This window comes from Polyangium mundeleinium (assembly GCF_028369105.1).
Classification (GTDB): Bacteria; Myxococcota_A; Polyangia; order Polyangiales; family Polyangiaceae; genus Polyangium; species Polyangium mundeleinium.
Genome location: NZ_JAQNDO010000001.1, coordinates 11,818,282 through 11,875,804, shown reverse-complemented (window position 1 = coordinate 11,875,804; position 57,523 = coordinate 11,818,282). Strand labels below are relative to the sequence as shown.

Sequence of the window (57,523 nt, the reverse complement as noted above, 5' to 3'; positions counted from 1 at the left end):
CGACCTCGGTCTCGGCGAGCCCGCCGAAGACACACTTGTTCCCGTCCGTCTCGCCTCCGTACCCCTCGCAGAAGCTCTTCGTGCCCTCCTCGATCCACTTGAATCCGAGCTGCTCGGGAGGGAACTTCTCGGCGTCGAGCTGCTCCAGCATGATCTGGGTCTTCGAGGCCATCGTGAAGAACAGCCCGAGGACGCAGGGCAACGAGGGCGCGGTGCCTTTCTGGAACTTGCAATCCGTCGGCAAGGCGCTCGTGCCCTTCTCGTCCTTCTCGGCTTCGAGCGCCTTCCGGATGGCCGGCTCGAGACCTTCGAGGAACTCGAGCGCAGGCTTCTTGGTCTGCACGGTGCCCAGGAGCTGCGTGGCCAGCGTGTACGCCATGATCCGGAGTTGCTTCTCTTCCGTGGCGGTCGCGGTGGCCTTGGAGAGCGGCAGACCCTCGAGCGAGAGCAGGCGGATCGGCAGGGTCATGACCTCGCCCGCGAGCACGCGTTGCAGCCGGCCGCTGTAGATGGCGTCGACGTCCGCATGCCCGCGGAGCCCGCGGGGGAGGAACGTGGCGCACGTCTCCGGGAAGAACATGGAGCCCGAGGCCAGGTCTCGGTTCGACATCGCGTTCGTCCGGAGCTCGCGTGCTTTCTTGTTGTCCACGGAGCCGAGCGCCCAGTACCCGACCGCCACCCCGTTCGGGAGGGTCGCCGCCGAGCGAGCCGCGAGGATGGGATCGGACCAGCGCAGGCCCGTGAGCTCCGTGGAATCGAGCCATGCAATGGGTTTGCTGGTGCCGAGCGCGAAGCCTTCCACATCGGCGAGCGTTCCCGTCTTGTCTTTTTCGTACTTGATCGTGAGCTTGTGCTTCGCGAACGTCTGCAGGTCCTCGAAGCCATAATCCTCGCCCGCGCCGCAGAATTTCTCGCCGATGTTCTCCACGGCGAACGCGAGCAGCTCCTCTTGGGCGCGCTCCTTCAAGAAGTCGCCGGCGCCCTGGAGCATCGGGGCGACGAACGCAGCGAGCGCGATCCCGGCGCCTGCCCGCTTGGTGCGCGGCTTGCAGAGCTCGTGGAGCTCGTCGTATTCAGGGATCGTCCGCAGTCCGTCGGCGCCCGGGGTGTTGAGCACGACATCGCACAGTGTCTCTTTTTTTTGGCTAGGCGTCTTGACGTCCTTTGCTTCCCAGGACGAAGCGCGGCTCGTGGCCTGGGACGTCCAGCCTGCGCTGTCGGTGCATTCCAGCGCCGTGCGCATGGACGACTTGTCCGGGAGCGTCTTGCATAGCTGGGCCACGAGGCGAGCCGGGTCCTCCCGCTTCCCGCATGCCTTCAGGAGGTCTTTCGTCGGCGCCGCGCCGGGCTTGTCGAAATCCACCAACTTCGCCACCTTTTCCGCCGCGGCGCATGCCGTCTCCATGCTCGTCCGCGGAGGGGACGACCTGTAGCTCGATCCCTCCTGGATACGGAACCAGGCCTGATATCCGCCACCCGTGCACGAGAGCGTTCCCTTCACCGCACCCGACTCGGCGCCATCGCCGCAGATCCGCCGCGTCATGTCCTCCAGATTGGGCCATTTCAGCTCGAATACGCGCATCGCGGGCGCCGTGCTCCTGGTTTGCCCGGAGGCGCGCCCGTCATCGATCGGCGGCTCGGGGGCATCGGGATCGCGCGGCTTCGCCGGAGCCTCCTCGCCTGCTGCTGCATTGGCCGCGCCGGCCTTCGCCGCTGCGTTGCCCTTGTTCGCCGGCTTCTTCGTGTCGCTCGCCGCGGCGGGCTTGGCGGGCTTGCTCTGCGCCGCCGCGTCGGGCGCCGGGAGCGTGGGCGACAGGGCCGCAAGAAGGACGGCCATGGCCGAACCAAAGGAATGTGCTCGATGTGTTCTCATTGCTTCTCCGGGAGTAATTCGTACATGCCGCTCAATGCGAGCCCCACGTATGATTTGTTGGGCCCCGTTGGTGTGTCGTCATTGGTCGTGATTCCCACGAGGTAGACCTTGTCCCCCGATGCATGAAAAAGACCGCCGCCGCTGGCGCCCGGGGGCACGGTCAGATCGTCCGAGAAAAAGGCGCGGCCGTTCCCGATCCGCTCCACCGAGCCCTCGCCGAAGCGCGAGCCGCTCGTCGGGAAGCCATACCGCACCACGGAATGGCGCCCGCCCGAGGCGCCGAAGTCGCGCTTGCGCCAGACCCCGAGGCCGGGCGCGTGTTCGACCTCGATGAGCGCATAGTCGCAATCCACGCGGCCCTGCGAGAACCCGGGATGCACCTTCACATCGCGAACCCTGAACGAACGGCCGAGCCTCGGTGAGCCGACCGTCACGGAGTGGGCGCCCACGACCACGTGCGCCGCGGTCAGGACCAGGTACGAACCGAGGAACACGCCCGAGCCCACCTTCGGCTTCAATCCGTTCGCCGTGACCTGGACGACCGAGTCCGCCCATTCGGAGCCCCGGTCATCTCGCCCCGGGAGCCCCTTCTTGACCGTATCGATGCGCGGGTCGCTCCTCGGACCTTCGCGTGGGAAGAGATCCGCGTCGAGCAGCGCCTTCACGGCGTCCCCGCGTGTCTTCCGCGCCAAGCGGTAGACCTCGACGAGGTCCGCCGGCACCTCGATGTCGAGGAGCTGCTTCGCCGCCCCGGAGAGCTCCTCGACGAGCTCCGGACGCCACGTCGGCTCGTTCTCCTTCTGGATCTGCGGGACGAGGGCCTGCAGGGCGAGCAGCCCCTGGAGCTCGCCGGACGGCCCCACCAGGCTGCGGGGCACGTGCTGGTAGGCGCGATGATGGCGGATCTCCTCGGCGATCGGTTCATACGTCGCGTCCGCGCGCAGGAGGAGGAGGGGGAGGTCCGGCTGTTTCGCGACGACCATTGCCTCGATGCGCTCGATTTCCTCGTCTGCCACGAGGAAGCTCCGCGCGGCGCGATCGACGCCGCCGGACCTGAGCGAGGGAGCGGCGCTGTTCGCCTGGAGAAATGTCTTGATGGCCCTGTTCGAGGTCGTCATGCCAAGTCCCTTCCTTCCTCATCGCGAGCGAGGTGTCCGAGCGTGATCCGCTTTGCACGTGGGGAGAGCCCCACGCCGACGGCTGGCCACACTCCATTGCGATGTCCGTGCCAGATACGGAAACGACGGGGGCCGGCCGTGGAGCGTCGAGCCATCCGCGCGTACGAGCGCATGGCGTGTGCCGCCACGAGGTCCGCGTATTCTCACGGGCACGCAATCCATTCGCCGAGACGATTCGTTTGCATCCCCCGGGCGTATCTGCGCTCGTCACGTCCAGCCGCAGGCATGAACGGCGACCTTGCCGCCGACCTTTGCCCGTCGCCTCGCGCGACCATCGTCGACCTCGCTTGCGAGGTCCGCTTCCTTGCCCGCGAGACGGCTTGACCAGAGGTCATCGAGCGCGCCCGCGAAATCGTCGAGCGCGCCCGAGGACATCGTCGACGGCGCCCGCGCGATCGTCGACCCGGCCCGAGGACATCGTCGACGGCGCCCGCGCGATCGTCGACCCGGCCCGAGGACATCGTCGACGGCGCCCGCGCGATCGTCGACCCGGCCCGAGGACATCGTCGACCCGGCCCGCGACATCGTCGACGGCGCCCGCGTGATCGTCGACCCGGCCCGACGAGATCGTCGCCCCGGCCCGCGCCATCGTCGACGGCACCCGCGCGATCGTCGACCCGACCCGACGAGATCGTCCACTCGGCCCGACGACATCGCCGAGCCCGTCCGCGACATCGATCGACCCTGCCACCCCCTCGTTCCTGCTACGGTGTCCGCTTCCCCTTGAAGCCCGGCTCCACCGCCTCCGACGATCCCTCCGCGGCCCTCGCCGCGCGCCTCTGCAAGGTCGTCCCCGCGCTCGCCGACCTCGGCATGCGCACCGCGCTCGTCCTGCGCACCCTCGAAGACGCCGGCGCGTCCGTCGCGGCCCGCGCCCTCGACGAGATCGCCACCCGCGCCGAACAGACGGAAGCCCCCGCCCGCGAGGTCCTCGCCGCCTTGCTCCCGCTCCTCGGCGACCCCCTGCACGCCGGCTTCGTCGGCGCCCTCCGCGTCGTCGCCAAGGACACCTCGCTCCTCGCCCTCGCCCGCCTCCTCCGCCGCAAAGTCAAACACGCCGAACCCCACGCCGTCTCGCCGATCGAGCACCGCGGCATCGCCCTCGAACCCGGCGGCCGGCCGCTCTCCCTCGGCGAGCGCCGTGCCCTCGCGCGCAAGCCCTCGCGCGGGATCCTCGACAAACTCCTCGCCGACCCGCATCCGCGCGTCATCGAGAACCTGCTCGCCAATCCGCGCCTCACCGAGGACGACGTCGTCCGTATCGCCGCCAAGCGGCCGCAAAAGCCCGAAATCGCCTCCGAGGTCGCTCGCTCCGCGCGCTGGATGGCCCGCGCCCGCGTGCGCATGGCGTTCGTCCTGAATCCCGGCACGCCGCCCGAGCTCTCCGTGCCCGTCCTCTCGCAGCTCCTCCGCCACGAGCTCGCCGACGTCGCAGCGTCGACCCAGGTCCCCGCCGTGCTTCGCTCCGCCGCCCTCGACCTGCTCGCGCGGAGGCCTCCGCTGCCGCCGGATCCGAACGGCGGCGCTTCGATGCAATGACCTGGTAACGGGGGAGTCCGATGGTTTAACCTCGCCGAATGGAGGTCGTATCCCTCTCCCCGCTGCCGGTCGCGTCGATGATCTGGCAGTCCGGACCCGGCGCCTGGACCCTCACGTTCGTCGCCAAGGCGACGTGCCAGATCCAGCCCGGAAAATCGCCCCTCGCCCCGGCCCAGGAGCCGGTGCACGAGGAGGACTCCCACTGGGACGACGACGACGCCCGGAGCCTCTTCGCCGCGAGCGACCTCGCCCCCCTCAAGCCGCGCATCGACGTCACGCTCGTCGGCTCCGCGTTCGCGCCGCAAGGACAACCCGTCCGCTCCCTCTTCGCGCGTCTCATCGTCGGCGACCTCGACAAATCGATCGAGGTCCACCAGGACCGCACCTTCACCGCCGAGGGCGCCCTCGTCGAGGGCCAGCGATTCGCCCGCATGTCGCTCGCGTACGAGCGCGCCGCGGGCGGCCCCGATACCTCGAACCCCGTCGGCGTGCGTGTGGACGTCCGCGACTCCTTCGGCCGCATCAAGCTGCCGAACCTCCAGCCGCCGGGCCTCCTCGTCAGCTCCGCCAGCACCCCCATCGCGCCCGTCGGGTTTGGCCCGGTCGCCCCGGGCTGGCCGCTCCGCCACGGAAAGCTCGGCCGGTATGCCGCGAGCTTCACCCCGCATTCCCTCATTGCGGCCCCTTTGCCCGAGGACCTCGATCGTTCGTATTTCAATGTCGCGCCCGGCGACCAGCAGCTCGGCGAGCTCGCCGAGGACGCGCGCATCGTCCTCGAAAACATGCACCCGCAAATCCCCCGCCTCGTCACGAACCTGCCGGGGCTCCGCCCCCGCGCCGTGCTCGAAGGTCGGGGCGGCACGCAGGTCCTTGCCTTGGCCTGCGATACGCTCTGGATCGACACCGATCGCCAGCTCGCGACGTTGACGTTCCGCGGCCGTATTCAGCTCGAACGCCTCGAAGAGCCGGGCCGCATCGTGGTGACGCTCGAAGAGGCCACGAATGTCGTCGCCATCGCGCCGGCCGTCCCCGGGAGGCCCGTGAGCCCGGAGCCGGTCATTCCTCCGCCGCCGAAGCCGCGCGCCGCGACGATGACGATGATCGCGGCCGACGACGAGGGGATCGATACCGTCATTCCCACGGATCTGCACGGGGGTCCGGCGCCGCGGCAGAAAGGCGCGCTCCCGTTCGTGAGGGCCGCCGCGCCCGCCCACAACATCACCGACGAACGCACGACGCAATCGGGCGGGCTTCCCTTCGCCGCCACGAGCGCGCAGCCGGCGCAGCCGCGGGCGATATGGGACGAGCGGACGACGCCCTCGGGCGGGCTCCCGTTTGCCAAGCCAAGCCAGGCCGCAAACCCCTGGCCCACCGCGACCCCCGCGCCGCAAGCACCGCAAGCGCCGCAAGCACCGCAAGCGCCGCAAGCGCCGAAGGCGCCGCCTCCGCCCCCGGCGCGGAGCTCGTCGTCGGGCTGGAGTGCGCAGAGTATGCCCGGGCAGCCGCCCGCGGCGCCGCCGTCGCCCGTCGTGGCCCCGCCGCCGCCCGTCGTGGCCCCGCCGCCGCCCGCGCCCGTGCAGCCGCCGCCGCCCGTCCCGCGCGGCTCGCAGCCGGGCGGCGCGTCCCGTCCTGCCGACGATAGCGTGTGGGGTGCAGGCATCAGCCGTGGGGAGGCCCCGGCCGGGCAATCCATTGGCCAGGTCGTCGTCGCCGCCTCGGCCGCCGCGGCACAAGCGTCCCCGCAGGATGCGAGCGCCGGCGTCCTCGGCGCCAGCAATGCGGCGGCGGGCCCCTCGAATGCAACGACGACCGCGGGCAAACGGGACGACGGCCGCCTCCCGGCCACGGCCTTCGGCGCGGGCGTCCGCCCCTCGGGTCGGCTCGACGCGCGCGACGTCCTGCATTTGATCTGGTACAACCCCGAGAGCGTCGCGCGCATCTGCCGCGTGCCCGTCTGGCGCGCCATTCTCGACGAAATGGAGGACGAGGCCGCCGACGAGTCGCTGAACGATCCGGCCCCGACGAAGGACCCGATCATCGTCGAGGATACGCGCGACATCTTCGAGATCCTCTCGCGCGGCGCCTCCCAGGACGTCGATCAGCTCGAAGCCGAGCTCGGCGCGGCCGTTCGACCGGGCAACAAGTTCGTCCCGTCCTTGCTCCTGCTCGCCGGCGAGCTTTCTTTCCCCTTCGACGAACGGAAGACCCTCGAAGCCGCCATGGCCGTGGCGACGCCCATCGCGGGCGCCGACGAGGGGCTCAAGACGGCGCTGCGCGAGGCCCGCGAATTCTTGACCTCGCCCGAACAGCTCTGCCCTGCGCCGATCGTCGAGGGATACACGGCGCGTATTCGCGAGGCCTACCAGCGCGGCCGCCGCGCCCTCGGCCCCGACGCGCTCGATATGCAAATGGAGCGCGCGCTCATCGAGGGGCGCCATTACCAGAAGCGCCAGGTCCTCGGCATGACGGCGATCCGCGCCCACTTGCATACGAGCACCGGCACCGGCGCGCGCCCCGCGCCCGTTTACCTGCCGGACGACATCACGAAAAAGCTCCCGCTCTTCCAGAAGTTCCGCGCGCGCTTGCTCGTCGAGCTCTACTTCCAGGAAGACCAGTACGAGCCGCACCCGGCCGCGCTCAAGGCGCTCGCCATCGGCCGGGTGCAATCATCGCACGACCGGCGCTGACGCGGGCAGGTCTCGCCATCAGTCATCTTTCTCGAAGATGAGCGTGCCCTGCCCATTGCCGTACTCGATTCTCAGTTCATCTCCCACGAGCTGGAAGGTGTTGGCCTGCGCCAGCGCTCGGAGGTACCGGCCCTCCTGTTCCATCACGCCCTCGCAGAACATTCTCGTGCTCCCCGCGGAGGACATCGAGAGCGTGTCACCCTCGACCGTGTAGGAGGCGAAGTAGTAGTTGCAGGGGGCTCTGCCAGTCGCGGTCCCGTCCGCCTGGAACTCCAGCGTGACCTCGGTCCTCCCGGAGGGCTCCCACATCGTCCTTCCCTCGATCAGGGATTCGAGCTCCCATCGCGTATTCGCCAGGATGTTCGCCTCGTTCGCCGCCGCAGGGGCGACCATCGACAGGACGGGCAGCATCGCGAACAGGGATCGCAGAACGTAACCCATGGTGTACCTCCGAGGCGCGCCTGTGGACCATCGACGCGAACCGTGCCTCGAAGGCGAAGCAATGCTCGCGCCCCGAGCGTGCCTGCGCGGATGTGCAATCCCTGCCCTCGCGCGAACGGGCGAGCCGGCCGAGGACCACGCGTGAGGCGGCTCGTTACTCCTCGAAGCGCACGTGCAGATGGTTGTGGTGCCCTTCCCAGAAGCGCACGCCGGCCATCTTCGAATCGTTGAACAGGATGAGCTTCAGGTTCGGCTCTGCGTGCAGCGCCTCCACGAGCAGCTTCGTCCGCGCGTGGCTGTAATTCGGATCCGTGATCGTCACCGGCGCCCGTCGCCCGTCCGCGCGCACCGGCCGAATGTCGACATCCGTGCCGCGCCGGTGCGAGCCGTGCGGCGCCATCCGGCCGCCTTGCTGGAAGCTGATGTCCCCGATCGCGATCTCGAACCCGTGCGGCTTCAACACCGCGGCGACGTTCCGGATCGATTGAATGGTCGACGCCGTGCCCCAGACCCGGTCCTGCGCCTCGTACAGATAAAAATTGCCGTTTTCCCCCGAGAGCTGCACGAACGCCACGTTCGTCGCCTGGGGCTGATCCCCGAGCAACATGCGCCAGGTTCGTCCGTGGGGATCGACGCGCCCGTCGGGCGAGCCGAGCCGCACGACGGAACGCTGGAACGCGAGGATCGCGCGCAGCGTCGCCTCGTCCATGATTCCGGTCTCGGGCAACGTGCCGATCGCGGACGCAATGTGCGCGTTCTTGTTGAGCTGTTTCTGGACGAGAAGCACGTCGTCGTGCGCGTTGCGCCCGCCCTGGCCGACCGAACCCGTGAGACGATACATGGTGCGCTCCTCCGCGTGAGATCAGGTATCGGCGAGCTCGGGCGGCATGCCGACGAGGTGGCAAATCTGCGCAAACGTGGCGCGCCGCGTCGCCTCGTCGTCCTCGCGCAGGCCCCGAATGAGGGGGCGGAACTCGAGCGCGAGCGGGCTTTTGGCGAGGCCTGCCATATAAAGAAGCGTCGCGCCCGCGCTGACACGGACCACGCGCGACGGGTGATGAATGCAGGCCCAGGCGAGCGCGTCGCGAATCTCCGGTGATTTCATCTGCCCGGCCGCGACCACCGCCGGCGGACCGCTGTCCTCGTCGCCCTCGCGAATCACCTCCGCGACGATCGGGTCGGCCTTGGGAATCGCGTCGAGGTCTTCGAGCGCGCGCGCGATGGCCACCTTCATGCGCCCGCTCGCGTCGGGCAAGGCCCTTTGCATGGGCATGACGGCGCCGCGCGTCTTTGCGGCGGCGAGTGCGGCCGGCGCGCGCCAATCGTCGACCAAGAGCCGCTCCATGAGCAGCTCCTCGGCCGGGCGCCGCTCCTCTTTTTCGAGGGAGAGGAGCGTCTCCACGTCGACCGACTCCCGGAAGTCTTCACCGGGCTTCTCGACGCTGTCGACGAAACGCTTGAATGCCTGGGATCGCTGTTCGGTGCTCATGATGCCTTCTTCGGCGGGGGCACCGCCAGCACGTCCTCGAGCGGCACGGGGACGAGGTCGTAGGTTTTTCCGGCCTTGTCCGTGTATTTGCCCGTCGCGCTCTCTTGCATCAAAAGGACGTTGATCGACGTGTATTTCTCATTGTCGAGGAGGACTTGCACCTCCTCGCGGAAGATCGCCGACATGCCGAGCGGCATGTAGGAGACGACCACGTTGATCTCGCCGCTCGCGCCGTCCGCGAGCCTGCCCGAGATCGCGCGCCAGGCCTTGTCCTGGACCTCCCACGCGTCGCCGTCCGCGGCCTTCACGAGCGCGTCGCCGCCCGGGGTCATTTCGAGGCGCGCGCTCGGCGTGCCGCCCGCCGAGCGTTCTCTCGCGAGCTGCTCGGCCACGTACCCCGCCTTGTCGCCGCCGCCCGACCAGAACACGGCGCCGCTCGGCGGCGTGGTCACGTTGCCTTCGAGCGCGATGCTCATGAGCGCCGCATAACGAACGGCCGCGGGCCCCTTGCGCGGAATCTTGGGCTTGAGCGTCTCCGCGAGCGCCGAGACCGTCGCGAACGCCGGCGATTTCTCGGGCACGTGGGTGAAGCCGGTCTCCGTCTTCGCCTCCTTGGCCTTCGCGATCTCTTTCGGGTGCGAGCCATGCCCATGCCCGGCTCGGCCGCTCACGTTGATATCGACCTTCGTCCCCGAGATCACGACCCCGGTCATGTCGATCCGCACGAATCCGCCCGGCCCCTTCAGGGTGGCGTCCTTCGTCTCGCCGACGAGCTCCTCGCCGACCTTGAAATGGAGCTCCTTGCCCGTCTCGCGCGCGTAATCGCTGCCGACCTTCTCGTGCCGCTCCTGGTAGACCATGAGCGAGTGATCCTTGCCCGTCCGGTCCTTGCGGTCCTCTTTCACGCGGACGTGCAGGTCCCACTCGTTGCGCTCGCGCTTGTGCCCGCGGACGACGACGTCCTTGTTCTTGAAGACGAGCAGGCGGCGGTGGCTGAAGTTGTATTCGGTCTCGTCCTTGCGGATGAGCTGGAAGCGGTGGCGCCCGATCCGGATGTGGTGCAGGCGCCCCGTCATTTCGAGGCGCTTCTCGTTCGTCACCTGCACCCGGTCCTTGCCCACGGTCTCCAGCAACATGCCCGTCACGTGTTTGTCGCGGACATTGCCGACGGTGTCGATCTCGTCGTTCTTGACGAGCTTGCGCAGGTTCTTCTCCGCCTGCATGAAGAAGAGCTCCTCGCCCTTCTGGTCCTCGTACTTGATCTCGTTGAAGCCATTCTGGCTCGGGATCGACTGGCTCTTCCACGTGCTGACCGTCTTGTGCTCGGGCAGCGCGTAAGGGACGGGTTTTTCCGGGTTGTAGAGCCTGCCCGCGATGACGGGCCGGTCCGGATCGCCCTCGATGAACGTCACGAGGACCTCCTGCCCCACGCGCGGCAGGTTGAGCCAGCCATATCCCGTGCCGCCCCAGCCCTCCTCGACGCGGATCCAGCAGGAGCTGTTTTCGTCGCTCTCGCCATGCCGGTCCCAGGGGAACTGCACGCGAATGCGGCCGAATTCGTCGACGTGGATCGCCTGGTCGACATCGTCCCCCGTTTGAGGCCCGACGACCCGCACGGATTGCACGCCGAGCACCTCCGGCCGCGGCGTGGCGAGCGGCGGCCTGTAGGCGACGTCCGCGAAGACGGCGTGCCCGACGATCTGCCATTCCCCCTCCGCCGTCCCCTCGAAGATCGTGTCCGTCGTCAGCATGGGCCGCGCGACGTCCGCGTGCGGGTGGTTGTCGATGCGGAACACGACGCCCGGCGTGAGGTCGTTCAGGTTGCTCTCGAAAGCAATCCCGCCGCGATCCGCGCGCGCCGCCTCGAGCGCCCGCGTCGCGCGCGCCGTGCCCGTCGCGTCGTCGTGCCGCGCGACGCCCTTGTCGTCGGCCACGGGGGTGCCACCGCCCCGCCCCGCCTCGACGAACATGCCGCCCGCGATGTAATGGTACTGCTCGAACCGCGCCTCGTCGCCGGCCTTCGGCGCCTCGCCGATGAGCTTGTAATCGGGCCGCCGGAAGTCGTAATCGCGGATCACGAGCGCGCCGGGGCGCACCTCGCGCACGAGCGCGATGCGCGAGATGAACTCCCGCTCGGCTTCCATCGTCGGGTTGTGCTCGTACGGCACGGGCGCCCCCGGGCGCGGCGCGTTCGTGTGCAACGCGTCGCTGAGCGTGAGCAGCGAGCCCGAATCGTCCACGTCGGGGAACGTGTAGGCGATGCCGGCCTCTTCGAGGAGCCGGCTGATGAACGTGAATTCGGTCTCCCCGTACTGGACCCTGAATTCGTGCTTCGGGTATTTGCCGCGGTCGATCTTCCACGCGCGCTTGATGCCCCACTCGTCGAGGATCTTGTCCACGATGTCGGGGATCGAGAGGTGCTGGAAGATCCGGTGATTGCGCCGCTGGTCGGTGAGCCAGAGGTGCGGCACGATCCGGAAATGGTACGTCGAGTGCACCTTCGTCTGCCGGCGCTCGGCGTGCGTCTGCTCCATGAAGCTCACGTAGCCGCTCCAGACGCGGAGGTCGGCGCTCGTGAGGTTCTTGTAGCCCGAGCGCACCTTGAAGATCGCCGGGTAGCCCGCGATGGCCGCGACGTCGACCGTGGGGCTCTCCGAGCGGGCCCAGATCGAGACGGTGAACGGCGTCGAGACCGCCTCGTGGATCGAGAACCGGCGCACCGAGAGCGAGGACTCACCGCATTCGAAGCTCAATTCGAGGGTCGCCATGGCTCAATCTTTCGGCAGGTTGTCTTCGCGCACGCCTGCTTCGTTGCCGATCTTCCCCGGGGCGCCCACGGAGGGCTGCGCGTCGGCATACACGATCGTTCGCTGGAGGCGCGTTTGCACGACGTTCTTCTCGGCCCAGCCCGTGAGCGAGAATTCGGCGGACGAATCGTGGATGTAATCGCGCGTGAGCTCCTGCACGAAGGGCTGGGATTCGCGCGCGTTGGGGTCGTCGCGGTGCCAGTTCCACGGCTGGAGCCAATCCTTGTAGCGTGTCTCCGTGTAGAACCGCTTGCGGAACTCGCTGTCCTCGTACGCGTGGATGTACCGCGGCTGGTCGCCTTCGCCCTTCTCCGTGTGCTGCGCGTAATCGGTGCCCTTGCGGAACGCGACGTATTGCGCGTAGATCGTGGCGAGCCGATCCGGGATCACGTACATGTGGGCCGGCAGGATGCTGAGCGGGTTGATGGGGACGAGCGCCTTCTTGCAGGCGGTATGCATGTCGAGCAGCGGGATGTGCGCGAGCTCTTTCTTCTTTCCGGGCACCGACGGCTGGCCCGGTATCGTGTATTCGAACGGGACGCCGAACTGGTCGACCTGCCGAACTGTCCGCGGAGGCACGGGAGGCTTGTCGCCGCGATCGAGGTACGACCCTCCGACGTCGCTGTGGCAGCCGGGGTACCAGAGCTCGAGCATCCATTTCTTGTAGCGAATGGGCTTCTGGTACTTGTCCCGCGTCGATTGGCGCCAGCCCTTCTGGTCGTTCGGATCCATGAAGATCGACGTGAGCGGGAAGAGCATGCGGAACTCGTCCTCGGCCACGAGATGCACGCAATACTCGACGTACGAGTGATCGACCTGGAGCAGGAAGCTGTCGCCCGTGTTGAACATGTTCACGGTGTCGAAGACCCCCATGAACTTGGGCGTGATCTGGTTGTCCGGAATGCGCTCGAAGACCTCGCGCGGCACGAGCACCGTCCCGCCGCGGCCGGCGGGGACCCGGATGTATTCGGTCTTCACCGGGACCTCCAGGTTCCGCACGCCCGTGGTCTTGACCTCGTTCACGAAATCACGCGCGAGCGCCGCGCCGCGGCTGAAGCCGAAGACGTCGAAGAGCTTGTGCGGGACGATCAGGTTGCCGTGCCGGGTATAGAATTCGGCGAGCTGGTTCAGCCCCCAGCGGATGCGCTCCTTGCCCCCGAAGCCGAGCCCGCCGCCCGCCATGCCGTTGCCATACCGTTTCGTGACCCCGCCCGGCGTGTCCTTGGCCGTTTTATCGTCGTAATCGAAGTCCGAGCCGACGCCGTGGTGATAGACCTTGTGCAGCTTCGGGATGTCCGACGGCTTGTAACATTCGAAGAGCTTCGCGACGTTGGTCGGTCCGTTCATCCCGACCCGCTTGCCCTTGCCGTTCGGCTTCTGGCGCTCGGCGTCGTTGAGGAAATCGGTGGCCTCGAAGTCGAGCTTCCTGTTGCTCGCGCCGTTGCCCCAGTCGCGCCACTTGTTGTTGCCCGTGCCGTCGAAGAAGACGCCGATGCGGACGCGGCCGTCCGGGCACTCTTTCGTCCCGCTCGGCGGCTTGAGCGGCATGGATTGCGCATTCGCGAGGTTTTCGAGCGCTCGTTGGATCGCCGAAGCCATGGCTCAGTTCTCCTCCATCACGGCAGCATCCACGTCTTTCCAGTACGCCTCGGCATCACACTGCCGCTCGGCCTCGTCCCAGTCCTCCGGAGTCGCCTCGAAGATGAGGGCCTCCATGCGCTTCTCCTCCGGCCGCGACGTATCGGCGAGGATCGCCGCGAGCGCCGGATGCTCGTCGTAGGCCGGGTTGATGCGGAGCATGTTCGCCGTGAACAGGGTCAGGCACATCTCGTACGTGAGCCCGTGCTTCCGCGCCCGCGCGATGCAATGAACCACGCGGTTGCGCAGGACCTCGTCCTTGAGGAGGCAAAGCTCCTCGAAATAATAGAGCTTGAGGTGACGCACGACGCGCGTCACGAACGCGGGATCGCCGGCTCGTTCGCGTTGATCGCGGGTGATGAGCAGCATCAGGCCTCCACCGGCACGTGCCGCGCGAGGCGGCCGTGCTCGTCTTCGACGCGGAACGCAGTGATCTCACCGAAGAGCTCCGCCCGTTGCTTGGGCGTCGTCGTCGGCAAGAAGACCCGCAAAACCCCGGGGTCATAGAAGCGGAAATAAAACTTCTTCCGCGTGTCCGCGTCCGCCACCATCAAGAAGCGGCGCAGGTGCGACCGCAGCTCCTTGAAGCTCCGCGGATACTCGATGAAGATCCCCCACCGCTTCTGGAATCCCTCCCGGACGAGCCTGTCGAGGAGCCCCGAGCCACGCGGAAGCTCCACGAGGTACGGCGCGACGTGCGCGAGCGTCTCGCCTTCGAGCCCCTCGTAAAGCGAGCGATATCCCTCGACGGATTCGCGCAGCAACGTGAGGATGCGATCGCTCCGCGCAGCGTCGACCACGGCGAAGAGGGGCCCGTCGATCTGCCGGAGCACGTCGAGCGCCGCCTGCTTGCGCGCCTGCCGCCCCGCGCGCTCGCGTTCGAGCCGCGGCCGGTTCTCCTCGACCCAGCACGCTTCGAGCGGCTCGAGATCACCCTCCTCCGCGTCGAGCATCACGTCGGCCGGGTCGTCCTCGGGCGGCGTCGCGGCCTCGTAATAGACCATGAAATCGCTGCCGCCCGCGCGGATCCAGCCGCCATGGCCGACCTCCCTCGGCGCGTCGATTTTCTGCCCCCCGACGAGCGTCCCCACCGCGCTCTTCAGGTCCCGCACCTCGCAACGCGACCCGTCGTACGTGACCTCGAAATGGACCCCGGACATCGTGTCGTCCGGCACGACCCATTGCGCCTTCGGCTTGCGACCGACCCGCAGCCGATCCCCCGCCGACAGGATCCGCTTCGTGCCCGCCTCCGCGCCCCAGCGCAGCTCGACGATCGCCCGCTGCATGGCCTACGCCTCCCGGTTCTTTCGAGCCGCCTCCCGCTTCTTCTTCGCGCGCTCGCACTCCTCGCAGAAGGGTTCGTCCGTGCGCAGCGTCTCCGCCTGCGGCGACGAGCCGATGTTCACCGTCGGGCAACCGATCACGATCTTGCCGCCGTGCGCCGTCGAGTCGCCCATGCGCGACGCCGGCTGGTTGCCGATGAGCACGGTCGACTCGCCTTGCGAGACCGAGTCGATCGGCCCGATGCAGATCGCCTTGTCGCTGATCCGTGCCGCCGGCATGAACCCGATGAGCACGGTCATTTCCCCCGAGATGATCGGGCCCCCCACGTGGGGCTTCGGTCCCTCGCACATGGGGCAGGTATGCATGTCCGTCACGCGTGCTGCTGCAGGCATGTCCCGCTCCTCTCGTTACTGGCCGATCCCGTCGACGCGCAGGTCGATCGGCTTCGGGCGATCCGGCTCCTCCACCACGGCGAGCAGCGCCTCGTCAGGCAGGATGGGATTCGCCCCCGCGCCCGAGCCCGCGCTGCCGCCGCTGTTGATGCGCACGAGCGTGCCGCGGATCGTCACGCCGCTCGAATCGATACGAATGAAACCGCCCGGCCCCTTGATCGTGAGGTCCTTGGCCGCCTCGATCACGATCGACGTGCCCGCCTTGAGGTGCAGCTCCTTCGTCACTTCGAGCGCCGCGTTCTTCGCGATCTTCTCGTAGTGGTTCTTGTCGACGGTGAGCGAGAGCGTGCCGTCCACGCGCTCGTTGCGGTTGCCGACGACGTAGAGGCTCATGTCCTTCTCGACGCGCTCGCGCTTCATCTGCCGGACGACGACGTCCTGATCCTTCTCGATCAGGAGCTTCATGTTCCCTTCCGTCTTCTCGTGCTCGTCGCCCTTCACCATCTTGAGGCTGTTGTCTCCGACGAACAGGCTGCGATCCTGGTCGGTGATCTCCGTGCGGTTCACGCCGGTCACCTCGATACGCGTGCCGCTCGTCGTCTCGAGCTCCGTGCGCACGACGTACTTCTGCCGGTCGTGCCCGATCGTGATGATCTCGTCGTTCTTCACGAGCTTGCGCAGGTTCTTCTCCGCCTGCATCCACACGAGCTCTTTCGTCTTGAGATCCTCGAACATGATCTCGTTGAAGCCATTGCCGCCGAGCGACGAGTTGCTCTTCCACGCGCTGCGCGTCTTGTACTTGGGCAGCTCGTACGGCACGAGCTGCGTCGCGTTGAAGACGCGGCCCGTGATGATCGGCATGTCCGGATCGCCGTCGAGGAAGCCGACGAGCACCTCCTGGCCGATGCGCGGGATCACGATCATGCCGTAGCCCGTGCCGGCCCAGCCCTGGCTCACGCGGATCCAGCAGGAGCTACCGTCGTCGAATTTGCCCTCGCGATCCCAGGGGAACTGCACGCGCACGCGGCCGAACTCGTCGACGTGGATCTCCTGCCCCGCGGGGCCCACCACGGTCGCGCTCTGCACGTTGTTGAGCTTCGGCTTCGGCGTCCGCAGCGGCGGGCGGAACACGACGTCGGCGAACACCGCCCGCCCCGAGATGTTCCACTCGTCTTGCGGCGAACCCTCGATCCGCAGATCGATCACGAGCAGGTTCGTCCCGTCCGTGATGTCGGGATGCGGGTGATGACCGATGTTGAAGATCGCGCCGGGCGCGACGTCGGGGCAGTTCGTGTCGAACGCGACCTGCCCGCGGCCCATGCGCCGCGCGAGGAGCGCTCGCTCGGCGCGCCCCTTGCCGAACGGCTCGTCGTGCCGCGCGATGCCCTTGTCGTCCGCGACCGGCGTGTTGTCGTCGGCCTTGCCCGGCTCGACGAGGAACGCGCCCGGCTGGTAGTGGTATTGCTCGTAGCGATCCTCGGGCGCCGCGGCGCGCGGGCTCTGCGTGCGCAGGGTGTACGAGGGTTTGCGGAAGTTGTAGTCCTGCATCGTCACGAGGCCCGGCCGCACCTCGTGCGAGAGCCGCACGTTCGTGACGAACTCCTTCTCCGACTCCTGGTTGGGCTCCTCGATGTACGGGACGGGCAAACCCCCGCGCTTCGGCCCCTTCTCCAGCTTGTCGTGGAACGTGATGTTCGTGCCCGCCTCGTCGGGGAACGTGAACGCGATACCCGCCTCCTCCACGAGGCGGCTCATGAACGCGTAGTCGCTCTCGCCGTACTGGACCTTGTATTCGAGCTTCGGGTACGTGCCGCGATCGATCTTCCAGACGGGCGTGATGCTCCACTCGCCGAGGAGTTTGTCGATGATGTCGGGGATCGAGAGGTGCTGGTAGATGCGGTGACCACGTCGCTGCGTGAGCAGCCAGGCCTTCGGCGCGATCCGGAGGAAGTAGGTCGACTCGGCCTTCTGCCCCGGGATCGGCGCGACGCCGTGGACCTGCTCGACGTGCGTCACGACGCCCTTCCACGAGCGTGATCCGAGCCCGGCGACGAAGCGCACGCCGTGCACGATCTTCAGCGACGCGTCCTTGCCGATGATGCCCTCGAGATCGACGTCCGGATCTTCGCAGCGGGCCCACACGGCGATCGTGGAGAGGGTCGAGACGCTCTCCTCCACCGTGAAGCGTCGAACGGAGAGATCCGCGCCTGAAGCTACCTTGAGCTCGAGGATGGGCATAAATGTAATCCTACCACGCGTGTCAGAGCCGAAAACAAGGGGCTTTTCCCTGGTTTCTGCATCTACGCGTGGTGCACCCGAGCGGATTTTTCCGTGGAATCCTTTGCCGCGCCGCGTGATCTCAGGGCACGGGCCCCCCGAACAGGCCGAGAAACCGAAGCGCCCACACGACCATGATCGCGACCGCGCTGCCGCCGGAGACGTCCCTGCCAAACCGTTTCCATCGCGCGTCGTCGAGGAAAAGTGCGGCGAAGACCGTGGTGATCGCGACGAGCGCGAGCGGCAGCGCGAGCGGATGGAAGGTGGTTGCAGTCGCGAGATCGAGGCGCAGGAGCGCGAGCGCCGCGCGCGTGAGGCCACACGCGGGGCAGGGGAGCCCCAGCGCGAGGCGGAGGATGCAGGTGCTTTGCGGGAGGAGGGCGAGGAGGGAGGCTATCGAGAGCGCCGGCAGGGCGAAGCGGAGCCGCTTTGCGGCGCTCTCACGCATGTGCTCGGACGCGTCAGGCGACGCGCTCCGCTTCCCACTTGAGGATGTTGCAGATGCCCCAGGGGTAATAGATGTTGCAGGTGATCGACGACAGGATGATCGTGAGCAGGTACGTCCCGAAGAACCCGCCCGGATCCTTGCGGAACTGGTAGGCCCGGCCGTCGAGCTTCGTGTTCTCCCACATGAACGCGAAGATGTTGTTCGCGAACCAGGGGCCGTAGATCCCGAACGTGCAATACACGAGGATCATGCCGAGGATGTACGTGCCGAGCAGCGACGCCGGATCGCCGTGGAACGTGAGCCGCCCCGGCTGCCCGGCGACGAGGACCTTGCTGTCGATGAACTCCCTCATGCGCACGATCGCCCATGGCGTGTAGACGCCGCAGGTGACGCTCGTGAGGAGCGTGTTGACGATCAGCACCTTCGCGAGCTCCTGCGGCGTGCCCGTGTACTGGCAGGGCTGACCGTCGAGCTGCAGCGCCTCGTAATAGAACGCGTAGTACTTGTTCGCGAACAACACCGACGCGACGAGGATACCGGCGAGGCCGATGAGGCCGCCGATGGCCCCGAAGATCGCGAGGATCGCGCCGCCCGCGCGCACGGCGCTCTCGATCGCCGTCCCGATACCAAAGAAAATGCCGAGGATGAAGTAGACGACGATGACCGGCACGATCGCGAAGAGCAGGTACGTGCCGAAGAGCTTGCCGCCGTCGCCATTGAACACGACGCGCTGCCCAATACCCGGCACGCCCGCGCCCATCATGCCCATCGGCGGGCCGGGCGGCGGGCCATACCCACCTTGCGGAGGTGCATACGCCCCCATGCCCGGGGCGCCGGCCGGAGGTTGTCCCCAGCCACCACCCCCACCCGGAGGCGGCGCACCGCCCGGAGGCGGCCCCCAGCCGCCACCTCCGCCAGACGGCGGCATTCCACCGCCGGGCGGATAACCACCGCCGGGAGGATAACCACCGCCGGGCGGGTATCCCCCGCCGCCACCGTAACCGCCTGGGTTCATCCGTGCACCGTCCCTGGTTGCAAGTCAGGGGCGAGCGTACAGCCCTCCGGGAGAGGGTGTAAAGATGGCTTCGCGCCTGGCGGCGCTAGATCTTCGTCGTCGAACTGTCTTTCCCGTCCGTACCCGCCGTCTCCTTCTCCAGCGAGAGCTCGGAGACGCCGTCCTGGAAGCGGATGCGCGCGAGCATGAGCTTCTCCTGCAGCGCCACGAGATCGATCGTGGCCTTCGAGATCCGATCGCTCACCTCTTGCATCTTCTTTTCGAGGCTCTGCATGAGCGGCCCGCCGCTCTTCACGACCTTCAGCGTCACGATCTGCGCGTGAAGCTCGTCGAGGCGCTGCCGGTATTCGGCCATCTGCTCGCGTGACGTGGTGATCCGCTGTTCGAGGTTCGCCATCTCCTTCTGGAGATCGAGCAGCTTCGTGACCGACTCCTTCAACGGCCCCGACGCCGCCGCGCTGGAGAGGTGCACGCGCACCATCTCCATCCCCACCGTGCTGCGGATGTCGGTGCTCTTGAAGAGCGGCGTCTCCTCTTCGATGTCGACCTCGACCTTCGCGCCCGCCGGGATCTCGATCTTGAAGAGGTACGACTCGCCGAACCGCTCCTGCGACGGCGGCGCCTTCGACAGCTTGAACCCGGGCGAGACCGTGTGCCGCACGTACACCGTCGCCTTGTCCTGAAGGCGGTTCGTCATGGCGAGCGTCTTCTTGCGCGTGTGCCGGACCTCCGTGGAGAACACGCCGCGCTGCACGCTGAGGATGCGGGCGATCGCGTCGCGCGTGTCGTCCTTGCGCTCCACCACGATCTGCCGATCGAGCGCGAACGGCACGAACGCGAACGAGCGCGCCGGGATCGGATCACTCATGCCCTCGCCGATGAACCGACCCTCGCCGAACACGGTCACGGGCCCGCTCTCCAGCACCGACTCGGTGGGGTTCTTGAGGCGCACCGCGCGGAACGGGAACGACGTGTTTCCGCGCGCGCTCTCCGGATCGTAGAAATACACGAAGCCGCCCTCGGTCTCCGTGCTCAGGATCGACACCATCGCGCTCGTCAGGCGCGGCACGGTCATCGGCGTGGGCGACTCGAAGTGCGACGTCCCGATCGGCTCGGCGCTCGCGGGCGCCGGCGCGTTCGGATCGAGCGTCGCCGTGTTCTGCATCTGCCCTTGTTGCGCCTCCTCCGGCGCCTCGACGATCCGGACGCCGCCCGAGCGGCCGGCTTGCATGCCGTTGCCCACCGCCACGACCTGCGAGGGATCGAGCCCGGAGCGGATGAGCTGCTCGCGGGCGCGGTTCGCTCGTTCGAGCGAAGCGCCGTACTTGTCGCCGTCGCGCCCGTCGGCATACCCCTCCACGACCACCTGCCGCCGCGAGTTCTTGTACTGCGCGGCCAGCCGATCGAGGCCGGAGTCGTCCCTCGGTTTGTTCTCGGCGGCGTCGGCCCACGGCTGGGCTGGCCGGCGCGCTGGCTCTTGCTTCGGTACGCTCTGCGCGCGCGTACCGCCGCCTCCGCCGCCGAAGCCCCCGAGCGCGCCCGTCGTCGGGCCGCCGTGGCTCTTCTTGTCGGCCGCGGAGGCCTTGCCCACGGGCGCGCGCTCCAGCTCTTCACGCGCCACGGTCGTCGCGTTCGCGAGCCGCGTGTCGTCGAGCTCCGCGACCACGCGTTTGCCCCCGCCCGGTTTTGCGCCCGGAAGCGCAGGCACCCCTTCGTACGTCGAGCCGCCCATGGGCGGCGCCTGCGCGAAGAGATCGTTCGACTGCAAAGTTTCGCGCTGGACCATGCGGACCGAGCGCAGATCGAAGCGAAACGAGAGCGCCGAGCTCGACCCGACGCCGAGCTTCACCTTGTTCCAGTCCTCGCCTGAGGTGTTGTCCACGATGGCCCACGCCTCGACCTTCATCTTGCCGTCCTTGCCGACGGAGACGCGGTAGCTCGGCTTCCACGACGGGGCCTCGGTCACGTACGAGAGCAGGAGCTTGTGCGGCTTCGGCCCCTGGAGCTGGATCTCCATGTTGACGAGGCTCGAACCGCCGTACTGCTGGTTCTGGTTGTTCTGCTGGTTGTTCTCTTGTCCGACGAACGCCGAGCCGGAGGTCGGGTATGCGACGGGCGCGGGTTTGCCCGTGGTCGCGTCGATGACCGTGAGCGACTTCAAGAAATCGTCGATCTTGTCCCCCGGCACGCTGAGCCGGAGCGAGTCACCGTCGATCTCGGCGTAGCGCTCGAAGTAGGCGATGCCGTTGCGGTAGACGACGACGCGGCCGAGCGTGGTGTCGCTCTTGACGAAGGTCGTCGTCTTGGCGCATCCGGCAAGCCAGAGGAGCGCGATCGGTGCCAGAATCTTTCTCATCGGGAAGACCTCTACGTGCGAGCCAGCAGAAGGCGCGGCGCGCCGAAGGCCCTTCGACGAACGACCCGCCCCAACGATCTGCAGATGGTAAACCTTGTCCCGCTGCTTCGAGACAGAAAGAACGCCGGTGGGGCCATCTCCTTACACAGGGTGGACATCTGCAACAGCATCCGCGTTGCGGCTTCTCCTCTGTCCCCATTGCGACCCGACCGTGGTCGGGGTAGGGAACAGACATGGCGCGCTCGACGGACCCTCCCAGCATCGACGAGCTGCGCTCGCTCGTCCGGAACAAGGGCCTGCGCGCGACGGCTCCCCGCCTGGCCGTGCTCCGGCGGCTGCTCGCCCAGAAGACGCCGGTGAGCCACGGCGACCTGTGCGCCGAGCTCCAGCCCGAGGGCTGGGACCGCGCGACGATCTACCGCAACCTGATCGACCTCACGGAGGTCGGCCTCGTGCGACGCACCGACGTGGGGGATCACGTCTGGCGTTTCGAGCTGGTGCGTGAAGGGGGCGAGCACGACAGCGGGACGCACCCGCACTTCGTCTGCAACAGTTGCGGCGAGGTGGCGTGCTTGCCCGACGAGATCGTCGAGGTGAAGCCCGCGCGCGGCATCCCGCGGGCGCTGCGCAAGAAGGGGCTGGAGATCCAGTTCCGCGGCACGTGCGATCGGTGTGCGTGAGGGGCGGCCGCCCTCTGCGTGTCCCCTGCATTCTTCTCCCGCTCCTTCGACGGAAACCACCGACCTTCTCCCTGGTCGCGGGCAGTTCGTCCGCGTGCGTGGCCGCCGCTGGCTCGTCGAGGACATCCTCGTCCGCCTCGCGTGTGTCGACGACGACGCCACGGGCGTGACCCTCGACGTCCTGCCCCTCTCTTCGGCGCCTACCTCGACAGCCTCCGCTGGAACTCCGTCACCTCTACGAAGGTGACGGGGTAGATCAGGCGGGGGAGGCTTTTTGGAGGCGCTCGACGACCTCGGTCAGCCTCTTCGCGAACGCATCGAAGCTCGGAGCGCGCTTTCGTGCCAGGTTGAGGTCGAGCTTCTTTGCCTCCGCAGCAGCTCGCTCGGGCAAGAGGCGCCTGATACCAAGATGCTTGCGACGAACAGCATTGCGCAAGGTGATACAAACCACGGGACTCCAGTGGATCCGTGAGCATGGCGGAGTCATTTGTGCGGTCACCCGCCGGTACCGCTGGCCAGGCGTCGCCGCGGTTGTTGTGAGTGTGGTACATATCGAGAAGAGCGCCTCGCGAAACCTTCCCCTTCCCTCCGAACTGGCAACAAAATCCCGCCCTCGAAGCCGCCGGCCGCGAATCCTACGAATATCGCGCCGCCCTGATGGTCCGCAACAACCAGGGCCTCACCGCCATCTACAACCGATTCCACGATCCCGAGGAAGAGGACCCCGAGATCCAAAAACTCCGCGACCTCCACGACGCCATGGACCGCGCCGTCCTCGACGCCTACGGCTGGACCGACCTTCGGCCCACCTGCACCTTCCTCCTCGATGACGAGGACGACGGGATCGACGAGGAGACCGCCGGAAAGGCCCGCAAGAAAAAGCCCTGGCGCTATCGTTTCCCCGACGACGTCCGCGACGAGGTCCTCGCCCGCCTCCTCGCCCTCAATCAGGAGCGCGCCGCCGAAGAAAAAGCCGCCGCGCCAATGGCCGAGGCAGGGAAGGGAGCGAGCAAAAAGAAGGGGCGAGGGGGGATGGCAAGATTTTGCGCCGGTGAGGGGAGCGAGGATACAGGGGGCCATGAGGAAGTTTTGCGCGCTGGTGCTCTGGGGGTGGGTCGTGATGGTGGCGGGTGGGTGCTCGGACGACCCTGACACGCCTGCGATGGGACCCTGTGAGCGGAAGGCATTTGCCTGCCATAACAGTTGTGCCAAAGCCGGCGCTGGTTCCGCGTGCAGGGATTGTTGCAACGAAAGCGCCACTGCTTGCAGCTCCGACGCCGGTTGGTACAGCTTCTACAGTTGCCCGGACAAGGGAGACTAGTGGCATGAACACGCATCGAACCACGCTCGTGATGATCCCATGGCTCCTGGCGCTGCTCGCCGCTTGCGAGGAGTCCCCGCGCAAGCATTCGTCGAAAACGAACGACGCGGGGCGCGTCCGCGTCCGTGAAGAGTGTCACGAGCCGACCAACAAGTGCTATCAGGGCTGCATCGAACGAGGCGAGGAGCTCTATTGCCCCGCCTGCTGCTTCGATAACCTGATCTTCTGCAACGAGGGCAACCCGTACGACTTCGAGCGGTGCAAGACCGCCGAAACGAACCCGACGCCGACGCGGCCGCCGTTCGGGAAGTGAAGCGGAGAGCCCTCGCCCCCGCTCCACCACCACCCCTGAGGCAACCAACCAAACCGACCTCCCCGCGCTCCAAACGTCTCCGCCTCTCGCTCCTCGTCTCCCCGCGGCTCCCTCCTGCACGTTGGGGGAAGCGAGCTACATCACACGCCGACCTTCCCACGGAAGAGCGACTCGCTCCCACGGACGAGCGATTCGCTCCCACGGAAGAGCGATTCGCTCCCGCGGACGAGCGATTCGCTCCTGCGGACGAGCGATTCGCTCCTTGGGTCCGAGCCTCCGCTTCCCACGGAAAAGCTTTTCGTTTCCGCGCCGCCGCGTTCTCCTCGCGCACGCCCGGCCCCGCTTCGCGCAGCCCCGCCCCGCGCTCCGGCCCGTCTCCTCATCGATCGTGTACAGCCGTACGGTTCTGCTCCCCCGCCCACAAGCCTTCTGCTACCGTCCACACCAAACGGGCGTACACTGCGCCAGGGAGGTCAGGGAGAGATGAGTGGGATCGACTACAAGCGCTTTCATCGGGTGCTCACGCGAAGTGAGGAGCTCGGCGTGGCTCCGGATGCGCGGCAGGTCGTGTCGCGCGTGTATGCGGACGTCTTGAAGGCGGCGGCCGCGGCGTTCCTCGGCGCGCACAAGTCGGTCGTGGCGGGCGAGAGCGCCGCGGGCAAGGAGGGCACGGAGGCGGCGGCCGCGCTCGAATCGATCGATCGACCTTATCGCGAGGCGCGCGCCGTCGCATTGGCCTACGTGCCGACGCTCCGGGTGCCCGATACCCTGAAAAGGCAGCCGACCGATACCGACAAGATGACGGCCATCGAGGCCCTGCTCGACGCGATCGACGATCACGTGGGGAGCGCCTGGGCCGACGACATCGTGAACGGCGAATTCGGCAAGCTCGCGCCGCAGGTGGTGAAGGAAATCAACGAATCAATCGACGCAAACAAGGACCTGGCGAACGCCAAGCAAGCGCGCGCGGCGGCCTACGGTCCGGCCTACGAGAAGTACCTCGCCTTCAAGCGCGTGGTGCGCGCCGCGCACGGGCCGGCGTCGAAAGAATACAAGCGCATCCACCTGCGCGCGAGCGGCGCGGCGGAGGACGACGGCGCGGAGGGGTGAGGAATGGGGGGAGGGGAGCCCACGCGTCGGGCTCGCCCCCCTTTCATTTAAGGTAGGATTTCGACTGGCTGGCTCGCGTCCGAGGAGCTCTGGTTGATCACGGCGCGAGCCCGCCAGACCTTCTCCGGAGCGTCCGGCACCGTGGTCGTGAAATACCCCACGCGCTTGTCGCCTATCACCTCGTCCAGGCTCACCGGGTAATCGATGTTCGGGACGGGGATGCCGTTCAAGGTCACCTTGACGCTGGCCTTGGCCGGCGTGATGTCGCGCGGCGCGGTCACCACCAGGATGGCCTCGCTCCCCTTTTCGAGGGCGCACGCAAGCCCCGGCGTGCAGGGCAGGATGCCGACCTCGATGCCGGGTCTCACGATCGTCACGATTCGCGAATTCGACGAGAACCCGCCGGCCACCGCCTGAAAGCGCCAGGTCGCGCCTTCCTGGATCAGCGTGTTCGCGCTGAACGTCCAGCGCTGCTTGCCGTCGATAATGGGCCCCTTCGTGAAGGCGACCGGGAGCTGCTGCACGCCGTCGATCCACTGGAGCAGGCTCGCCTCCTGGACGGTCGTGAGCGTCTCCACCTCGACGTCGGCCTTGCCGACGCCGGCCCTCTTTTCGCAAGAATCGTCGACGCAGCCCACGATTTCCAGGTGGTGCTTCGGGTCCTCGACCGTCACCGAGACGGGCGTGGCCGCGTGGCCTCCCACGTAGGCTTGCAGCTTCCAGGTGCCGACCTTGGAGGGCGTGGCGACCGAGACCTGCCACTCGGAGTAACCCGGGTCGGTGCTCTTCGGGGCCATGTCGAGCTCTTGCAGCGGCTCGTCTCCGATCCATTGACGGAGCTTCCCGCCCTGCAATCCGGCGGGCGTGCGGACCCCGACGGAGACATTGCCGAAGCCCGCGGGCAGCGTGGATGCGCCCGCGTGGAGATTCGTCGTGAGCGCGGGCGCGGCGATGGTGAAGTTCGTCGACGCCGCCTCGTACCCCTCCACCACCTTGAACTGGAGCAGGAAGCTGGCGGCCTGTTGCGTGGGCACGTCGACGACGGCCGAGAACACCGCTTTGTTGCCGAGGGGATGCTCCACGATCCGCCCGTCCGTGATCGTCGTCGGCTCGTCGTCGACGAGGAGGGTGAGCGTCGGCGGAGCGAGCGTCTCCTTCGTCTCGAGGTCCACCTCGACCGGGACGACGACCCGCAATTGCCCGAGCCCGGCCTCGAAGCCGCAGGCCGCCTTGCTCCCGTCGGGGCAGAGCCCCTCCTCGTATTCGGTGACCGTCGCCGACCCCTCGCAGGGCCGATAACATCCCGCCGCAAGGTCGAGCTTGTCGACACGCATACGCGTGGTCACGAGCGGGGCGTCGTCCGAGCAGCCCCCCGCGAGCGCCGCGGCGAGGATCAGGACGAGGGCTGGAACGTGCGTGTGCGCCTGATGTGGGGCTTCGTGCTCACGAAGATCGTCACGCTCGAAATGCTGCCGGTGATAATCACCTTCTCGCGGTGGGTCGTCCGTACGCCCGACGGTGGCAGCTTCACATTCACCGTGTCGACCAGCTTGTCGTCCTTCTCCTTGAACTGGAACGAGCTGGGATACAATTCGAGCGTAATCACGTCTCCCTCGGGCGCCGTGTACTCGATCTCCAGCTCGTGCGGCTTCCCGTTCACCACCGGGCCCTCCACGCGAAGGTCGTAAATCTCCATTCGTTTCTCCTCCATTCGAGTCATTTGTGTCGTTCCACATGGCAATTTCCCCTCACGGCTTCACGAGCGCGCTGATGGTGGTCGTGCGCCCCTGGCTCAGGGCGGCAGCCACGAAGTCGAGCAGGTTGAGGTCGGCCGCGAACGCGACATAGGGGCTGATGAAGGTGCTCGCCCTCTCTTGAGGGAGCACGGTCTGCCGGCTCTCCATGAAGATGGCACCGGCGGAGAGCGTGATGTAAGGCACGGGCTGAATTGCGGCGCCCACCATGAGCGGCGGGATGTCGCCCTTGGAAAGGCCCTGGTATCGCCCGGAGGATCCAAAGGTATCCAGGTTCGGCACGATCGCGAACTCCAGGGACAGGTTGCGGTACCACATGGGGCTCCCCACCCATCGGGGCTGGTCGACGGGGTTGGCCCAGAAGTAGAGCTTGAACCCGTAATAATTGACCCAGAGCGGGGCCGCGCTGTTGATGACATTGGCGACCCCGACGGTCGTCACGACGTGTTGCCCGAACCAGGCGTTCCGATCGATCCTGTTGGCGACGTTGATCGTGGAGGCGAGCTTCGTGCTGGAGAGCTGCGTTCGGCCCTCGAGGTCGGTCTTGTACGTCTGGGCCTGCACCGCGCTGTTGCGAAGATTGTTGAGACTATCCCGCAAGCTCCAGATCGGGTTTTTCCGGTTATCCTGGAAGCCCGGCCAGGCGGCCTCCGTCGGTTTGCCCTGATCCGGGACGCATGAACCTAGGTCGAGGCCCTTCGGAAGGACCTTGAACTTGTCACAAGGGTTCAGCACCGCCTCTTTGAGCCACGCGCCAAGGGACGCGTAGAGTGGCGTCCAGGTGAGCACGAAGGGCACGGGCTCCGCCACGGGAGCCCCCGCCTGCCACGCGCGTGTCACCGCGAGGTCGAGCTCCCCCAGCCAATCGAGGAAGGGATCGACGGTGGTCTCGAGCTTCTTGGTAGAGATGTTGAGCCCGCTCTTGTCGAGGACCGTGTTTAGTTCCTTCATCTGTCCCTCCGAGAGGGTCAGATACTGCGAGCCGAACTTGAGTTTGCCGAGCGAGAGCTCCAGGAGGTCGCGCAGGGTGATCTTCGAGCCCGGCAGGGAAAGGCCGGAGGTCTTGGTCTTCAGCGCCGTGGGCGCCTTGGAATCACTCGCGTTGCGGACCCGGATCACCTCCCCATCGCCGTCGATCGTGATGTGGGTGATGGGGCGCATCCCCTCCGGCGCCAGATACTGGACCCGCCATACCTCTCTCTCCGTGCCCTTGGCGGGAAGCTTGACCTTCGTCGGGACGGCTACGAGCTCCCCGTGCGCCACGAGCAGATCGGCGATCAGCTTGGGGAGCGAGGCCGGCGGGTCTTCCGAAAGATCGACCTGAATGTCGATGAGATTCGGCCTCTTGACGCCCTTGCTATCACCACGCTTGTAGACCGCGCGGTCCCAGTGGGTGACGAATTCCCCCCAACGCTTGTACGTCAAGCGCACCGTGTCGAGAGCGCTCCTCAATCCATCGAGCTGCTTCTGGACGTCGGCCTTTCCCTTGGCGTCCAGGTTCGAGGCCTCGAGCGCATCTTTGATTGCTTGATCGTAGGTGTTGCTCACGGTGGTGCAGTCGTTCGGGCTGGGGGCCCCGTCGCACACGCCCCATCCCTCCGCGAACTTGGTGACGGCCTCGAGTATCCCTTTCATGACGAGCGGCGACTTGTCGGTCTGGAGCAGGAAGACGCAATAACTGGCGCCCGGCATGAACATGCTGTCGTTCGGCACGAACAGCGAATACGTCGTGTCCTTTTCGGACTCGCGCTTCCACGGGCTCGCCCGGTACGCCGAGAGCTCGTTTATGCCTTTGTCGACCGTGCCCCATAACGCATCAAACCTCGTTGCGCCGACCGGCGCGTTCCTTTCGAACTCACGCACGTTCCCCTTGCCGTCGAGGATCCTCTCCTTCACGTCGGAGCATGTCTTGCCGGACGGGTCGCCAACTCCCAGGATGGTCTGCGCCGCCCGGACGATGACGAGGTCGACCTGCTCGGGGACCTTCGCCGGCTTCCCCTCCACGCGGAACTCCTGCCCCAGCGGGTATGCGCGATCGGGCCCGCCCGACGTGATCGTGACCTTGATGGGATCGGCCGCCGATGCGTCGCCGGCGAGCCAAGGACCACCCATCGAGGCCCATGCGCCGAGCCCTGCGGCGGCGATCCTGAATGCCCGCCCGCGCCTCCGGCGCTTCGAGAGATCGGGTTGCACGGCGGATGCCGCCGCTCTTGGACGACCATCGATGATTCTGGACGTGGACATCGATACTCCCTGCGAAAGTGTGCAACTCTCACCGTCCGCGAGGCGCGGCTGCATGGGCGAGACCAAACAGGGGCACGCCAGCCAATGCCACGGGACAAAAGAATCTTATGTAAGCATGGCTAACAGTGTGGGCCACGTGTTGTCAACGAACTTTCGTTGCAACGGACAGAATCTGTGAGGGGACGTCCCTCTCTCGCCCGCCCCCTTCGTCGTCGTAATACATTGTTCCTCGTCAATCGCCGCGCCTCCGAGGAGCCCCGCGACGCGGCGTTCGTGTTCCAGGTCCGTGCGCGAGGCGGACCCGAGGCTCGATCGCGGGGTGAAGCAGGGGCGATTGTCGCTCGACAAGGATTGGCTGCCGGCCGTGGAGAACCGAGGCAACGTCGGCGCGTCGGAGAAGCTCTTCGCGCCGCTCGTGGAGAAGATGCGACGTGACGGGAGCTTCGAGGTGCGGATCTTCGTGAACGTCAGCCGCAAGCTGATGGAGGGCAAGATGCAGCGGGGGGAGGACCCGGTGGCCGCGTTCCGCCGCTCGTTCGTGGAGAGGCACTGGCGAGACGCCCGCCTGCCCGCCGTCTTCTACGACCCGCGCGCGCTCGAGGGGGACCACGCGCCCAAGCTCCACGCGAAGTGCGTGAGCGTCGACGACGAGGTGGCGCTGGTGTCGTCGGCGAACTTCAGCGAGGCCGCCCAGAACGACAACATCGAGGCCGGCGTGCTCGTGCGGGACGCTCGCTTCGCCCGGACGCTCGGGCAGCAGTTCGAGGCGATGGTGGCGAGGAACGAGCTCGGACGCGTGTTCTGAGCCGCCCCGCCTGCTTGCCAGCGGCCCAGGCTTCACCCCCGAACGAAAGGCACTCGCCGGAAACTCCCACCTTCGCGCGGCACGCGTTACCCTTCCCGCGTGTCCGAAGAAACCCCGCTCCCTCTCGCCACACGGCTCTGGTTTGCCTGGGCCTGCCTGGTTCGGGTTCTGTTCGACGGCCAATTCGCGGCTCGCGTGTTCAAGGCCGCCGTTCCGGCCCTCCCGCCCCCCGAGCCCGAGCCCGCCAAGCTGCCTGAAAAGGCCAAGAAACCTGCGCCCGAAAAGCCCGCGGAGCCCGACCTCTCCCCGGCCCTGTCGCTCCTCGCGCTCCTCCAGCGGGAGGGCAGGCTCGTCGACTTCCTGGAGCAGGACATCGCCACGTTCCCGGACGCCGAGATCGGCGCCGCCGTCCGCGTCGTCCACGAGGGATGCCGCAAGGCGTTGCACGACCACCTGACGATCGTCCCTGTGAGGAGCGAGGAGGAGGGGCACAAGGTGACGCTGGAAGCCGGGTTCTCGCCGGCCGAGGTGAAGCTCACGGGCAACGTGCAGGGCAAACCTCCTTATCGAGGGACGATCCAGCATCGGGGCTGGAGGGTGACGGAGCTCAGCTTGCCCACGCCCACGGCCGGACACGATCCGAAGATCCTCGCGCCCGCGGAGGTGGAGCTGTGACCGCACGTTTCGTCGTTGGTATCGATCTCGGCACCACCCATTCGGCCCTCGCATTCGCCGAGAGCGCCGCGGAAAAACCACGTTCCGAGGTCCTGCCCATTCTCCAGCTCGTCGCCCGCGGCACGCTGGAGGAGCGGACGCTCTTGCCGTCCTTCTATTACGCCGCGCACGAGAGCGAAGGCGCGCAGGGTTTACCTTGGGACGCCGAGCGTACGTTCGTCGTGGGTGAATATGCACGCACGCGCGGCATCGACGCGCCGATCCGGCTCGTGTCGAGCGCGAAGAGCTGGCTCTCGCATGCGGGCGTGGACCGGCGCTCGGCGCTGTTGCCGCTCGGCGCGCCCGAGGACGTCGAGAAGATTTCGCCCGTCGAGGCTTCGTGGCGATACCTGGAGCACCTGGCCGAGGCGTGGGTGCATCGGCAAGGAAAGGAGCAATCGCTCTCGGCGCAGGAGATCGTGCTCACGGTGCCGGCCTCGTTCGACGCGGCGGCGCGGGACCTCACGGTCGAGGCCGCAGGGCTCGCCGGGTTCGAGGATCTCACGTTGCTCGAAGAGCCGCAGGCCGCGCTGTATGCCTGGATCGACGCCGCGGGCGAGGATTGGCGCAAATACATTCACCCGGGCGACGTGATCCTCGTGGTCGACGTCGGCGGCGGCACGACCGATTTTTCGGCCATCGCCGCGACCGAGGTGAATGGCTCGCTCGTGCTCGAGCGTGTGGCCGTGGGGGATCACATCCTGCTCGGCGGCGACAACATGGACCTCGCGCTCGCGCACGTGGCGCGGCAGAAGTTCGTCGCGGAGGGCAAAGAGCTCGATCGATGGCAAATGATCGCGCTCACGCATGCGGCGCGTGTGGCCAAGGAGCGGCTCCTCTCGGACGCCTCGATCGAGAGCATGCCGATGGTCGTCCCGAGCCGCGGGGCGAAGCTCCTCGGATCGTCTTTGCGGACCGAGCTTTTGCAATCCGAGGTCGCAAAGATCCTCGTCGACGGGTTTTTCCCGGTCGTCGGAGCAAACGCTCGCCCCGCGCAGCGCGCCCGCGGCGGCCTCACGCAGCTCGGCTTGCCGTATGCGCAGGACGCGGGCGTCACGCGTCACCTCGCGGCGTTCCTCGGCCGTCATGCGCGCGCGCTCGATCGGATCGAAGGTTTTCCGAAGCGCGAGGGCCGGACGCTCCTGCACCCGACGGTCCTGCTCTTCAATGGCGGCGTCATGAAGGGCAAGGTGCTCGCCCAGCGCATCGTCTCGACCCTCGATGCATGGCTCCAGGCGGACGGCGGCGCGCCGGTGCGCGTCTTGCCCGCGGCCGATCTCGACCTCGCGGTCGCGCGGGGCGCGGCCACGTACGGGCTCGTGCGCAAGGGCCGGGGCCTGCGCATTCGTGGCGGCACGGCGCGGGCGTATTACGTGGGCATCGAGAGCGCAGTGCCGGCCGTGCCCGGCCTCGAACCGCCGATCAGCGCGCTGTGCGTGGCGCCGTTTGGGATGGAGGAGGGCACGGAGGCTGCCTTGCCGCCGCAGGAGCTCGGCGTCGTGGTCGGCGAGCCCGTGCGATTCCGGTTCTTCGGCTCGTCGGTTCGTCGGGACGACGCGGCTGGAGTCGAGCTGGAATCGTGGGGCGAGGGCGAGCTCGACGAGCTTGCGCCTATTGAAGTGACCTTGCCGGCGGACGGGCGTCGCGAGGGCGACGTCGTGCCCGTGCGGCTGCGATCGAGCATCACCGAGGTCGGGACGTTGCTCGTCGAGGCCGTGCCGATCGAGCCGCAAAAGTCGGGGGAAAAGTGGAAGGTGGAGCTCGGCGTACGCGCGCACGGCGGCGAGGTCGCCGTGGAAGGCTAGGAGTTTTTTCATGAGCGCGCGCCGCATTGTCGGGATCGATCTCGGCACGACGCATACCGTGGTCGCCTGGGCCGACCCGGCGAGCAGCCGGCCGCCCGAGGTCTTTCCGATCCCCCAGCTCGTGAGCGCCGGCGAGATCGAGCCCCAGCCGCTCTTTCCGTCGTTTCTTTATGCGCCCATTCCGGGCGAGGCGCTGCCCGATCCGTTCGGCGATACGCCCTGGGTGCTCGGCGTGCACGCGCGGCGGCGCGGGGGCGAGGTCGCGGGCAGGCTCGTCGCCTCGTCGAAGAGCTGGCTCGCGCACGCGGCCGTGGATCGAACCGCGCCCATTTTGCCGTGGGGCGCGGGCGAGGACGCCGAGGACCTGCCGCGCCTCTCGCCCGTCGACGCGGCCGCGCGATTGCTCTTGCACGTCAAGCGCGCGTGGAACGAAGCGTTCCTCGCGTATCCACTCGAAGCGCAGGACGTCGTCTTGACCGTGCCCGCGTCGTTCGACGAGGACGCGCGCGAGCTCACGGTCGAGGCCGCGCGGCGCGCCGGATTCGACGTGCGGCTGCTCGAAGAGCCGCAGGCGGCCTTTTACGATTACATGTCCCGGGCCGGCGAGGGCGAGCTCGCGGCGCTCTGCCGGCGGAGCGGCGGCGAGGCGCTCGTCCTCGTTTGTGATGTCGGCGGCGGGACGACGGATCTGTCCTTGATAAGAGTTCGTCCAGGCGAACAACGCGGGTCCACCGAAGTCGAGCGTGTCGCCGTGGGAAAACATCTGCTTCTCGGCGGCGACAACATGGATCTCGCGCTCGCGCACCTCTGCGAGAGCCGCCTCATCGAAGCGCCGGACCGATTGCCCCCGGCGCGCTTTGGTCAGCTCGTGCTCGCTTGCCGCGCCGCCAAGGAGCGGCTCCTCGGCGACGATCCGCCGAGTGACGTTGCAGTCACGGTGCTCGGAAAGGGCGCGCGCCTCATCGGCTCCGCGCTCTCCACGCGCCTCTCCCGCGAGGAGGCCGAGCGGGTCGTGCTCGACGGCTTTTTGCCGCCGGCCACCCTCGCCGATCGCCCGCGCCGCGGCGGCAGCGCGCTCGTCGCGTTTGGCCTGCCCTACGAGCGGGACGTCGCCATCACCCGCCACGTCGCCCATTTCTTCGCCCGTCACGCGCCCGGCGCGCCCGCGCCCCACGCGTTGCTTCTGAACGGCGGTGTTTTTCGAGCCAAGCAGATCGTCGATCGACTCGCCGATGCGATCGGAGCGTGGAACGCCGTTCGCCCGGAGATCCTGCCGCATCCGCATCCCGATCTCGCCGTCGCGCGCGGCGCCGTCGTGTATGGCTTGTCTCTCCTCGGCCGGGGCGTGCGGATCGGGGGCGGCGCGGCGCGCGGGTATTACCTCGGCTTGTCGGCGGGGCCCTCCGGGCAGCGACAGGCCGTCTGTGTGGTGCCGCGTGGCGCGCGTGAGGGCATTCGTTACGACGTGCCCGGACGAACGTTTTCACTCACGGTGGGCCGCCCGGTCCGATTTCCCCTGTATGCCTCCGACGAGGCGCTCGACCTGCCGGGCACGGTCGTCACGCCGGACATCGAGCGGTTCTCCGCGTTGCCGCCCGTCTCCTCGGCCTTCGAACCGGGCGCGCGTCCCGGCGAGGTGACCGTCTCGCTCGCGGGCGAGCTCAGCGCGATCGGCACGCTGGAGCTCGCATGTGTCGAAGTCGCCGCCGAGGCCGGCCGCCGCTTCCGATTGACGTGGGATCTGCGCGAGACGAGCCCCGACACCGCGGTCGAGACCGAGGGCGGCGTTTCTTCGGGCAAAACGATGCGGCCGGGTGTGACGGCCGGCGGCAAACGGCTCGAGGACGCGCGCGAGGCCATTTCACGCATCTATGGCAAGGGGCGGGCGGACGTCACGCCGCGCGAGGTGAAGGATCTCGTGCGCGAGCTCGAACGGATCCTCGGCGAGCGGCCCACGTGGACGGCCGAGACGAACCGCGCGCTTTTCGACGTGCTCTGGCCGGGGCACAAGGGCCGGCGGCGCTCGGCCGATCACGAGCGGGTCTTCTGGCAACTCGCGGGGTATACGCTCCGGCCCGGCTTCGGCCATGCGCTCGACGAGGAGCGCGCGGCGAATCTCTTTTCGTTGTTTCACGAGCGCGTGGTGTTCGCGCAGGAGGCGCGGACGTGGCAGCATTTCTGGATCGCCTGGCGTCGCATCGCGGGCGGGCTCGAAGAGGCGGCGCAGGTGGCGATCCGGGACCTCGTCGATCCCTTCCTCGCGCCGTCGGAGAAACGATTGAAGAAGCCCAAGGGCATTCGCGCCGAGCCCGACGCGGACGTCGTGGACCTCGCTTCGTCCTTGGAGCGCGTGCCGCCGGCGCGGCGCACCGAGCTCGGCGGGTATTTGCTCGAACGGACCTGGACCGACCGTGATCCGCGGAACTGGGCGGCGATCGGGCGGATTGGTGCGCGTGTGCCCGCCTATGCGAGCGCGCACCACGTCCTTGCGCCGAACGTGGCCGAGCGCTGGCTCGACCACCTCTTGCGGGAGAAATGGGCCGAGATGCCCACGGCGCCACGGGCGGCGATGGACATGGCACGGCTCACGGGCGACCGCGCGCGTGACGTCTCGGAGCGGGTGCGGCGTGATGTCGAGCGGAAGCTCGTCGCCTCGGGCGCGCGCGAGGAATGGGTGCGGGCCGTGCGGGAGGTCGTCGCGGTGGAGGAGGCGGACCGGGCGGCGTTTTACGGAGAAGGTTTGCCCGTGGGGATCCGCCTCGTCTCCTGACGTTCAGTCCTCGTCTTTCAGCAAAAAGTCGTTGTTGATCACCTTGAACGAGAGCCGGCCGCCGAGCGTCGCGGAGCGCGCCTCGACGAGGGGACGGATCACGATGCCTTCCTTGCGGTTTTTCGTCCCGGGATAAATGCCTCGCGCCGCTTCGAGCCAGCGATCGAGCGTGTGCTCGAAGTGCAGCGCCTCGTCGCCGCGGACCTCGCGCTCGATGGGCACGGTGCGCAGGCCGTACTCCTTGCAGAAGCCGATGAAATCGGCGAAATCGAGGTAACGGCCCGCGCGCGTGTCGTACACGCCGAACATGAAGACGTCGACCTCCGAGAGCCCGAGCCGGTTCTTTTGAATGCCCGGGCCGCAAAGCTCGCCCTGCACCGCGATACCCGGGGGGAGACGCTTGGCAAGATCGTATCGCTCCGCCGCCCTCCAGATCGGATTCGGGCCGGGCGCGAGGGCCCAGTTGCGTGAGCACGCGAAAAACTCGCCTTCGGGCGCGCGGAAGAACGTGGCGGACGAGCCGTCGAGCTTCGTCGAGACGTAAAACGCCTGGCCGCGCATCTCGTCGAGCACGCCGAGCGCCGATTGCAGACGGATCTCGTCCGTCTTCGGCACGAGCGCCGGAAACCCACCGGCGACCTCGCGCGCGTCCGGCAAGATGGCCTCGTATTTGGTGACGCCGAGCCGATCCCGCACGTCCGTCCCGACCTCCGGGACCTCGCCGTCGAGGATCGCAGTCGGCAATGCAAGACCCTGCGAGAGCACGCCCCGGAGCTTGATGGTCCGCACGCGGAACCCGCGTGACCGCATGAACTCCGCCCACGGCGCGCTCGAAGGGAGCACGCTGTCGATTTCGAAGAACACGCAGCGGTCGCCGGGGCGAAACTCCCCTTTCTTGACGACCACGGTCCAGCCCATCACCCGGGCCTGTTCAATTTGATCCGCGCCTTCGATCGGCGCGAGGCTCTCCACCACCTGAATCGATACGAGCTTGCGTTCCACGACGTCCTCCGGACACCGCGCGCACGTATCCGGCCAAGCTCGAAACCGAGCCTGTGGACCGCTGCGAACGGCGCGATGTGGCGGACGAAAAGGAGGCCGAAGGAGCCCGAGCGGCCCGCCAGGATCCACGACTAGCGGATTTTCCGTGGCGCGTCAAGCGAGAACGTGATTGCATTTCTCCCCGGATCCATGGGCGCACCCAATCACTACCGCTCCTCTGGCGCCGAGCCGCGTATCGTTCGCGTCCTCGATTTCGACCGGCTTCCGGACATCGTGCGAGAACGGCTCGTCCGCGCGCTCGCAGATGGGGGCATGCCCGCGCCGCTCTTGCGCGCCGAGGAGGACGTGACAGGCGCGATCCCGGGCTCGCGGCGCTTCTGGCTCGGCGCGGGGATCGCCGCTGCGTTCGTTTGGCTCGTGCTCTGGTTCATGCACTTCGGCGACCTCGAAGGCCGCTTCGCCGTGCAGCCGCGCGCGTTCGTGCTCGGCCACGTCCTCGCGGCATCGCTGCTCGCGCTCGCCGTGATCGTGCACGTCTCCTTCCGGCGATCGAAGGACGAGGGCGCGCCGTTCCCGCCGGGCCGCTATCTCTTCCCGCTCGATCTCGTCGAGGTCCGCGGGCGAATTCTCACGGTCACCTCGCTCGCGACGCTGCGGCGCGTCGAGGGGCGCGCGGGTGGAGAACGCGACGAGGTGCTCCTTGTCTTCGGCGACGGCGAAGCGGCGCCGCTCGGCGTCACCGACGACGCGACGGAGCTCGCGCGCGAGGTCCAGGCGGCGATCGACGAGGCTGCGCGCCTGGTTTTACCGGCCGACCAGCCTGGGATCGAACGAGTCGACCCCTTTTTCGAATTGCGCATCGCCGACGACTGGGCGAGCGCGGAGCCGGCCGCAAAGGAATCGGGCAGCCGGGTCCCTGCATTTCGATGGCTCGTCCTCGCGTCGGCCGCGGTGGGCGCGCTCCTCGGGTCCGCGTCGTGGTTCGCGCGCAATCGCGCGAGCGACGCGTCGATGTTCGGCCAGGTCCTCGAGGCGGCCGAACGTGGCTCGGACGCCGAGTTCGCCTGGAGGCAAATGCTGTATGGCGACGTGGGCCTGCGCCCTCGGAGCGCGTTCGACGACGTTGCGTTCGAGCGGGCGAAAAAACGAGCGGTCTCGCTCGCGGAGTATCTATCGATGTACCCCGAGGGCAAACACGCGGCCGAGGCGGACGAGCTGCTCTTCGACATGGTGAAGAGGGCGAATGACGTCCCGACCTATGGCATGTACCTCGCTGACACGCGGGGCAGGACGCATGGGGACGAGGTCGACGACGCGATGTTCGCGGCGGCGAAGCGGCAGCGGACCCTGTTCGCGTACCAGCAATACCTCGACGCCCACGGCAAGAAATACGAGCAAGAGGTGCGCTCGGAGCTCCTGCCCCAGGCCGATCTCGCGGAGGCCATCCAGAGGCAGGACGTGCTGGCGCTCCAAGCGTTCGAGCGTCGCTACGGGGACAAGTGGGCCGAGGCGGTACGCGAGGCGATTCACCGTGTTTATGCAGGTCAGTTTGGTCAGCTCCTTCTGCGAAACGGGCAGACCGGCAAGGATGCTCGTGCCATCTTCAATCCCCTGCTCACCAGGCTGGACACGAAGGAGGATCCGCGGGTCGTCCTCGACGTGGATCTCGTCCTGCCAAACGCGTTCCAGGAGGCGGAGATGGGCTTGATGCACAAGCACGGGGACCGATACCACTCGGTGGGGTCGTCCCTCTGGAAGTTCGAGAAGGACGTCGAAGAGCGGGTCTTCGATTCGATCGTCACGCGCGCGAGGCGCACGTTCGGCGGGTCCATTCAGTTCCAGAACCGGACGGAGAAGGAGGCACCGGAGACGCCTCGGCTCGTGGTCTCGATGACGCTCGTGTCGGGGGACGAGCCGTTCGTATCCAAGGAAGACAAACTCGTCTTCAACGATGTCCGAATCCGGCTGGAGATGAACGCAGCGATTCCTGGTGCGGGCACGACGCCTTCGTTCGTCACGACGACACGGCGCTCCGCGGATTTCCATCCCGATGACTACGATGCGTCGACGAAGAGGATGCACCTCGCCATCGGCATTCCGGAAAAGCTGTTCGGGGACGTGTATCCGACCCTCCTTCGCAAAGCGTCGGAGGAGCTCGGCGAGCTCCTCGCCCCTGTCTTTTGAGGGTCTGCTGGAAATCGAGCTGATCAGGCCGCGCGTGGCTGCTCCTCGCCATGCCGGAGGTCGATCCGGCCGTGCCTGGCGGGGAATCCCGGGGCGCCCGTCACGGCCGAGCGCACGCGGCTGACGATTGCGGAGAACAGGCCCGCCGAGGGATCCCAGTATTCCGCCCGGTCGACCTCGACTCGCAAAAGGGCGATGTCCGGCTCGTCGAGACCACGCGGGAACCAGACGCGCAGCATCGGGCTCCAGAGCTTCTGCATTTTCTCCCGGTCGCGGACGACCCGAGCCATGCCCGTGAGAGAGACATATCGATCGTTCTCCGGATCGGAGTATGCGATGTTCACGTGGTGATCGGCGTTGATCTCGTGCACCTTCGCGGTCTCGCAGGACGTGAAGAACCAGAGCGCGCCGTCCTCGTCGAGCGCTTCGCACGTGGCCATCGGGCGGCTGTGCAAGGTGCCGTCTCCGGTGGTCGTGGTCATCATCGCCACGCGAATGCCCTTCACGAGCCGCCTCAGCTTTCGCATCGCCGCCGCGTGACCATTGCCGTCTTTCGCCATGCGCGTCTCCTCCCCTCCACCGAGACGCATAAGGCCGGGGCGGGCGCCGCGCGAGCCCCGCGCTGCCGAGGAGGCCGGCCGCGGCCGGCCGAGCGCCTTCCCGCTGCCCTTGCTCGGCCGTTTCGTGGTATACGCGGCGCATGGAATGGAGCCGAGACGATGTGCACGCGGTCGTGAAGCGCTCGCCCGACCGCGTCGCCGCGCACGACAAAGAAGGCTGGGTGGGACTCTTCGCGGACGGCGCGGTCGTCGAGGACCCGGTCGGCGGCCCGCCCGCGCGGAAGGGCGCGGATCTGCGCGACGGCGACGACGAGCTCGGGCGCTTTTACGACGTCTACATTGCCCCGAACGAAGTGCGCTTCGAGGTGCTCGCGGACGTGGTGCAAGGGCTCACGGTGGTGCGGGACGTGAACATCACGACGCGCACGCCGAACGGTGCGCGCGTGGCGCTGCCCGCGTATCTGATCTACGAGCTCGGCGAGGTGGACGGCGCGCTGCGGGTGCAACGCATGCGGGCGTTCTGGGAGCTCCGCGGCGTCACGATGTCCGCGGTGAAGGGCGGGCCGACGAGCCTGATCGCGATGACGGGGCTCACCGCGCGTATGCTGCGGATCCAGGGTTTTTCCAATGTGTCGACGTACCTCGAAGGCCTCTGGCGGGGCATGTTCGAGCGCGGGCACGCGGCGGCGGAGGAGTTCGCCCGCGCGATTCGAGAGCGTGATCTCGCAGGGCTGCGGGGGCTCTTCGCGGACGACGAGACGCGGATCGAGATCGAGCCGGGCAAGCGGCATTCGCCGCGGAGCGTCTTCGACGCGCTCGGCCCGGGCGCCTCGCTGGAGATCGAGGCCCCGATCTCCGCAGGGTTCTTCACGGCCTTCCGTTGCACGCTCACGGCCCACGGCGCGCGCCGGAGCGGCGTGGGGCTCTTCGAATTCGATCCGCACACGAGGTTCTGTACCTCGGCGCGGCTTTACCTGGGATGAGCGGGGACAAACGGTTCCGCAAGACGCCCCGGCAGGAGCGCTCGCGTTCGACGGTCGAGGCCCTTCTGGAGGCGACCGCGCGGGCGATCGGCGCCGAGGGGCCGGCGAATGCGACGACGCAGCAGATCGCGCACATCGCAGGCGTGAGCATTGGCTCGTTGTATCAATATTTTCCGGGCAAGGAGGCGCTCTTCGGCGCGCTCATCGAGCGCGCGATCGAGGAGGACCTCGAAGCCATCCGCAAAGCCGTGGACGCGTCGCGGGGTCTGCCCTTCGGGGAGGGCGCGCGGCTCGTGCTCGCCCGCGTGCTCGACCTGCCGATGAAACGGCCGCGGCTTTATGCCTGGATGATCCGGTATCTCCCCGAGCTCGGCCTCTTGCCGGCGATCCAAGGAGCGGTGCGCGAAAGCGCGCGTGAGACGAGGCGGTTTTTGGAGATCCACAAGGGGGATTTGCCTTCTGCGGACCTCGACGCGATGGCGCTCCTCACCGTCGGCGCCGTCCGGGGCGCGCTCGAAGCCGTGGCCCGCGAGCGTCCGGAGCTGCTCGAACACGAGAGCTTGCTCGACCACATGGCCGATCTCACCCTCGGGCTCCTCGACCGGACCGCGGCCCGCGCGGCCGGCACGAAATCTTGAAGGTCGATCGTGGATCAGGGCTCAACATGTCGAAATCGTTCGGTTTTGAATGCGAGTGGAGTCCGGCATCGGGCGACCCCATAGTCTCCTCGTGGCCGGCGCTCGCTGGCCGGGGAGATCACGATGACCACGACCACTGTAGAATCGCTGCACGACATCGCCCCGACTCCGCTCTTTCCGCGTGATCGCCCGCTGCCGCCCACGCTGACGGTGCGCGCGGCGCGTGACGCGTACCTGGCGGAGAATGGGTTCACGACGGATGAATACGCGGCCGAGACGTTTTCGCTGATGATTTTTAACAGCCCGTGGATCTACGCGCCCCCGATCGCGACCCCAACATCTTGCATTTGATGCGGGTACATCCCGCGCCACGTGGCCCGGGAAAATCGTGCCAACCGCCTCGGCGTGCCCCGTACCAGGGCCACCATGGCTGCCCATATCACCAAAACTGCAAGGGCGGAGCCCTTCCGGGCCGCGGCCAGGGCCCGCGGGGTCCCTGCGCCGAGTATTTGACGTAGCACGAGCCCCAAATTGAGCGCGGCGATATGCGCCAGGTAGCGTTTTCTCACGTTCTCCCGGCCTCTCACTCGCACCCTCCTCATTCCGCCCGTCTCGCATGCGTGGGCGAATGTTCGTTCGATGAGCTCTCCACGTTTGCGTTGAAGAGCGCGCCCCTTCGGACGACGCACGCGGTTTCGGTTCCCGTAAAACGTTTGCTGCATATCCCAGCCCTTGTCCACCCATCTGCGGACGGACTGGATCCTCTCCGGGACGTACGTGCGATAGCCGGACACCTTCAACGATAGAAGCAGCTCGGCCTTGTGATACCCCTTGTCCGCCACGACCTCGATCACGGTGCGCTCGGGCTCCGCGTCGCTGCTGCCGCCCTCCGGAGGCGGATCGTCGTCCGAATCGCGCTCCTCGCTGCTCTTGGCCTGCTCGACATTCGTGCGCGCCTGCTCGAGGCTTTGCGCCATCGTCGCTGGGTCGGCCTCGTTCGCTGAATAGACCTCCGCGGCGACCACGACGCCCGTGCTCATGTCGACGACATGCTCGGTCTTGTAGGCCAATCGCGTGCGGCCATCCTTGAGCTTTGCGATGCGGGCATCTTCGTCGGTGGGGCTTTTCCAGTCGGTATTCGACGTCTTCTTTCCCTTGCGCTTGCGGTCGAGTCGCCGAGCATCCTCCATGGTCGGATTCTCGATGCCTTCCTCCTTCGCCAGCCGCTTGATGTAGTCCGCGTACACCTCGCCCGTCTCGCGCCGCACGATCGCCTTCATCGAGGCGTCCGCGCGGAGATACGTCGAGTCCACGCCCATGACTTTGCCATGGAGGAGCCCGGAGCGATTCACGACCCCGAGCACGAAGGCGAACATCCCCTCGAAAACCTCACTGCCGAGGCGCTTGCGCATCTTGGAAAGCGTCGAATGGTCGGGCACCGTTTCGCCGGGCAACAGCCCGAGGTATTCCCGCAGCGACAGCGAGTCCGAGCAGCGCCACTCGAGCCCACGCTCGGACTCGATCCCCTCGAAGTAGCCGACCAGCAGCATCCGGAAGTAAAGCCCAGGCGGGATCGATGGCCTCCCCGCCGTCCCGTCGGCCTCGAAATACTTCGCGCACGCCGCCTCCATGGCCCGGTCAAACCCGTTCTCGCGAAGAAGCTCGTTCAGCTTCTCGTAGAACCGGTGCCCCGGCGACCGCGGCAGCGAAGGCGCCGCCACCCAGAGCGACGCCTGCTTCTCACGTGTTCGCCCCATCGACATGACGCGGACAAACTACCATCGACGCCAGTTCCTGTCGAGCCTCCTTCGGGATAAGTCCACAGGCTGTTAGGGGGCGGTTCAAGGTGACGCTCCCGAACCCGCCACCGCGGCGCTGGGCGATCGCGCTGCACGATCTGCATCACGTGGCGACGGGATACGGGGCCAATTTCATCGGCGAGGGCGAAGTCGCGCTATGGGAGCTCATGGGCGGCTGCGAGACGTGGATCGTGTATCTCCTGAACGCGTCGGCCGCGACGCTGGGATTCGTGCTCTCGCCGAGCCGCATGCTCCAAGCGTATGAGGATGCCAAACCGGCGAGGGCGCTCTACCGGCAGGGGATGACGCTCGACGAGCTGCTCGACATGCCGCTCGGTGATCTGCGCGAGCGGATGGGGATTCCGCGCGAGGGGCTCTCCAAGGGCGAGCGCGCGGTCGCGGCGAAGCCGCGCGCTTGAATAAGTTTTCCAGACAGACCTATCCGCGGAAAGTATTCGACCGGGCGACGAGGTCCTCGCGCGCGGCGTCGTACTCGGACCGCATGCGGCGGACGAGCGTCTCCACGCGCGGGGCGTCCGTGATGCTCCCGACGCCCTGGCCCGCGCTCCAGATGTCGCGCCACGCCTTCGCGGCCGTATTGCCGCCGGAGCCGAAATTCATGGTGGATTTGTCGGCCGCGGGCAGGTTGTCCGGGTCGAGCCCGGCCGCCGCGACCGAGGGCTTGAGGTAATTGCCGTGGATGCCGGTGAAGAGGGACGAATACACGACGTCCTTCGCCGTCGTGTCGATGAGCATTTGCTTGTAGCCGGGCACCGCGTTCGCTTCTTCGGTGGCGATGAAGCGCGTGCCGACGTACGCGAGGTCGGCGCCGATCGATTGCGCGGTGAGGACGTCGCGGCCCGTGGAGATGGCGCCGGCGAGGCAAACCGTGCCCTGATAGAACTTGCGGACCTCGGCGACGAGCGCGAAGGGCGAGAGCGCGCCGGCGTGGCCGCCCGCGCCCGCGCAGACGAGGATGAGGCCGTCGACGCCCTCTTCGAGCGCCTTTTCGGCGTGACGCACGTTGATGACGTCGTGGAGCACGATGCCGCCGTACGAATGCACGGCCTTCACGACCTCGGCCGGCGGGCGCAGGCTCGTGATGATGATGGGCACCTCGTGGCGGACGCAGACCTCGACGTCGTGTTCGAGCCTGTCATTCGAGCGGTGCGCGATCTGATTGACGGCGAACGGCGCGACGCGCGCGCCGGGGTTTTGGGCGCGGTATTCGTCGAGCTCGGTTTTGATCCGTGTGATCCAAGCCTCGAGTTGCTCCTTCGGACGCGCGTTGAGCGCCGGGAAGGACCCGACCACGCCGGCCTTGCACTGGGCAATGACGAGCTCGGGGCCCGAAACGATGAACATGGGCGCGCCGATCACGGGGAGCGTGAGGCGGCCTTCGAGGATGCGGGGAATCGGCATGGTCGGGGTCCTCCGGGGAAGCCCCGAAGTCGTAGGCCCTGGGCGCGCCTCACGTCAAGAGGGCTGCGATCATGGCCTGTATACCAAGGGCTCGGGTTTCGCCAAATTTGTGCCCGAAGCAGAGCGACGTGGTAAGCGCGAGGTCGAGGGCGCCGGGGGGCGTCCTGCCGGAGGAATCATGTCGCGTCTCACGGTCATCACCCTGTTGGGCACCACGCTCGCCGCGCTGTCGATCGGTTGTGGTTCGGATCCCGTCGCCACGCCGAGCACGGCCGCGGCGGTCGCCGCGCCGAACCCCGCGGCCGCAGCGCAGCCGCAGGTCGCGAGCACGCAAGCCGCGCCCGTGAAGAAGGACAAGACGACCCCCACCGCCGGTTCGGTGCACATCGAGGATCGTATCGTGAAGGCGTGCGGCGACATTCCGCGCGCGCGTTTCGCGTTCGACTCGTCCGACCTCGAGCCGGAGGCCACGAAGGCGCTCGAAGCGCTCGCCCGCTGCTTCACGACGGGCCCGCTCGCCGGCAAGGGAATGAAGCTCGTGGGCCACGCCGATCCGCGCGGGGAGACTGAATACAACTTCGGCCTCGGCCAGAAGCGCGCCGGCAACGTGGCGGACTTCCTGGGCAAGAAGGGGCTCGAAAAGTCGCGCGTGGAGACGTCGTCGCGCGGGGAAATCGAGGCGATCGGGGTCGACGACGAAGGCTGGGCCCAGGATCGCAAGGTCGACGTGTATCTCGCGGACTGAGGTCGAACCACCATGCTTGATACGCCGATCGAACCTGCCGCGGCGCCGATCCGCCTGGATCCGGTCTCGCTCATCCTGCATTCGTCCGGGCCCGTGTTCGTCGTGGTCTGGCTGCTCGTGGCCGCGGCGATCATGGTCTGGATCATCGCATTCTTGAAGGCGCTTCAGCTCGGCCGGCTGAGCCGCGCGGAGCGGCGCTTCGAACAAGAGGCGAAGCAGGCCTTGTCGGCCGACGCGCTGTTCGCCGCCGCGAGCCGGTATGCCGACGCCCCGGGCGCCGTGGTCGTGCTCGAGCTCGGAAAACGCGCGGGGAGCCCGAAATTGCTCGATTCCGTGGCGAAACGCGCGCTCGTGGATCAGGAGCAGCGGGCCGGATCGCTCATGGCCTCGCTCTCCACGATCGCCGCCGCCGCGCCGTTCGTGGGGTTGTTTGGCACGGTCTACGGGATCATGGATGCGTTTTTGCGCATTGGGCAGGCGAAGAGCGCAAGCTTGCCGGTCGTGGCGCCGGCGATCGGCGAGGCTTTGATCGCGACGGCGATCGGGCTCGCGGCGGCCATTCCGGCGGTCGTGGCGTACAACGCGCTGAACAAGCGGATCGACGCGCTTTTGTCGGCGATCGAGGCGGCGAGCCAGGGCTGGGTGGCGCTCGTCTCCGAGGTGCCGGCGGCGCTGCCGAAGCCGGGCGCGCAAGGGTAGGGAGGAGCCATGGGCATGTCGACCGGCGGATCGAGGCGAGGCAGGGGAAAAGGGTTCGGCGATATCAACGTCACGCCGCTCGTCGACGTGATGCTGGTCCTGCTCGTGGTGTTCATGGTGACGGCGCCGCTGCTTGCGTCGGGCCTGCGGGTCGAATTGCCGCAGGTCGAGGCGACGGAGGCGCCCGTCAAGGACACGAAGCTCGTCGTGACGGTGACCAAGGAGGAAAAAATCCTCTTTGGCGAGGATGACGTGACGACGAGCGTGGAGGACGTGCTCGCGACGAACCCGCGGGTGCAGAAAGAAAAAGAGCTCTACATCCGTGCGGATAAGGACGCGCGGTATGCCGCGGTGGCGCGCGTGGTCGCGGCGGCGCGCTCGGCGGGCGTGCTGGGGCTCAATTTGCTGGTCGAGCCGGAGCCCGACGAGGCGCGGGAGGCGGTTCGGTGAGCACGGACGCGGCGCCGTCCACGAAGAGCGATTTTCGGGTCCACGAGATCGCGTTTGCCGTGATTTGCGCGGTGGGGCTGCAGGGCGGGGCGCTTTTGCTGCTGCGCGCGGCGGACCTCGATAGGCCGGCGTTGGCGCCGGAGATCGACAAGGGGCCGAGCGTGCCCGTGAAGGTGGTGCCCGTGCTCGATCTCGATGCGGCGCCGGCCTTGAAGCTTGGCGGAAAACGGGATCCGGCGAAGCTGCCGGATCGATGGCTGAAGCCTCGCGCGAAGCGTCGCGTGGAGGAAAAAGCGTTCGTCTCGACGAAGGCGGAGAAGACCGAGGAGGCCATTCCGCCGAAGGAAATCGAGGTGGCCGAGGCGAAGACGCCGGTGCCGCCGCCCGAGGCCGAAGTCGCGAAGGTGGTCGAGACGCCGATCGAGGAGCCTGCGAAAGCCGAGCCCCCGCCGAACGTGGATGAAAAAGGCCACGAGGACGGCGTGAAGGGCGGGACGGAGATGGACCCGCTGAAGGCGCGCGCGGTGGATATTTACCGGGAGAAGATCCGGGGCTGGTTCAGCCGAAGGTTCCGCGTCTCGGGATCGGGGTTGTCGCCCGAGGAGATTACCAAGTTCCGCGTGGCCGCGACGGTGACGCTCTCGGGTGGGCGATCGGTCGGAAGCTTCGCGATCGTTTCAAGCGGCCAGGCTGCGTTTGATGCCGCGGCGCGCGCCGCGCTGGAGAGCGCCAAGGGCGAGGAATTGCCGCCGCCGCCCGAGAATTACCCGGACATCGTCCAGAGCCAGATTTCGCTCACCTTCACCTGCACGCCGGAGCGATGCGATTGAAGAAGAACCTGCTCGCCCTCACCGTCCTCTCGTCCTTCGCGGTCGGCATGATGCCGGGCGCGCGCGCGGAGGAGCCCGCGCCCGCGGACGCGCCGCCATCGCCTGAGGATCTGCTCGGCAATATCGTGGTCGTCGCCGGGGCGACGCGGCCCTTGCCGCGGATCGCGGTCCTGCCCTCGTCGAGCTGGGACGAGGAGGACGTGATCATGCGGAGCGTGGCGCGGCGTGATCTCGAGCTTTCGGGCGAATTCGAAGTGCTCTCGGACGACGATTCGCCGGAGGAGGCGTGGGGCGCGGAGACGCTCGACGTGTCGATCTGGGCGAAAAAGAAGGTCGAGGCGCTCGTGGAGGCGCGCGCGCGGCCCGTGCCGGGGCAAGACAAGGTGGAGCTCCGCGCCCGGGTGTATTTCGTGCGCAACGGGGCCGCGGCCGTCTTTGACAAACGGTTTTTGATCCCGGCTTCGGATTTGCGCGAGGAGGCGCACCGGATCTCGGATCTCGTGATCGGGGCGCTGACGGGCCAAAATGGCGGGTTCGCCAGCCGGATGACGTTCGTCGCGGGGGTGGGCAAACTCAGGCGCGTGTTCACGGTCGACGCGGATGGGCATGATCCGAAGCCGGTCTCGCCGACGGAGGAGATCGCGGTCGCACCGGCGTTTGGAAAAGGGGACGCGCTTTATTGGGCCGCGAGCGCGCAGAACGGAGAATACCGGATCCGGACGGCGAGCGGGCAGGCGGTGGATCTGCCCATGAAGGGTTCGGTGTACGGGCTCGCGTTTTCGCGGGACAGGTCGCGCGTCGCGGTGTCGATCGCTGATGGGGGCACGATCAAGATGTTCGTGGGCCCGGATTTCGCGAGCCTTGCGCCGGCGAGCGAGGTGGGGATGGCGCTCCGGCCGACGTTCACGCCGAGCGGCAAGCTCGCGTATTCCGGCGAGGGACGCTTCGGGCAACGAATCTATGTGGAGGACAAACCCATCTCGCCGGATGGGCTCTTCGCGTCGGCGCCGACGTTCTGCAATCACCCCGACGGGGTGCGGGCGGTCTTCGCGGTGGGTGTCGGCAAAGATACGGACCTCGTGTCGACGGACGAACGCGGGCGAGGGATGGTGCGGCTGACGCAGGGGCAAGGGCGCAATGGGTATCCGGCGTGCAGCCCCGACGGGAGGCTCGTGGCCTTTTTCTCGACGCGGACGTCGGGCGAGGGGCCAGGGCTCTACGTGATGCGGCTCGACGGCGGGCGGCCGAAACGGATCTCGACACTCGTCGGAGATTCGTTACGATGGGATCCGCTCCCGCCCGGGCGTGGCGTGGAGATGAAGAACAACTGACGAGCACGGTCGTGATGGATATCCCGATCCCGCCGGAAGGGACGGCAGAGCGCTGGGCGTATGATTACGTGACGAGCGATGTGCTCGGGCACAAGCTCGCCCCGCCGCCCGTGCCCGCGGGATGGGAAGAAGCCGCGCCCGTACGTCGTATCGAGCGGCCCGGGAGGCCGGGCTCGCTTCAGATTGCGAAACGCGCGCACAAGTCGCCGGGGCCGGATGCGATCCGGGATCCGGCGCGGCGGGCGCAGCTCGTGCACACGTTCCTGCATCACGAATTGCAGGCCGCCGAGCTGATGGCCTGGGCGCTGCTCGCGTTTCCCGAGGCGCCGAGAGCGTTCAAGGTGGGGCTTTTGCGTATTGCCGGGGACGAGATCCGTCACATGGCGATGTACGCGCAGTACATGGAGGGGCTCGGCCACGCATTCGGGGAGTTTCCGGTGCGGGATTGGTTCTGGGAGCGGGTGCCGCGGTCGAAGTCGCCAGCGCATTTCGCGGCCGTGATGGGGATGGGGCTCGAAGGGGGGAACCTCGACCATACGGCGCGGTTCGCAGGGCGATTTCGAGCGATCGGGGACGAGGAGGGGGCGCGTATCCAGGAGATCGTCTGCGCCGAGGAGGTGCCGCACGTGCGCTTCGGTGTGCGGTGGTTCCAGCGTTTCACGGAGGGGCTCGATTTCGAGGCGTGGCGCGCGCATCTGCCGGAGCCTCTTTCGCCGATGGTGATGCGGGGTTCGCCGCTGAATCGCGAGGATCGGATCCGGGCAGGATTTTCGGAGGGTTTTCTGCAGGAACTCGACAAATGGGCGCCCGAATCGCGTGGCTCCTGAACCTCGGCGCGGAGGTGGAGCTGGAGGACGCGCGCCGGACGCTCGGGGCGGAGGCGCGGGCGCGGCTGCCGGAGCTCGTGGGGCGGCTTGGTGCATTGGTGCGTCCGACCGATATATTGCTTTGGGGTGGGTCTGACGAGGCGCGGCGCGCCGAAGGGGCCGTGGGCAAGGCGTGGTTGCCGACGCCGCGGGCGCTCGCAGCGCTCGCGCAGGCAGGGGCGCGCGTGCCCGCGGCGCCGTCCTACGAGGTGCTGCGTCGGGTGAACGATCGGCGATTCTCGCTCGGGCTCGGGGCGACGCTGCCAGGGCAGCGGGCTGTGACGACGCTCGACGAGGTGCGCGAGGCGCTCGCGGCGCCGTCGCCGGGGGGAAATTGGCTTTTGCGCAGGCCGCATGGATTCGCGGGGCGCGGGCGGCGGCGGGCGCGGGAGGACGAGGTGCACGGCGCGGCGCGGTCCTGGATCGAAGCGTCATTGCGCTCGTTCGGCGCGCTCGTGGTCGAGCCGTGGGTCGAGCGCGTGGCCGATTTCGGGTGGCACGGGTTCGTGTCGCGCGAGGGGCGGCTCTCGTTCGGCGAGCCGACGTGGCAGGAGACGGCGCCGGATGGGACGTGGCTCTCGACGCGGCCCGCGAAGCCCGGGGAGATCGGCCGGGAAGAGACGGAAGCCTTCGCGCAGGGGATGGAGCAAGCGGGCGCGGCGCTCGTGGCCGCAGGTTATTTCGGGCCCTTCGGGCTGGATGCGTTCCGCTGGCGGGACGAAAAAGGCAGCCTGCGGTTCAATCCGCGCTGCGAGATCAACGCGCGGTACTCGATGGGGTGGGGGATCGGAATGGGGGAGCGCCGTCCGGATCTGGATCCGGAGGAATAGGCGAGATTCACATCGGCCGCGCGAACTTGCGCAAGGCGGCGTCCATGCCGCCGAGCAGCGACGCCGGGTTGCTTTCGTCGTAGAAATGCTGGAACTTGGGCCGCGGCGCGTGCACATCGGCCATGAGCACGCCGTCCGGGGCGAGGAAGAACGTGCGCGGGACGTACGAGCCGTCGGGGGCGTATCGCTCGCCAATCGCGGATTCGTCGTCGGGGTTCACGCGAATCATCACGAAATCCTTGGCGCGCGCCACGATGCGCGGATCCTGGAAGACGTTCGCGTAATTGCGGCAATGGGGGCACCAGGCGGTGTAGAAGACGAGACAAACCGGCTTGTTCTCGGCCTTCGCGCGGGCCATGCCGGCCTCGTAGCTCTGCCAGGCGATTTGCGCGTCGTTCCAGTTCTCACCATTCGCCGATTTTCCGGGCTGCGGTCCGGGCGCGGGCGCAGGCGCGGTCGTGACGGCGGGAGGCGTGGTCGTGACGGCGGGGACCGGCTCGGGGCTCACGGCGGCCGTCGGATCTTCCGACTTGAAGGAGCCGTAGAGCAGGACGCCGAGCACCACGACGGCGCCTCCCGCCGCGGCGAGGCTGCCCCACGCGCCCTTCGCGGGGGCCTCCTTGCCCTTTTTGCGACCCCGGCCCCCGCGTTTCCCTTGATCCTTCGCCACGTGGGAGGTGTAGCCCCGAAAGGCCCGAAGGTCCACACACATCGCGAAGGCGCCGCGAGGGCGAGCGCGTCATTTCGCTCGCCCCCGCGGCCGGATCACGCGCGGGTCGGGTCGGCGCGCGTCACGGCGCGAGGCCGAGGAGGTAGACGTTGTCGGCCGCGCCGCCCGCGAGGGCGCCGCCGCCGAAATTGACATTTCCGACGAACGAGCCGGTGAACCAGGGGGCGCCGGCGGCGTCGACGGCGACGGACTCGCCGCGGTCGTTTTGCGTGCTGCCGAAGCCGCGGAGCCAGACCTGCGTGCCTGTGGGGCTCAGCTTGGCGACGAATGCGTCGGCCATGGCGGTCGCCGGGATCGTGGCGCCGCCGAAGCCGATGACGCCGTAGAATTCGCCCGTGAGGAGGACATTGCCGAAGGCATCGGTCGTGATGTCCTTGCCGCGCTGCGGGCTCACGGCGCCGAAGCTCTTGCTCCAGGCGTGCGCGCCATTCGGATCGAACTTCACGACAAACCCGTCGTCGGCGCCGACACTCGTGTACACGCCGCCGCCGAGGTCGATCGTGCCCGCATACTGGCCCGTGACGAGCATGTTGCCGCTGGGATCCGCGGCGACCGCGAGGGCGCGCTGATCCGAGGCGTCGCCGAAGCGCTGGCTGAAGAGGTGATTGCCCGTGGGGCCGAATTTCGCGACGAAGACGTCCTCGCCACCGACGCTCACGAATTGGCCGCCGCCGAAATCGGCGACATTTTCCATTGCGCCGACGATGATGACGTTACCAGCGGCGTCGGTCGCGACGTCGAGGCCTTGCTGGTTCTGGGCGGAGCCGAATCCCTTGGCCCAGAGCGGGTTGCCCGCGTTGTCCATCTTCGCCACGTAGACGTCGAGGTTGCCGGCGCCCGTGAGCATCGTCATGCCCCAGGAGAACGTGCCGGAGAATGCGCCGGTGACGAGCACGTTGCCCGCGCTATCGACCGCGACGCCGGATGACTGCTGCGTGAAGGTGGCGCCGAATCCCTTGGCGAAGAGCTCGTTCCCCGCGGCGTCGAGCTTCGCCACGAAGAAATCGTCGGCGCCCGCGCTCGTGAGCGTCGTGGCGCCGATGGTGATCGTATTGGCGAAGTTCCCGGTGACGAACGCATTACCCTGCGTGTCGACGGCGAGGCCCGTGGCGGTCTGATCGCCGGTGCCGCCGTACGCCTTGGACCAGACGTGGTTGCCCTGCGCAGTGAATTTCGCGACGAATACGTCGATGCCGGCCGCGCTCGTGAGCGTGCCGCCGCCGAAATCGATCGTGCCGGTGAAGTTGCCCGCGACGAGGACGTTGCCCATGGCATCGACGGCGATCGCGAGGCCCTGCTGGGCACTGGCGTCGCCGAATCCCTTGCTGACCCCGTGCGCCCCGGTGCAAGCCGGCGCCGCGCCATTGCAATCGTCGTCGACCGGGGTGGCGCAGTTCTCCGGCGCGGGGAGGATCTGGCCGACGCAGGGGCCGTACGATTTGCCGTCGGCCGCGCAGGTCTGCGTCCCGCCTTTGCATTGGCCGACGTTCTCGGTGTTCATCGGGCCCGTGTAGCAGTTCAGCATGGTGCCAGGCATGCAGATGCAGCCGATGCTGTCGTCGGGCGTGCCGTCGCAATCCTGGTCGAGGCCGTCGCAGGTCTCCATCGCAGGGACGATCTCGCCGACGCAGGCGCCCCATGTTCCGTTCGCGCACGTCTGGTTGCCGCCCACGCAGATGCCGACGTTCTCCGTGCCCGGCGGGCCCATGTAGCAGGGCTGCGTGGTGCCGTCGACGCAATCGCAGCCCTCGTCCGGGACGCCATTGCAATCGTTATCCATTCCGTCGCAAATCTCGGTCTGCGGCGCGCAGCAGGCGCTCGGCTCGCCGGTGCACTCGTAGCCAGCCTCGGTCGCGCAGGTGTCGCCGCAGCCGTCCCCGGAGTTCTTGTTGCCATCGTCGCAGGACTCGGCGCCCTTCACCAGGCCGTCGCCGCAGATGGGCGTGCACGGCGCGCCGCATTCCCAGCCTTCCTCGACGATGCACTCGTTGCAGCCGTCGCCCGGCGTCGAATTGCCGTCGTCGCAGGCCTCCTCCTCGACGATCCCGTTGCCGCAGACGCTCATCGTGCCCCCGACGCCACCAGAGCCGCCCATGCCGGTCCCACCGGAGCCGCCCATGCCGGTCCCGCCGGAGCCGCCCATGCCGCCGAGCCCGCCCATTCCACCGCTGCCGGTCGAGCTCGAAGTGCCGAGCGGGAGAGGCCCGTCGTCGCTACAGCCGGCGGTGCCGGCGAGCGCCGCAGCCGAAAGGAGGAGGACCAGGCTCGTTCGTGTCGTTCCGATCATGAAAGTCTCCCGAAGAATGTTGTTGTCCGATCCGGAGCCGCCCAAGAGAGCGTCGCGCGGCGGATGGATCCACGATGCGGGACACAGGCGAGAGGCGAGCGGTAAAAAGCGAGGGCGCCGCTCGATGGTCCGCAGCGTCGGTTTCGTGACTCACAGAATGTGAGATGGATCGGATAGGCGCTCTACATGTACTCGGACAGACCCGAGGTGTCGCTCGGTTGGCGCATGCACGTGGGCACGAGCCCGTCCGGTCGACGAGAGGATCTGCGAGAAGCATGCACCCGCCCTTTCAAACCCCTACCTGGTCGTGTATCGTCTCCCACGCCGCCATGGCCGACGACGCGAACGAAGATCGTGAAGCTGCTTTCAATCGAGGCCTCGAGGCGTACCACGCCGGTTGCCATTTCGACGCCTACGACATCTGGACGCAGGTCTACCAGGACGAGCAAAACGAGACGAATCGCCGGTTTTTGCAGGCGATCATTCAAGTGACGAACGCCATGCACAAGGTTCGTCACAACGCAGAGCTCCGCGGATCGGTACACCTGCTCGAACGCGCGTTGATCAAGCTCGACGCGCTGCCCGACGTGCACGGAGGCATCGACCTCGCGACGTTCCGCGACGCGACGCGCACGTGCCTCGCCGAGATCAAGCGCCTGCTCTCGCTCGCGCAGAAGAACCTGGAAGACGCGTTCATTCCGCCGCTGAAGAGCGTGGGCGCAGGGCCCGTGCTCGAGCCGCGTGTGTCGCCGCCGTCGAAAGACCCGGAGACGTTGTTCCAGAACGCCCTCGACGCATACGCCGCGGAGAGGTTCTACGACGCGCACGAGCTGTGGGAGGACTTCCGTCGCACGCGGCCAGAAGCCGACCCGGCGCGTGAGCTCGTGAAGGGCCTCATCCTCGTGGCCACGGCCATGCACAAGCTGCATCGCGCCAAGAGCCCGAGCGGCGCAGCCCAGCTCCTGGAGCTCGCCCTCGACCAGCTCCGCGAAGCACCCGAAGGCACGTCGGGCTTCGACATGAAGGCCCTCGTCGCCGAGGTGTCGCGCGTGCACGCCGACATCGAAGCGCTCGAAGCGGCGGGCGCCGAGGGGCCGATCGAGGCCCGCTACATCCCCGCAATCCGCCGCCGCAGCGAGTGAGATCGCGCCGGGCCCGAAGGCCGCCGCCGCTCAGCGGTAGCGGCCTCGGCCCGTGCTCCCGCTCCCACGCGCGCTCGACTTCTTCGCGCCGCCGCGTGATGCCTGCGCCTCGCCCGTCTTGGCCTTCGCCCGAGGCTTGGCCTTGGTCGCCGGAGGCGCGATCTCCACGCCCGAATCTTCGAGCTCACCCTTGAGCGCCCGGAGCTGATCGCGCAGGCGCGCCGCCTTCTCGAACTCGAGGTTCTCCGCAGCGGCAAACATCTCCAGGCGCAGCGCTTCGATGCGCTCGGCGAGATCGGCGCCCGTCGGCGCGGTGTCCTTGCCGGAAGGCCCACGACCCGCGCCGCCCTTGGGGACGGCGTAGTAGTCGCGCGCGCCGGAGGTCGGCGAGAGATCGAGGATCGCCTTCGTGACCGTCGCGGGCGTGATGCCGTGCTCGACGTTGTACGCGCTCTGAATCTCGCGGCGGCGGTTCGTCTCCTGGATCGCGTACCGCATCGCGTCCGTCTCGCGATCGCCGTACATGATGACCTCGCCGCGGACGTTACGCGCAGCGCGGCCGATCGTCTGGATGAGCGAGCGCGGGCTGCGGAGGAAGCCTTCCTTGTCGGCGTCGAGGATCGCCACGAGCGAGACCTCGGGCAGATCGAGGCCCTCGCGCAGGAGGTTGATGCCGACGAGGACGTCGAACTCGCCGCGCCGAAGATCACGGAGGATCTCCACGCGCTCGAGCGTGTCGATGTCGGAGTGCAGGTAGCGGACCCGCACGCCGAGCTCCGTGTAGTACTCGGTCAGATCCTCGGCCATGCGCTTCGTCAGCGTGGTGACGAGGACACGCTCGTTCTGTGCGACGCGCTCGCGGATGCGTTCGAGCAGATCGTCGACCTGGCCGGCGACGGGGCGGACGACGATCTGCGGATCCGTGAGGCCCGTCGGGCGGATGATCTGCTCGACGACGACGCCGCCGGTCTTCTGGATCTCGTACTCGCCGGGCGTGGCGCTGACGAGCAGGACGCGGTCGTAGTGCGACTCGAACTCCTCGAACTTGAGGGGACGGTTGTCGAGCGCGCTCGGCAAGCGGAAGCCGTACTCGACGAGGGTCTCCTTGCGCGCGCGATCGCCGCGGTACATCGCCGCGACCTGCGGGATCGTCTGGTGCGACTCGTCGATGATGAGGAGAAGATCCTTCGGGAAGTAGTCGATGAGCGTGGGCGGCGGCTCGCCCGGCTTGCGGCCCGAGAGGTGGCGCGAGTAGTTCTCGATGCCGTTGCAGAAGCCCATCTGCTCGAGCATTTCGAGGTCGTACATCGTGCGCTGCTCGATGCGCTGCTTCTCCAGGAAGCGGCCGGCTTTGTCGTAGAATTCGAGCCGGTCGCGCAGCTCCTCGCGGATCGAAGCGATGGCGATGCGGAGCTGCTGCTGCTCGGTGACGTAGTGCGAGCCGGGGTAGATCGCGATGCGATCGAGCGTGCCGAGCACCTTGCCGCGGACGGGATCGACCTCCTTGATGGCCTCGATCTCGTCGCCGAAGAACTCGACGCGGATCGCGACGGTCTCCTCGTACGCCGGGAAGATCTCCACGACGTCGCCCCGCACGCGGAAGGTGCCGCGGTGGAAGTCGATGTCGTTGCGATCGTACTGGATGTCGACGAGGCGCCGGAGGAGTTCGTCGCGGCGGAACTCCTGGCCGCGCTCCATCTTGATGAGCAGGCCGTGGTAGCTCTCGGCCGAGCCGATGCCGTAGATGCAGCTTACGGAGGCGACGATGAGCACGTCCGGCCGGGACAGGAGCGCGTGCGTGGCGGCGTGGCGCATCCGGTCGATGGCGTCGTTGATGATCGCGTCCTTCTCGATGAAGGTGTCGCTCGCGGGGACGTACGCCTCGGGCTGGTAGTAGTCGTAGTAGCTGACGAAGTAGTGGACGGCGTTGTTCGGGAAGAGCTCGCGCATCTCGCCGTAGAGCTGGGCCGCCAGCGTCTTGTTCGGCGCGAGGACGAGCGTCGGGCGCTGGAGGCGCTCGATGACCTTGGCCGCCGTGAACGTCTTGCCGCTGCCCGTGACGCCGAGCAGGCACTGGAAGGTCTCCGATCGGCCAAAGGCCCCGCAGATTTCCTCGATCGCGCGAGGTTGGTCGCCACGCGGGGTGAAGCCTGAGACGAGCTCAAAACGCCTTGACACGAGGGCGGGCAACCTAGTCGCCAAGAGCAGCCCGCGCAACCCGGCGCACCCATGCGCACGTTCGCTGCACGCGAACCTTCTCGCTGCGGTTCTCGCGTGCTACCCGAGAGACCCTTCGCCCGAGGTTTTCCCATGGCAGAAGCCCCCGCAGTTCTCGATGGCCACCCGTACGCCGCTTTTCTCGATCGCGTGGAGAAGCCCGCGCGTTACACCGGCGGCGAGGTCGGCTCGGTCGTCAAGGACTGGTCCCGCGTGGAGGCGACGGTCTGTCTCGCGTTCCCCGACGTCTACGACATCGGGATGAGCCACCTCGGGTTCAAGATCCTCTACAAGCTCTTGAACGACGATCCACGCACGCTGGCCGAGCGCTGCTACGCGCCGTGGAAGGACGTCGAGGCAGAGCTACGAGCCCGAAACATTCCGCTCGTTTCGTTGGAAACCAAACGAAAATTGCGGGACTTCGACGTGGTCGGCTTCTCGCTCCAGTTCGAGCTGACCTACACGAACGTCCTGCTCATGCTGGATCTCGGCGGTGTGCCGCTGCGCTCGTCCGATCGCGGCGAGGACGATCCGCTGGTCATCGCCGGCGGGCCGGTGGCGACGCACCCCGAGGCGGTGAGCGCGTTCATCGACGCGGTCGTGATCGGCGACGGCGAGGAGAAGGCGACCGAGGTGGCGCTGACCTGGGCGAGGCTGCGCAAGGCGGGCGTGCCGCGGCGCGAGCGGCTCGTGGCGCTCGGGAAGCTCGGCGCGGTCTACGTGCCCTCGCTCTACCGGACGGAGGTCGATCCGGAGACGGGTTTTCAGATCGTGAAGGCGCCGATCGAGAAGGGTTTGCCCTTGCCGATCGATCGTGCGCTCGTCGACCTCGACAAGTACCCGTTCCCTGCGGTGAGCCCGACGGGCGGGCCGGAGGCGATCTTCGATCGCGTGTCGATCGAGATCGCGCGCGGCTGCACGGAAGGATGCCGCTTCTGCCAGGCGGGCATGATTTACCGGCCCGTGCGCGAGCGCGACCCCGAGCAGGTGGTGAACACGGTGCTCGAAGCGGTGCGCGCGTCGGGCAACGACGAGGTGTCGCTGACGGCGCTCAGCACGGCGGACGTGTCGTGCATCTCGCCGCTCATCAAGAAGGTCGCGGACAAACTCGCGAAGGAGCGCGTGAGCATGAGCGTGTCGTCCCTGCGCGCCTACGGCCTCGAGCCCGATCTGCTCGACGAGCTCAAGCGCGTGCGCGCGACGGGCCTGACGTTCGCGCCGGAGGCGGGCACGCAGCGGATGCGCGACGTGGTGAACAAGAACGTCACCGAGGAGCAGCTCCTCGAGACGGCCGAGCGCATCTTCTCGCGCGGCTGGGACCGGATGAAGCTCTACTCGATGATCGGGCTGCCGACCGAGGAGGACACGGACGTCACCGGGATCGTGGAGATGGGCGTGCGCACGGCCGGCGTGGGTCGGAAGATCGGCAAGAAGAACGTGGAGGTGACGGTGAGCGTATCGACGCACGTCCCGAAGCCCCACACGCCGTTCCAGTGGGCCGCGATGGACACGCTCGGCGAGGTTGCGCGCAAGCAAGATCTCCTGCGGCAAACCGTGAAGTACCACCGCAACGTGAAGCTCAAGACGCACGGCGCCGAGGCGAGCGTGCTCGAAGGGATCTTTGCGCGCGGTGATCGGAGCCTGTGCGACGTGCTGGAGCGCGCGTACCGGAACGGGGCGCGCTTCGACTCGTGGGACGATCGGCTGCGGCTCGACGTGTGGGAGGAGGCTTTCGCCCACTTCGGGACGGATCGAACGCGGTTCCTCCACACGATCCCCGTGACCGCCCGTTTGCCTTGGGACCACATCGACGTCGGCCTCGAAGAAGGGTTTTTGGCGCGCGAGTATCGGAAGGCGCTGCAGAACCG

Annotated in this window: 49 protein-coding genes (2 of these 49 running past the window's edge); 24 read left to right on the top strand and 25 right to left on the bottom strand. The window is 67.6% G+C overall.

Features of this window, described 5'->3' with window-relative positions; all coding sequences use genetic code 11:
- The 3 genes from POL67_RS46885 to POL67_RS46875 form a co-directional block, all read right to left on the bottom strand.
- Nucleotides 1–1,837 carry the 5' portion of a hypothetical protein gene (locus tag POL67_RS46885; RefSeq protein WP_271928256.1) on the bottom strand. Its footprint begins 980 nt before the window's first position, so only the first 1,837 of its 2,817 coding nucleotides appear in the window; the start codon lies at nt 1,835–1,837; its stop codon lies off the left edge, out of view.
- Nucleotides 1,838–1,869: 32 nt separating this feature from the next.
- On the bottom strand, nt 1,870–2,991 hold the full coding sequence (locus POL67_RS46880; RefSeq protein WP_271928254.1) for a trypsin-like serine peptidase: 1,122 nt from the start codon (nt 2,989–2,991) through the stop codon (nt 1,870–1,872).
- A gap of 267 nt (nt 2,992–3,258) precedes the next feature.
- On the bottom strand, nt 3,259–3,426 hold the full coding sequence (locus POL67_RS46875; RefSeq protein WP_271928253.1) for a hypothetical protein: 168 nt from the start codon (nt 3,424–3,426) through the stop codon (nt 3,259–3,261).
- Between the two features lie 348 nt (nt 3,427–3,774).
- On the opposite strand from POL67_RS46875, the gene POL67_RS46870 reads away from it, so the two are divergent.
- Nucleotides 3,775–4,590: a hypothetical protein gene (locus POL67_RS46870; RefSeq protein ID WP_271928251.1), complete on the top strand. Its 816-nt coding sequence runs from the start codon at nt 3,775–3,777 to the stop codon at nt 4,588–4,590.
- Between the two features lie 38 nt (nt 4,591–4,628).
- On the top strand, nt 4,629–7,277 hold the full coding sequence (locus POL67_RS46865; protein WP_271928250.1) for a DUF2169 family type VI secretion system accessory protein: 2,649 nt from the start codon (nt 4,629–4,631) through the stop codon (nt 7,275–7,277).
- 18 nt (nt 7,278–7,295) lie between these two features.
- On the opposite strand, the gene POL67_RS46860 is transcribed toward POL67_RS46865, so the two are convergent.
- The 12 genes from POL67_RS46860 to POL67_RS46805 all read right to left on the bottom strand — a co-directional run bounded on the left by POL67_RS46860 (nt 7,296) and on the right by POL67_RS46805 (nt 21,424).
- Nucleotides 7,296–7,718, bottom strand: coding sequence for an META domain-containing protein (locus POL67_RS46860; protein WP_271928247.1), 423 nt, complete (start codon nt 7,716–7,718; stop codon nt 7,296–7,298).
- A 154-nt stretch (nt 7,719–7,872) separates the two neighbouring features.
- Nucleotides 7,873–8,559 carry a penicillin-insensitive murein endopeptidase gene (locus POL67_RS46855; RefSeq protein WP_271928246.1) on the bottom strand — a complete coding sequence of 229 codons (687 nt, stop codon included), beginning with the start codon at nt 8,557–8,559 and terminating at the stop codon, nt 7,873–7,875.
- A 21-nt stretch (nt 8,560–8,580) separates the two neighbouring features.
- The gene (locus POL67_RS46850) at nt 8,581–9,207 is read right to left on the bottom strand and encodes a HEAT repeat domain-containing protein (protein ID WP_271928244.1); all 627 of its coding nucleotides are present in this window, start codon (nt 9,205–9,207) and stop codon (nt 8,581–8,583) included.
- Nucleotides 9,204–11,975 (bottom strand): type VI secretion system Vgr family protein, encoded by a 2,772-nt coding sequence (locus POL67_RS46845; RefSeq protein WP_271928241.1) that lies wholly within the window; start codon nt 11,973–11,975, stop codon nt 9,204–9,206. Before POL67_RS46845 ends, POL67_RS46850 begins: the two co-directional genes overlap by 4 nt.
- 3 nt (nt 11,976–11,978) lie before the next feature.
- Complete coding sequence (locus POL67_RS46840) at nt 11,979–13,613, bottom strand: T6SS phospholipase effector Tle1-like catalytic domain-containing protein (RefSeq protein WP_271928238.1); 1,635 nt, start codon at nt 13,611–13,613, stop codon at nt 11,979–11,981.
- Between the two features lie 3 nt (nt 13,614–13,616).
- Nucleotides 13,617–14,021 carry a hypothetical protein gene (locus POL67_RS46835; protein WP_271928235.1) on the bottom strand — a complete coding sequence of 135 codons (405 nt, stop codon included), beginning with the start codon at nt 14,019–14,021 and terminating at the stop codon, nt 13,617–13,619.
- Nucleotides 14,021–14,938 (bottom strand): DUF4123 domain-containing protein, encoded by a 918-nt coding sequence (locus tag POL67_RS46830; RefSeq protein WP_271928232.1) that lies wholly within the window; start codon nt 14,936–14,938, stop codon nt 14,021–14,023. The genes POL67_RS46835 and POL67_RS46830 overlap by 1 nt, the downstream gene beginning before the upstream one ends.
- A 3-nt stretch (nt 14,939–14,941) precedes the next feature.
- Nucleotides 14,942–15,328, bottom strand: coding sequence for a PAAR domain-containing protein (locus POL67_RS46825; RefSeq protein ID WP_271928230.1), 387 nt, complete (start codon nt 15,326–15,328; stop codon nt 14,942–14,944).
- A 15-nt stretch (nt 15,329–15,343) separates the two neighbouring features.
- A complete protein-coding gene (locus POL67_RS46820) occupies nt 15,344–17,566 on the bottom strand; it encodes a type VI secretion system Vgr family protein (protein ID WP_271928229.1) in 2,223 nt (740 codons plus the stop codon).
- 121 nt (nt 17,567–17,687) lie between these two features.
- Nucleotides 17,688–18,053, bottom strand: a complete 366-nt coding sequence (locus tag POL67_RS46815; protein WP_271928226.1) for a DUF2752 domain-containing protein — start codon at nt 18,051–18,053, stop codon at nt 17,688–17,690.
- 13 nt (nt 18,054–18,066) lie between these two features.
- Nucleotides 18,067–19,068, bottom strand: a complete 1,002-nt coding sequence (locus POL67_RS46810; protein WP_271928223.1) for a DUF898 family protein — start codon at nt 19,066–19,068, stop codon at nt 18,067–18,069.
- A gap of 85 nt (nt 19,069–19,153) precedes the next feature.
- Nucleotides 19,154–21,424, bottom strand: coding sequence for a DUF4139 domain-containing protein (locus POL67_RS46805; protein ID WP_271928221.1), 2,271 nt, complete (start codon nt 21,422–21,424; stop codon nt 19,154–19,156).
- Between the two features lie 233 nt (nt 21,425–21,657).
- Here POL67_RS46805 and POL67_RS46800 point away from each other — a divergent pair, with 233 nt between their 5' ends.
- The 4 genes from POL67_RS46800 to POL67_RS46785 all read left to right on the top strand — a co-directional run bounded on the left by POL67_RS46800 (nt 21,658) and on the right by POL67_RS46785 (nt 24,848).
- A complete protein-coding gene (locus tag POL67_RS46800; RefSeq protein WP_271928219.1) occupies nt 21,658–22,104 on the top strand; it encodes a Fur family transcriptional regulator in 447 nt (148 codons plus the stop codon).
- Between the two features lie 657 nt (nt 22,105–22,761).
- Nucleotides 22,762–23,256: a hypothetical protein gene (locus tag POL67_RS46795; protein WP_271928216.1), complete on the top strand. Its 495-nt coding sequence runs from the start codon at nt 22,762–22,764 to the stop codon at nt 23,254–23,256.
- Between the two features lie 173 nt (nt 23,257–23,429).
- On the top strand, nt 23,430–23,738 hold the full coding sequence (locus POL67_RS46790; protein ID WP_271928214.1) for a hypothetical protein: 309 nt from the start codon (nt 23,430–23,432) through the stop codon (nt 23,736–23,738).
- 483 nt (nt 23,739–24,221) lie between these two features.
- Nucleotides 24,222–24,848: a hypothetical protein gene (locus POL67_RS46785; protein ID WP_271928212.1), complete on the top strand. Its 627-nt coding sequence runs from the start codon at nt 24,222–24,224 to the stop codon at nt 24,846–24,848.
- A gap of 47 nt (nt 24,849–24,895) precedes the next feature.
- On the opposite strand, the gene POL67_RS46780 is transcribed toward POL67_RS46785, so the two are convergent.
- From POL67_RS46780 to POL67_RS46770, 3 genes are read right to left on the bottom strand one after another with little or no spacing between them, the layout of a single operon-like run.
- Nucleotides 24,896–26,194 (bottom strand): ML domain-containing protein, encoded by a 1,299-nt coding sequence (locus POL67_RS46780; RefSeq protein WP_271928210.1) that lies wholly within the window; start codon nt 26,192–26,194, stop codon nt 24,896–24,898.
- Between the two features lie 47 nt (nt 26,195–26,241).
- Nucleotides 26,242–26,568 (bottom strand): hypothetical protein, encoded by a 327-nt coding sequence (locus POL67_RS46775; protein ID WP_271928208.1) that lies wholly within the window; start codon nt 26,566–26,568, stop codon nt 26,242–26,244.
- 28 nt (nt 26,569–26,596) lie between these two features.
- A complete protein-coding gene (locus POL67_RS46770; protein ID WP_271928207.1) occupies nt 26,597–28,714 on the bottom strand; it encodes a hypothetical protein in 2,118 nt (705 codons plus the stop codon).
- 451 nt (nt 28,715–29,165) lie between these two features.
- Here POL67_RS46770 and POL67_RS46765 point away from each other — a divergent pair, with 451 nt between their 5' ends.
- The 4 genes from POL67_RS46765 to POL67_RS46750 all read left to right on the top strand — a co-directional run bounded on the left by POL67_RS46765 (nt 29,166) and on the right by POL67_RS46750 (nt 34,940).
- The gene (locus POL67_RS46765) at nt 29,166–29,651 is read left to right on the top strand and encodes a phospholipase D-like domain-containing protein (RefSeq protein WP_271928205.1); all 486 of its coding nucleotides are present in this window, start codon (nt 29,166–29,168) and stop codon (nt 29,649–29,651) included.
- A gap of 99 nt (nt 29,652–29,750) precedes the next feature.
- Nucleotides 29,751–30,326: a DUF2760 domain-containing protein gene (locus tag POL67_RS46760; RefSeq protein ID WP_271928204.1), complete on the top strand. Its 576-nt coding sequence runs from the start codon at nt 29,751–29,753 to the stop codon at nt 30,324–30,326.
- Nucleotides 30,323–32,170, top strand: coding sequence for an Hsp70 family protein (locus POL67_RS46755; RefSeq protein WP_271928202.1), 1,848 nt, complete (start codon nt 30,323–30,325; stop codon nt 32,168–32,170). Before POL67_RS46760 ends, POL67_RS46755 begins: the two co-directional genes overlap by 4 nt.
- 10 nt (nt 32,171–32,180) lie before the next feature.
- Nucleotides 32,181–34,940, top strand: coding sequence for a hsp70 family protein (locus POL67_RS46750; RefSeq protein ID WP_271928200.1), 2,760 nt, complete (start codon nt 32,181–32,183; stop codon nt 34,938–34,940).
- Between the two features lie 3 nt (nt 34,941–34,943).
- On the opposite strand, the gene POL67_RS46745 is transcribed toward POL67_RS46750, so the two are convergent.
- Nucleotides 34,944–35,942: an RNA ligase (ATP) gene (locus POL67_RS46745; protein WP_271928198.1), complete on the bottom strand. Its 999-nt coding sequence runs from the start codon at nt 35,940–35,942 to the stop codon at nt 34,944–34,946.
- 189 nt (nt 35,943–36,131) lie between these two features.
- Between POL67_RS46745 and POL67_RS46740 the strand changes: the two genes are divergently transcribed.
- Nucleotides 36,132–38,126: a hypothetical protein gene (locus POL67_RS46740; RefSeq protein ID WP_271928197.1), complete on the top strand. Its 1,995-nt coding sequence runs from the start codon at nt 36,132–36,134 to the stop codon at nt 38,124–38,126.
- 23 nt (nt 38,127–38,149) lie between these two features.
- Here POL67_RS46740 and POL67_RS46735 read toward each other — a convergent pair whose 3' ends face one another.
- The gene (locus POL67_RS46735; RefSeq protein WP_271928195.1) at nt 38,150–38,686 is read right to left on the bottom strand and encodes a pyridoxamine 5'-phosphate oxidase family protein; all 537 of its coding nucleotides are present in this window, start codon (nt 38,684–38,686) and stop codon (nt 38,150–38,152) included.
- Between the two features lie 140 nt (nt 38,687–38,826).
- On the opposite strand from POL67_RS46735, the gene POL67_RS46730 reads away from it, so the two are divergent.
- From POL67_RS46730 to POL67_RS46720, 3 genes are all read left to right on the top strand, one after another.
- Entirely contained in the window at nt 38,827–39,669 is an 843-nt protein-coding gene (locus POL67_RS46730) for a nuclear transport factor 2 family protein (protein WP_271928193.1), read from the top strand.
- Complete coding sequence (locus tag POL67_RS46725) at nt 39,666–40,307, top strand: TetR/AcrR family transcriptional regulator (RefSeq protein ID WP_271928161.1); 642 nt, start codon at nt 39,666–39,668, stop codon at nt 40,305–40,307. The genes POL67_RS46730 and POL67_RS46725 overlap by 4 nt, the downstream gene beginning before the upstream one ends.
- Nucleotides 40,308–40,430: 123 nt before the next feature.
- Nucleotides 40,431–40,658: a hypothetical protein gene (locus POL67_RS46720; RefSeq protein WP_271928159.1), complete on the top strand. Its 228-nt coding sequence runs from the start codon at nt 40,431–40,433 to the stop codon at nt 40,656–40,658.
- Here the strand turns inward: POL67_RS46720 and POL67_RS46715 are convergent.
- Nucleotides 40,619–42,064 (bottom strand): transposase, encoded by a 1,446-nt coding sequence (locus POL67_RS46715; protein ID WP_271915888.1) that lies wholly within the window; start codon nt 42,062–42,064, stop codon nt 40,619–40,621. The genes POL67_RS46720 and POL67_RS46715 overlap by 40 nt on opposite strands.
- Nucleotides 42,065–42,153: 89 nt before the next feature.
- On the opposite strand from POL67_RS46715, the gene POL67_RS46710 reads away from it, so the two are divergent.
- Nucleotides 42,154–42,525 carry a hypothetical protein gene (locus POL67_RS46710; RefSeq protein ID WP_271928158.1) on the top strand — a complete coding sequence of 124 codons (372 nt, stop codon included), beginning with the start codon at nt 42,154–42,156 and terminating at the stop codon, nt 42,523–42,525.
- Between the two features lie 19 nt (nt 42,526–42,544).
- Here POL67_RS46710 and POL67_RS46705 read toward each other — a convergent pair whose 3' ends face one another.
- Nucleotides 42,545–43,528 (bottom strand): NAD(P)H-dependent flavin oxidoreductase, encoded by a 984-nt coding sequence (locus POL67_RS46705; protein WP_271928156.1) that lies wholly within the window; start codon nt 43,526–43,528, stop codon nt 42,545–42,547.
- Between the two features lie 178 nt (nt 43,529–43,706).
- On the opposite strand from POL67_RS46705, the gene POL67_RS46700 reads away from it, so the two are divergent.
- Genes POL67_RS46700 through POL67_RS46670 form a run of 7 tightly spaced genes read left to right on the top strand, consistent with a single transcriptional unit; the run spans nt 43,707 to nt 49,279 of the window.
- Nucleotides 43,707–44,273: an OmpA family protein gene (locus POL67_RS46700; protein ID WP_271928154.1), complete on the top strand. Its 567-nt coding sequence runs from the start codon at nt 43,707–43,709 to the stop codon at nt 44,271–44,273.
- 12 nt (nt 44,274–44,285) lie between these two features.
- On the top strand, nt 44,286–44,972 hold the full coding sequence (locus tag POL67_RS46695) for a MotA/TolQ/ExbB proton channel family protein (RefSeq protein ID WP_271928151.1): 687 nt from the start codon (nt 44,286–44,288) through the stop codon (nt 44,970–44,972).
- A 9-nt stretch (nt 44,973–44,981) separates the two neighbouring features.
- A complete protein-coding gene (locus POL67_RS46690; RefSeq protein WP_271928148.1) occupies nt 44,982–45,422 on the top strand; it encodes a biopolymer transporter ExbD in 441 nt (146 codons plus the stop codon).
- Complete coding sequence (locus POL67_RS46685) at nt 45,419–46,252, top strand: TonB C-terminal domain-containing protein (protein ID WP_271928145.1); 834 nt, start codon at nt 45,419–45,421, stop codon at nt 46,250–46,252. Before POL67_RS46690 ends, POL67_RS46685 begins: the two co-directional genes overlap by 4 nt.
- On the top strand, nt 46,243–47,583 hold the full coding sequence (locus POL67_RS46680) for a beta-propeller domain-containing protein (RefSeq protein WP_271928142.1): 1,341 nt from the start codon (nt 46,243–46,245) through the stop codon (nt 47,581–47,583). Before POL67_RS46685 ends, POL67_RS46680 begins: the two co-directional genes overlap by 10 nt.
- Entirely contained in the window at nt 47,535–48,410 is an 876-nt protein-coding gene (locus POL67_RS46675; RefSeq protein WP_271928139.1) for a ferritin-like domain-containing protein, read from the top strand. The genes POL67_RS46680 and POL67_RS46675 overlap by 49 nt, the downstream gene beginning before the upstream one ends.
- A complete protein-coding gene (locus POL67_RS46670) occupies nt 48,383–49,279 on the top strand; it encodes a hypothetical protein (protein WP_271928136.1) in 897 nt (298 codons plus the stop codon). The genes POL67_RS46675 and POL67_RS46670 overlap by 28 nt, the downstream gene beginning before the upstream one ends.
- Before the next feature lie 7 nt (nt 49,280–49,286).
- Here the strand turns inward: POL67_RS46670 and POL67_RS46665 are convergent, their stop codons facing one another.
- Nucleotides 49,287–49,949, bottom strand: coding sequence for a thioredoxin family protein (locus POL67_RS46665; RefSeq protein WP_271928134.1), 663 nt, complete (start codon nt 49,947–49,949; stop codon nt 49,287–49,289).
- 121 nt (nt 49,950–50,070) lie between these two features.
- Complete coding sequence (locus POL67_RS46660) at nt 50,071–52,296, bottom strand: SBBP repeat-containing protein (protein WP_271928131.1); 2,226 nt, start codon at nt 52,294–52,296, stop codon at nt 50,071–50,073.
- 275 nt (nt 52,297–52,571) lie between these two features.
- On the opposite strand from POL67_RS46660, the gene POL67_RS46655 reads away from it, so the two are divergent.
- Entirely contained in the window at nt 52,572–53,438 is an 867-nt protein-coding gene (locus tag POL67_RS46655; protein ID WP_271928129.1) for a DUF309 domain-containing protein, read from the top strand.
- A gap of 30 nt (nt 53,439–53,468) precedes the next feature.
- Here POL67_RS46655 and uvrB read toward each other — a convergent pair whose 3' ends face one another.
- Entirely contained in the window at nt 53,469–55,616 is a 2,148-nt protein-coding gene (gene uvrB, locus POL67_RS46650; protein ID WP_271928127.1) for an excinuclease ABC subunit UvrB, read from the bottom strand.
- A 132-nt stretch (nt 55,617–55,748) separates the two neighbouring features.
- On the opposite strand from uvrB, the gene POL67_RS46645 reads away from it, so the two are divergent.
- On the top strand, nt 55,749–57,523 hold the 5' portion of the coding sequence (locus tag POL67_RS46645; RefSeq protein WP_271928124.1) for a TIGR03960 family B12-binding radical SAM protein. It continues 1,150 nt past the right edge of the window; the window shows 1,775 of its 2,925 coding nt (coding positions 1–1,775); its start codon is at nt 55,749–55,751; the stop codon falls past the right edge of the window.

Bases quoted from the DNA above. Each gene is read 5' to 3' on its own strand.
- POL67_RS46880 (WP_271928254.1), bottom strand. From the start codon at position 2,991: ATGACGACCTCGAACAGGGCCATCAAGACATTTCTCCAGGCGAACAGC.
- POL67_RS46875 (WP_271928253.1), bottom strand. From the start codon at position 3,426: ATGTCCTCGGGCGCGCTCGACGATTTCGCGGGCGCGCTCGATGACCTC.
- POL67_RS46865 (WP_271928250.1), top strand. From the start codon at position 4,629: ATGGAGGTCGTATCCCTCTCCCCGCTGCCGGTCGCGTCGATGATCTGG.
- POL67_RS46860 (WP_271928247.1), bottom strand. From the start codon at position 7,718: ATGGGTTACGTTCTGCGATCCCTGTTCGCGATGCTGCCCGTCCTGTCG.
- POL67_RS46855 (WP_271928246.1), bottom strand. From the start codon at position 8,559: ATGTATCGTCTCACGGGTTCGGTCGGCCAGGGCGGGCGCAACGCGCAC.
- POL67_RS46850 (WP_271928244.1), bottom strand. From the start codon at position 9,207: ATGAGCACCGAACAGCGATCCCAGGCATTCAAGCGTTTCGTCGACAGC.
- POL67_RS46845 (WP_271928241.1), bottom strand. From the start codon at position 11,975: ATGGCGACCCTCGAATTGAGCTTCGAATGCGGTGAGTCCTCGCTCTCG.
- POL67_RS46840 (WP_271928238.1), bottom strand. From the start codon at position 13,613: ATGGCTTCGGCGATCCAACGAGCGCTCGAAAACCTCGCGAATGCGCAA.
- POL67_RS46835 (WP_271928235.1), bottom strand. From the start codon at position 14,021: ATGCTGCTCATCACCCGCGATCAACGCGAACGAGCCGGCGATCCCGCG.
- POL67_RS46830 (WP_271928232.1), bottom strand. From the start codon at position 14,938: ATGCAGCGGGCGATCGTCGAGCTGCGCTGGGGCGCGGAGGCGGGCACG.
- POL67_RS46825 (WP_271928230.1), bottom strand. From the start codon at position 15,328: ATGCCTGCAGCAGCACGCGTGACGGACATGCATACCTGCCCCATGTGC.
- POL67_RS46820 (WP_271928229.1), bottom strand. From the start codon at position 17,566: ATGCCCATCCTCGAGCTCAAGGTAGCTTCAGGCGCGGATCTCTCCGTT.
- POL67_RS46815 (WP_271928226.1), bottom strand. From the start codon at position 18,053: ATGCGTGAGAGCGCCGCAAAGCGGCTCCGCTTCGCCCTGCCGGCGCTC.
- POL67_RS46810 (WP_271928223.1), bottom strand. From the start codon at position 19,068: ATGAACCCAGGCGGTTACGGTGGCGGCGGGGGATACCCGCCCGGCGGT.
- POL67_RS46805 (WP_271928221.1), bottom strand. From the start codon at position 21,424: ATGAGAAAGATTCTGGCACCGATCGCGCTCCTCTGGCTTGCCGGATGC.
- POL67_RS46800 (WP_271928219.1), top strand. From the start codon at position 21,658: ATGGCGCGCTCGACGGACCCTCCCAGCATCGACGAGCTGCGCTCGCTC.
- POL67_RS46795 (WP_271928216.1), top strand. From the start codon at position 22,762: ATGGTCCGCAACAACCAGGGCCTCACCGCCATCTACAACCGATTCCAC.
- POL67_RS46790 (WP_271928214.1), top strand. From the start codon at position 23,430: ATGAACACGCATCGAACCACGCTCGTGATGATCCCATGGCTCCTGGCG.
- POL67_RS46785 (WP_271928212.1), top strand. From the start codon at position 24,222: ATGAGTGGGATCGACTACAAGCGCTTTCATCGGGTGCTCACGCGAAGT.
- POL67_RS46775 (WP_271928208.1), bottom strand. From the start codon at position 26,568: ATGACTCGAATGGAGGAGAAACGAATGGAGATTTACGACCTTCGCGTG.
- POL67_RS46770 (WP_271928207.1), bottom strand. From the start codon at position 28,714: ATGGGTGGTCCTTGGCTCGCCGGCGACGCATCGGCGGCCGATCCCATC.
- POL67_RS46750 (WP_271928200.1), top strand. From the start codon at position 32,181: ATGAGCGCGCGCCGCATTGTCGGGATCGATCTCGGCACGACGCATACC.
- POL67_RS46740 (WP_271928197.1), top strand. From the start codon at position 36,132: ATGGGCGCACCCAATCACTACCGCTCCTCTGGCGCCGAGCCGCGTATC.
- POL67_RS46735 (WP_271928195.1), bottom strand. From the start codon at position 38,686: ATGGCGAAAGACGGCAATGGTCACGCGGCGGCGATGCGAAAGCTGAGG.
- POL67_RS46730 (WP_271928193.1), top strand. From the start codon at position 38,827: ATGGAATGGAGCCGAGACGATGTGCACGCGGTCGTGAAGCGCTCGCCC.
- POL67_RS46725 (WP_271928161.1), top strand. From the start codon at position 39,666: ATGAGCGGGGACAAACGGTTCCGCAAGACGCCCCGGCAGGAGCGCTCG.
- POL67_RS46720 (WP_271928159.1), top strand. From the start codon at position 40,431: ATGACCACGACCACTGTAGAATCGCTGCACGACATCGCCCCGACTCCG.
- POL67_RS46715 (WP_271915888.1), bottom strand. From the start codon at position 42,064: ATGGGGCGAACACGTGAGAAGCAGGCGTCGCTCTGGGTGGCGGCGCCT.
- POL67_RS46705 (WP_271928156.1), bottom strand. From the start codon at position 43,528: ATGCCGATTCCCCGCATCCTCGAAGGCCGCCTCACGCTCCCCGTGATC.
- POL67_RS46700 (WP_271928154.1), top strand. From the start codon at position 43,707: ATGTCGCGTCTCACGGTCATCACCCTGTTGGGCACCACGCTCGCCGCG.
- POL67_RS46695 (WP_271928151.1), top strand. From the start codon at position 44,286: ATGCTTGATACGCCGATCGAACCTGCCGCGGCGCCGATCCGCCTGGAT.
- POL67_RS46690 (WP_271928148.1), top strand. From the start codon at position 44,982: ATGGGCATGTCGACCGGCGGATCGAGGCGAGGCAGGGGAAAAGGGTTC.
- POL67_RS46680 (WP_271928142.1), top strand. From the start codon at position 46,243: ATGCGATTGAAGAAGAACCTGCTCGCCCTCACCGTCCTCTCGTCCTTC.
- POL67_RS46675 (WP_271928139.1), top strand. From the start codon at position 47,535: ATGGGATCCGCTCCCGCCCGGGCGTGGCGTGGAGATGAAGAACAACTG.
- POL67_RS46670 (WP_271928136.1), top strand. From the start codon at position 48,383: ATGGGCGCCCGAATCGCGTGGCTCCTGAACCTCGGCGCGGAGGTGGAG.
- POL67_RS46660 (WP_271928131.1), bottom strand. From the start codon at position 52,296: ATGATCGGAACGACACGAACGAGCCTGGTCCTCCTCCTTTCGGCTGCG.
- POL67_RS46655 (WP_271928129.1), top strand. From the start codon at position 52,572: ATGCACCCGCCCTTTCAAACCCCTACCTGGTCGTGTATCGTCTCCCAC.